The following is a 57,671-nucleotide window of genomic DNA, read 5'->3' as shown; positions in this document are numbered from 1 at the left end:
TAAGTCATATGTCCTCCATGCTCTAATATCATTTGAACCTCCAGCAAAATAACTTCTAGAAAAAGGGATGTTTGATTTATCGTAAGTTACTATTGCTCCTATAAAGGTTCTATGTGCTAATACAGTGTTGTTTCCTAAATTCCAATATTTTTTATATTCTAAATCTGCTTTAAAATATTGTGCTATTGGAATTTTAAATACAGTAGTTTTTCCGTTGTCATTTTTTTGTTTCGATAAAAGTCCCATTACATTTCCTGAGTTAGCTATTCTAAGTTTAAAAAATGAAAAACTTTGATCTTTTACACTTTCTTGATTGTTATAAGTAAAGCTATATGCAATTTCAGGAATTAAGAAATCGGAAGTAATAATTCTATATCGATCAATTATATTTAAAATAACACCTAAATCTTCAGGGTTGTTTTGAAAATAAGTAGTGTTACTAGCTATTTGTGCAGCGTAATTTCCTATTTGATTAAAATTACCGGGAGTATTATCAGGAACAGGTAAAGTTGGATTTGAAACTTGTCCTATTGCTATTAATTTTAAATACTCTGAAGAGTATACATTAAAATAATTACTCACATTTAAGTTTCTTATATATTGAGCATTTAATAATTCTAGTTGAATTGATTTGCGTTTTGTGTAGTTCCATTTATAATCAATTCCTACCGTAATATTTTGTCTATCTAAACCAATGTTTTTTTGAATTCCCACTCCAGTAAAAAACTTAGTTCTTGGGAACATTCTTTTTGGTACAAATTTATGTAAGCCAAAAGGAGCCATTAAACGTGGTACTTCTAAAGAAATATCACCTCCAACTTCCCATCCAGGACCATTATTAGAATTAAAATAAGAACCAAAAGTTGAAAATTTAAAAATTTCGGCTCCTTTAAATGTATTTCTATTAGTTAAAGAGAATTTTAGTGAAATATCAAAATTTCGAATATTTGATCTTGAAAGCTCTGTGTCAAATCCTAAAGTGTATTTTTCTATAGGTGTTAAAAATATAGAAGCTTCTAATTCATCATCACTAAGTTCATTATATCGGATAGAGGTCGATTTGAAATTTCTTAATCCTTTTAAATGTCTTCGAGTTAAATTTCTTAACGAATCACTATAAACAGAATTAGGTTTGATAAATATTGATTGTGATAAATATTTAGGATTGTATTTCAATTTATCATTAGCATAAAAGTTAATGCCTTCGTAAGATGTAGAATCTTGATGTGGTAGATTTCTTTTATTGTAAGTATAGTCTGTATAGATATTAACCTTTTTTATTTTTTGAACTTTAAAAGGAATAACTCTATCTGAAATATTGACATCTACATTTGTTCTTTGGTAATTCTTCAAGGTATCAATATCAAATAAAATATAATTTTCATTAAAGTGATAAATACCTTTATTCCTAAATAATTTTACTAAACGGTTTGCTTCTTTTATAAAATTATCAACGTCGTATTGTTTATCAGGTTTTAAAAAACTATTCTCTTTCGATTCTTTATATAAAAAATCAAGAACAGGAGAAGATATTTTTGTGCTAATAGAATCTAAAAAAGATGGTTTACCTCTTAAAACATTATAACTTATAGCTCCTTTTTTTCTACCAATAGTATCTTTTTTTGAAGTTACCTTAGATCTAAAGTACCCTTTTGTTTGAAAATATGTACTTAAATTAGCTACAGTTCTTCTTGTTTTTCTGTCATTAATAATAATAGGTGCTTGTCCACTTTTTAAAAACCAATTGTTAAAACCGATAAAACTTCTAGCAACTGCAATACTTTGTTTTTCAGAAAAATTCTTTTTGAAAAAATTATATGTCTTTGGATTGTTTTTAGCCCATTCACTTGGTGTTTTAGAACCATCAGGGTTTCCTAAATTGTAAAAATGTAGTGAAAGAGGCATTCCTAAAGCTTTTGCATTAGGCTTTTGCATTAATAATTCAGAAATATTACTACTGGAATTTTTTGAGCTGTCTATATAAACAGTGTTTTTGGCTAGTAATAATTCATTTTCCTTAACGTACTTTATGGTACTACAAGAATAGAATAAGACTACTAATAAAAAGAAGAAAGAAAGTTTTTTCATTAACTTTACGCCTCGTATTTTTTATCAAAAATACTATTTTTTAGTGGTTTAAAAGTGTTAAAAAAGATTTAATGAGTTTATCTAAGAACAACCTGAAATTAATAACTAGTTTACAACAAAAAAAGTATAGACAAAGACATAAATTATTTGTAGCTGAAGGAATAAAGGTTGTAAATGAATTATTGAATTCGTCTTTAGAGTTATATCAAGTATTTACTACTGATGATTCTTTAGGTTTTATAAATGGAGTTGATTCTACTGTGATATCTGAAAACGAATTAAAAAAAATAAGTACTTTAAAGAAACCAAACAAAGTTCTAGCATTGTTTAAAATTCCAGAAGATATACTTACAGGTGATAAGGAGAGTTTTATATTAGCTTTAGATAATGTAAATGATCCTGGGAATTTAGGAACTATTATTCGTTTGTGTGATTGGTTTGGAATTACTGAGTTAGTTTGTTCTAGAAGTACAGTTGATTGTTACAATCAAAAAGTAGTGCAGTCTACGATGGGGTCACTGACAAGAGTTAATATTTCTTATGTAGATTTACCTAACTTTTTGTCAAATACAACTTTACCAGTTTATACTGCAGACATGGATGGTGATAATGTTTATACATCAGAGTTACCCCAAAAAGCAATACTAGTAATGGGTAATGAGGCTAATGGAATTTCAGAAGAAATTTCTGAAATAGTAAAGCATAAATTAACCATCCCACGATTTGGGGAAATTCAACAAACTGAAAGTTTGAATGTTGCTACTGCAACAGCTATTTTATTAAGTGAATTTAAAAGAGCGCTGGTTTAGAATAAACCATTTATTTGTGCATCTATTCTATCAATGATGTATCCTAAATCTTCTTGATTAGCAACGAAGTCTAAATTGTCAACATCAATAATTAATAATTTTCCTTTGTTGTATTTGCTAATCCAAGCTTCATAACGTTCATTTAATCTGCTTAAGTAATCAATGCTAATAGAGTTTTCGTAATCTCTTCCTCTTTTGTGTATTTGTCCTACTAAAGTAGAAATGTCAGCACGTAGGTATATTAATAAGTCAGGAGGTGTAACTAAATTCTCCATTAATTCAAATAAAGAACTGTAATTACTAAAATCTCTATTTGTCATAAGTCCCATAGCATGCAGGTTAGGTGCAAAAATATGAGCATCTTCGTAGATAGTCCTATCTTGAATAATTTTCTTTCCAGATTTTCTTAATTCTAAAACTTGGCGGAATCGGCTGTTTAAAAAATAAACTTGTAGGTTAAAAGACCAACGCTCCATTTCTCCGTAAAAATCATCTAAATATGGGTTCTCATCTACAGACTCGAAATGAGGTTCCCAATTAAAATGTTTTGCTAATAATTTGGTTAACGTGGTTTTACCTGCGCCAATATTTCCGGCAATTGCTACATGCATAGTTTTCGAATTTCAAGACGGTAAAATTACATAAAAAAAGGGATTTCAAAAGTTTTTAACACATCAATTTGTAACCGTAACCACGAATATTTATAATTTGAATTGATTCGTCTTTTTTTAACTTTTTACGTAGCTTAGAAATAAAGACATCCATGCTTCTTGCATTAAAAAAATCATCGTTACCCCAAAGTTTTTTTAAGATAAAGCCGCGATCTAAAACTTCATTTTTCTTTTGAGATAAGTGATAAAGAAGCTCAGATTCTTTATGTGTTAACAGTTCTGAGTTATTTTGAAGAGTTAAGGTTTGTTTTGCATAATTAAAAGTAAAATTTCCAATGCTAATTTTTGTGGTGTCTTTTTTTAAATTAACTCTATTTAGTAAAGCATGAATTCTAACAATTAATTCTTCCATAGAAAATGGTTTCTTTAAATAATCATTACCTCCATGTTGAAAACCTTCTAAAACATCTTTAGTTTGTGATTTTGCTGTTAGAAAAATAATAGGAATGGAACTGTTTTCTTCTCTAATTTCTTTAGCTAATGTAAAACCATCTTTTTTAGGCATCATTACATCTAAAACTAAAACTTCTGGTTGCTCTTTTTGGTATATGGTATATGCTTTTTCTCCGTTTTCAGCATGGAAAACTTCAAAATCTCTTGTTTCCAAGCTTTCCTTTATAATTTGACCTAAACTTGGTTCATCTTCGGCAAGTAATAATTTTATTTTTTTAGTCATTTGGTAAAGAAATTTTAAAAACAGTTTGTTTAAAGTCTGTAGTTAATGATATAATTCCGTTGTGCTTTTCAATAATTTTTTTGGTATAATATAAACCAATTCCAAACCCTTTTACGTCGTGAGTGTTTCCTTTAGGAACTCTGTAAAATTTTTCAAATATTTTCTCTTGTTGATTTTTATCAATACCTATACCATTATCGGCAACAGAAATTTCTAGATTATTTAGAAGAGAGTTTATATTAATTTCAATTTTATCTCCTCCATATTTAATAGCATTATCAATTAAGTTAGAAACAGCATTTTCAAAATGGAAAGGATCTATTTCCTTCTCTAAGCTAGAGACATTACTTGAAAAATTAATGTTTTTTTCTGGAGCGATTAACTGATGTTTTTTTGTGAGTTTTTCAACTAAATCAATCATGTTAATAGTTTCCTTTTTTAATAATAATTTTTCACTGTCTAAAGTAGCAGTCTCTAAAAGTTTCTCAACCATTTGATGTAGTTTTTTTAACTGTATAGATGATATAGATAAGTACTTTTTAGTTTTTTCTTTATCATCAATAATATTAAAGTTGTTTATGGCTTCAATAGCCGTTGAAACTGTTGTGATTGGAGTTTTAAATTCGTGAGTAATATTACTAATTAAATCATTTTTAATTTCTGCGAGTTCTTTTTGTTGATTGATAATTTTTAGTAAGTAAATTAAACTAGAAATAACAGCTAATGATAAAAGAAAGGACAATAATATACCTGTAAAACTTCTTTTTAAAGCTTCATACGTAGGATTATTATAATACAAGTTTAAATCTTCATGAGATTTTAAAAATGTTGATTTTGCATTAATTGATAAAGGGTATTTAAGATTTTCGATTTTGTTTGTATAAACAAGAGAATCGTTTTTAAAATGTTTAAAATAAAAGCTGGTTTGAATTTTTTTATTGTTTAATTCTTTAGTCATTATAGAATCAAGTTTTCTATAATCAATAGTGTCATTTTGTATAGCTATAAAAATACTTTGTATTCCTTTTATTAATTTTAAACTGTCTACAGATTTTTTTCCTAAAAATAGTTTAACTTTTTCACTATCATTTTTATAAGACTTTACTGTTTCCTTATCTTTTTTAGATTGAATAGATATGCTACCAGAAAACATTAATGAATCTTTCTTGTTTGAACTAGTCAAACTTTTTTCTCCTATAAAGGATTTTATAAAAGCTGAATCCATTTTAGTAAACTCTTCTTTTCCACCATTTATTTCAACTGCAGTAATTTCAAAAGATGATTTTTTTTTCTCGGGGAATTTTTCCACATTTTTTTTGATGCCAGATTTTCTAAAAATACTTTTCCATGCGTTATCTTTTTCTTTTTTGTTGGCAGGTGTTAAGTGTTCAGGCTCTACAATTGCAAAATGACTTTCTTTAGTAAAATCAACATAATATGCTTCTATAGAATTATCTAAACTAATTTGAATTTCGTTTAAAACACGTTGTCTATTCTGTTCGTAATTTTTATAGTTCCAATAAAACTGAACTATCAATGTAGTTAGTATTGTAACTATAATTAAATATAAAATCCAATGCTTTTTTGGGTTCTTCATGCTTCAAAGATAAGGGGTTAAAGCTTATAAAAACAATCGCTTAACACTCGTTAACACTCGTTAACTCAAAAGGTGTGTTTAAGTATCCATATTTGTAGAAGAAAATTTTAAATAATTAAAAAATGAAGAAAACGATTACCTTATTATTATTTTGTTTATCAGCAATTGTATATGGACAAAAAGATATTACAACTGTTAAAGTTGAGGAAAATAAAGTAACATCTTTAATATTCTCAGTAGATTCTGTAGAGGAATTGAAAACTATTAATTGGAATGATGTAAAAGAGGTTTTTAAAAGTAATAAAGATAGTAATGAAAAGATTGCTTTAGGGTTTACAGTAAAAGACCGTAAGAAAAATTCAAAATTAAAATTTAAACACAGTTTTAAGGTTAAAAGTGAATTGTCTGATTTAGATGGAACTATTGAGATGACAAAAAGAATGATTAAAGTAATTGAAAACTTATAAAAACAATAAAAATGATACGATTTACATTATTACTACTATTAATTTCTGTTTCAGTTTTAGGGCAAAACTTTCAAGGAAAGGCTACCTATAAAACATTTAGAAAAGTTGATATAAAAATAGGAGAAACGCATGGAGGTGATTCCAAATTACAAAAACAGTTACAAGAACAATTAAAGAAACAATTTCAAAAAACATATACTTTAAATTTCAATAAATCAGAATCTGTATATAAACAGAATAAAGAATTATCGACTCCTCAGGCAATAGGAGGTAACTCTATTAGTGTTATATCTATTGGAGGAGGTGGAGGTAGCGATATTTTATATAAAAATATTGCAGATAAGAGATATGTGAATAAAACTGAAATAAGCGGAAAACGATTTCTAATAAAAGATAAATTAGAAGATTATGGTTGGGAAATGACAAGTGAAACTAAAAACATAGGAAACTATACTTGTTATAAAGCAGTAAGAAAACGTGAAGAAACTAGAACTTCTTTTACAATGACAGATGGTAAACGTGAAGAGAAAAAAGATAAAGTTACTGTTACAACTGTAGCTTGGTATACACCGCAAATTCCTTTAAGTAATGGACCAGAGCAGTTTTGGGGGTTACCTGGTTTAATTTTAGAAATTCAGGATGGTAAATTAACAATTGTGTGTACAGAAATTGTAATGAATTCATCTGATAAAATTGATATAAAAGAACCAACTAAAGGAAAGAAAGTAACACAAGAAAAGTTTGACAAAATTATGGATGAGCACTCTAAAGATATGATAGAGCGTTTTAAAAATAAAAGAAAGAGTAAAGATGGTAGTTCTTTTAGTATTGAAATTCAAGGGTAATTTTAATTGTTAAAATTAAAAAGCACTTAAACCTTTTGTCTTTTTGTTAGTCTAACTTTAGTTAACTAAAGTTTTATCAATGAATTTAAAAGTCAAAACCATGAAGTGTTTTTTATCATATCTATTTTTATGTATTTCGATTTCAGGATTTTCTCAAGCAAATTTTCAAGGGAAAGCAGTGTATAAATCTAAAACTACCGTAGACTCTAATTTTGGAGGTAGACAAATGTCTGAAGAACGAAAGAAGCAGATTTTACAAAGAATGAAAAGTATGTTAGAAAAAACATACGTACTAAATTTTACCAAGAATGAGTCTGTTTATAAAGAAGAAGAAAAATTAGCAACACCAGGTACTGGTAGAGGTTTTCGTTTTGGAGGCATGATGAGTGGAGGAGTTACGTATAAAAACATAAAAGAACATAAGGTTTTAGAGTCTAAAGAATCTTTTGGTAAAAAGTTTTTAATAAATAGTTCTTCGGAGAAATTAGAATGGGAATTAGGTAGTGAAACTAAACAAATAGGAAATTATACTTGCTTTAAGGCTACGGTAGTAAAAAAAGCAGATGGTTTAGATTGGCGTAACATGCGAAGAAGACCTAAAAAGAAAAAGAATGATACGATAAAAACTAAAAAAATTACTGATGAAATTGAAATGCCTAAAGAAATTAAAGTTACAGCTTGGTATACACCTCAAATACCAGTGAGTAATGGTCCTGGAAATTATGGAGGTTTACCTGGATTAATTTTAGAAATAAATGAAGGTAGAACAACTATTCTTTGTACAGAAATAGTGATGAATTCATCTGAAAAAGTAGAAATTAAAGAACCTAAAAAAGGGAAAAAAGTATCAAAGGAAGAATATGCCGAGATTATGAAAAAGAAAATGGAAGAAATGAGAGAAATGTTTAGAAATAGACGTGGTGGTCGTGGAGGCGGAAGAAGCAGAGGCTTTTAATTAAATACAATTAACAAATTTATATAATGAAGAAAATATTATTTATAGCCATTTTCATGGCTACATGGGGATTGTATGCCCAAATTACTCTGAAAGGAGTGGTGAAAGACAGTATTGGAAATCCGCTAGAAATGGCGAATGTAATTGCTATTAATAAAGGAACTAAGAAGTTAGATTCGTATGGATTTACTGATGCGAATGGAAATTATAAATTGAATTTAAAAAAGAATTCATCTTACAGTATTAAAGTGAGTTATATAGGAATGAAAACCTCAGATGTTTTAGTAGAAACAAAAGAGGAAAATGTAACTAAAGATATTGATCTAAAAGATGATGATACGTTAGATGAAGTAAACATTACTTATAAAATGCCAGTAACCGTTAAAGGTGATACTATAGTATATGATGCTGATAGTTTTAAAAATGGAACAGAAAAAAAGCTAGGAGATGTGCTTGAAAAACTACCAGGAGTAGAAGTGAATGATGATGGAGAAATAGAAGTGGAAGGAAAAACCGTAAAAAAAGTAATGGTAGAAGGAAAAGATTTTTTTGATGGAGATTCTAAAATAGCTACAAAAAATATTCCTGCAAATGCGGTGGATAAAGTCGAAGTCTTAAAAAATCATAGTGAAGTAGGACAAATGAGTAGGGTTACAGATAATGAAGATAATGTTGTAATTAATATAAAGCTTAAAGAAGGAAAAAAGAATTTTTGGTTTGGAGAAGTAACAGCAGGTTTAGGTGTTGGAATGGATGATAGTAGATATATAGCTCATCCAAAGTTGTTTTACTATAGTCCTAAATATAGTATTAATATTATTACTGATGTAAATAATATTGGAGAGGTGCCTTTTACTATGAGAGATTATTTTAAGTTTTCAGGTGGGTTTAGAGCGCTAGGCGGATCAGGGAATGGAACTAATTTTGATGTTGGCTCTAATGATATTTCATTTTTAACTTTAAGAAATAATAGAGCAAAAGAAATAGAATCAAGATTTGGAGCATTGAATTTTAGTTACTCACCAAAAAAAACATGGGATATTAGTGGTTTTGCTATTTATTCAGGAAACGATACTGAGATGCAAGAAACTACTTCAAGAGAATACATAAATAGAGGAGTGGATGTTAATAATTTACCAGTTGGAACACCACCAATTATAGATACTGAAAACACTCAGGATTTAACAAATCAAAAAAGTGATTTAGGATTATTTAAATTAAGTTCTAGTTATAAGCCTAATACAAATAATCAATTAGACTATGACATTTTTGCCAAAGTATCAAGTCAAAGTCAAATTCAATCAACCCTATCATCAAGAACATATTTAAATGCTAATGATGAAGTTGTACCAATTAATCAATTTTCAGAGCAAAATCCTTTTTCAATCAATCAAAACTTAAACTATTATTATACTTTAAATGATAAAAATATTTTTGCTTTTGAAGCTCAGCATTTGTGGCAAGATGAAGACCCATTCTACAATGCAGAATTAGAGCAACTTTCATTTGCTAATTTGATAGGGTTAAATGTAACCGCAAATCCATTCAATATTAGTCAGAATAAGAGAGTAAAAACGAATAAGTTTGATGCAAACTTAGACTATTACTATGTGTTAAATTCTAAAAGTAACTTGAATGTAACTCTTGGAACTACATTAAGTACTCAACAATTTAATTCTGATATTTTTGAGATTTTAGGAGGTAATAAAACACAGGTAACAAATCCAGCTTCAATTAATGATGTTGATTTTACTTTTAATGATTTATATGTAGGGCTTCATTATAAATTTATTACAGGGATATTTACTTTTACACAAGGATTTAATATACATAATTATGTATCGAAGAATACACAGTTAGGTTCACAAACAAAAAATACATTTACTAAACTTTTACCAGATGCTTCAGTAAAAATTAGTTTAAAGAAATCGGAAACATTAAGGTTAAGATATAGTATGGAAACTAGTTTTACAGATGTAAATCAGTTAGCAGAAGGGTATGTTTTTAATAATTATAATAGTTTGTATAAAGGAAATAGAGAATTAGAAAATGCATTGTATCATAATATAAACTTAAACTATTTTAGTTTTAATATGTTTAATTATACAAATGTTTTTGGATCTATAAACTATAGCAAACGTAAAGATGTTATTAAAGGAAATACAGCGTTTTTAGGAGTCAACCAAATAAGGACTTCGATAAACTCTGCTTTACCTGACGAAACTATTTCAGCAAGAGCTAATTTTCAAAAAAGTTATAGAAAATTTAAATTGAGTTTAGGAGGTGATGTTACATATGCTAAATCAAATAGCTTAATAACAAATCGTCAAACAAACGTAGTAGAAAATAGATTGGCTAAAACTTTTACACAGTCTTATAGAACTAAATTTAGTACAAACTTTAGAGAAGCTCCTAATTTCGATATTGGTTATAATGTATCTATCAATAGATCTGATATTCAAGGGATCAAAAATACCTTTACAACGCATAGCCCTTATTTTAATTTTGATGCTTATTTTCTAAAGGAATTTATATTTACCTCAAGGTATACTTATAATAATGTTGTAAATAACGGAACTAGTATTGATAGTTATGGTTTTTTAAGAGCAGATTTAACATACCAGAAAAAAGATAGTAAATGGGAGTATAAAATAGGTGTAACTAACTTATTAAACTCAAAAGGGTTAAACCAAAATAGTAGTAACGATATTTTAGTAACTAATTCTACTTATGTAATTCAGCCAAGAATTGGAGTTTTAAGTGTGAAATATAACTTATAATGTTGGCAATATATTTGAATAAAAAAGCGAGCTAAATGGCTCGCTTTTTTGTAGTATTATGTTTATAATTTATTTAAATATAACTTTTCTAGTTTTAATCTTTCCGTCATTTTCTACTTGAAGTAAATAAATACCAGAACTCATTGTTTTAAATTGAATCTCTTTATTAAAAGAACTAGAAATTGTTGAGAAACTTTGAGTTTCAAGTAACTGTCCTTTTAAATCAAATAATTTAATAACAGTTAAGTCTTTAGATTTAACTTTAAAGCTTACTGTTAATTTCCCTTCAGAAGGAACTGGATATAATTTTAAGTCGTTAAATAAATCCTTAGATGTAGCAAAGCTTTCTTCTATATTTATAGTATAATCTTCTACTTCACCATCAAAATCTAATTCACAAGAGCTAGGAGCAACTTTTAATTTCGTAGAAACTCTTAATGTTGTTGCGCCTAAAGGAGCATCATCAGGAACTACAATTGAGCTAGAGTTTGAAGTTAAATCATAACCTTCTCCATCATCAAATAAACAGTTTTGGTTCCAGTCAATCCAAGCATAAGTTTTTACATCATCATTACCATCTTTGTTAATAGTAACAGTTAAATCATAATTGTCACCTCTTACAGCTCCTGTAGAAACAGATTTAAAGTCAGAATAACCAGTTGTTTTTGTTGAAGCATTATCTATTTCTCCAAATTTAACATTAGTAATACTGATTTGAGACTTAGTGTTTCCAGATGATTTACAAGTATTATCGTTAACGCTTAAAATAATATCTAAAGGCTTCGTTAATGAAGCAGATGTGGCCGTAAGTTTTAATGTGTAATCACCAACAGCAACATTGTTTAAATTAGAAACAGTTAAAGTAAATACACCATTTGCATTTATAGAGTTTGAACTTAAAGTAGCTACAGCATTTGTAGGAACATCAGCAATAGAAAGCGTTACATTTTCATTGAAATCATTAAATGTTTCGTAGTTTATAGAGTAAACAAACTCATTTACAGCTTTATTACAAACAGACCCACCACCAGTTTTATTAGTGATAGTAAACTTAGGAGTAATGTTTATAGTATAATCTTCAACTTCACCATTAAAGTTTAATTCACAAGAATTAGGATCACCAGCATCTGATTTTTTAGTAGTAACTCTTAATGTAGTAGTTCCAGTTAAAGCATCATTAGGTACGGTTATTTCTAAACCACTATTACTAGTTGCACCATTTGTGTTTGTAGCTTGACCTAAATCGTATTTCTCATTAGCGTCAAATAAGCAGTTTTGATTCCAGTCTATCCAAGCATATGTTTTAACAGTATTGTTACCATCAGTATTAACATTAGTTTTTAATAAGTACTTGTTACCTTTAATTACCTCAGTTGATTTGGCAGTATAATCTGAATATCCAGTAGTTTTGGTAGAAGTATTATCTATGTCTCCAAATTTAACTGAAGTAGTACTGATTTGAGAAACAGTATTACCTGTAGACTTACAAATATTGTCATTTACATTAAATAAAATATTGACAGATTTTGTAACTGAAGCAGATGTACCAGTTACAGTCATTGTATAATCACCAACGGTAGCATTATTTAAATTAGATAATGTTAAGTTAACTGTTCCGTTAGCGTTTAATGTTGCAGGGCTAAAAGAGCTAGTTGCATTTGTTGGAATTCCAGTAACTGAGAACGTAACATTTTCGTTAAAGTTAAATAGTGTTTTATAATCAATAGCAAAAGTTTGCTCGTTTACTGCTTTATTACAAATAGATAAACTTCCTGTTGTATTAGTTAAAGTAAAATCAGGTTGAGGTTTATCTTCAATAACAATTGTATAATCTTCAGTTTCACCCCATTCAGTTTTATGGTCTGAATCACAAGGACCGTCACCATAATTATTAGTAGGATCATCATATTCTAAAACAACTCTCATTCTAGTGCTACCTAATACAGCTCCTTCTGGTATTGTAATATCAAGTGTAGCGGTAGCGATATCCTCAGTTCTTGAACCTAAGTCATATCTTTCAGTAGTTTTATTAAACTGGAAATCTTGATTCCAATCAATGAAAACATAACAATGATCTTGGAATCCATCAGTATTAAAAGTTACACTTATTTGGTGTTTTAAAGTTCTCTTTACATTTGTAGATATAGATGTAAAATCTTCGTATCCATCTACAGTATCGTTACCTGAGTTATTATTAATAGTGTTAAAAGTAACGTTAGTTATATGATCACCTCCACCAGCTTCATCAGTAAATGTAGAAGCACAATAAGAAGGTGCTTCAGTAGTAAATTCACCTGTACTTGAGTTTGGCCCTTCACCACAACCGTTTTTAGGTTTTACATACCAATAATACTTAGTTACTCCACTAAGAGGAGAAGAGTGTGTATATGAATTTGTGTTTGAAGTTTCATTAATAACAACATTTGCAAAACTAGCATCAGTTGCTACAACTATATTATATGATGTTGCGTTGGCATCTGCTGCCCATTCGAATTTTGGATTTAAACCAACATTAGTAGCTGAATTAGCTGGTGATGTTAAGTTAATATTTGCAAAATTAGTACCTATAACTTTTAATAAAGCGTCAACTGTTTGAGTTACACTCGTTGAAGTTCCTTTTGCAACTATTGTATAATCTTGTTGATTACTACCATTTAAATTACTAATTGTCATAGTTACATCACCATCAGCACTAATAGTAGCTGGATTAAAAGTAGCAGTTGCACCATTTGGCAAACCAGTAGCAGATAATGTTACAGTTTCAGAAAAACCATTAACAAAATCTAAATTTAAAGTATAATCAACAGTATTACTGTTGTTATTACATACAGTTTGCTTGCTTGTTTTATTAGTAAATAAGAAAGTTGGAACAGTAGAGTTAATTGTAAAATCAGTAGAGTTTACATTATAGAAAATGTTGTCCGCAGCTTCAACCATTATACGAGCTTTAGTCGTAGGGTTATTAGGTACAACAATATCTTCAGTTCCATCATTGTCAATATTTTCTTTTATTAAAATAGGGAAAGTTAAACCTCCATCCGTAGAAAGTCTAATATTAACCTTAGCACAATTAATTGGAGCTTGATCTGTAGTTCCTTTATTCCAAGTAATTGTTTGAGTAGTTCCTGTATTCCATGTTACTGCTGAGTTCGGTGCCGTAACTGTAAATGCTTCAGCATCAGTAACGGTTATTTTCATATCGTCTCTAGCAGAATTACCTCCTCCAGCATGATTATCTCTTACTGTAAGAGCAAAATTAAAAGTTCTAGCAACTGAAGGAAGTACTTCCCATGTTGTAGAAGTGTTTCCAGCAACAACTGTAGCTAAAGCTGGCATATATCTATTAGGAGAAGCTTTAGAAGGTAAAGATCTAAAAGCAGGACCTCCAGTATTTACAGGAAGAGGTGGCATGGTAGCAACTTCTGTATCTGTTTGTTCCCAGTTATAAGTTAAACTGGCAGTTCCTTGTGCATCTGTAGCACTACCTCTTAAAACAAAAGGAGTAGATTTTGGAATACTTACATCACTTCCTGCATTAGCAGTTGGAGCATCGTTATTAGTGTTAGTTTCAACACCACAGCTTCCTCCATTTTTTACGTGATCCCACATTTCAGCAATACTTACTGCATGGAAATGGTCATCACTATTACCTTGAACGTTTGGAGAACAAATTCCAGCGTATCCCATAATTGTAGAACCACTTCCTGGTTCCACAGCAGTTGAACTATTTCGGTTACAACTATTATTTTGAGTATGATTTGCTCCAAATTGATGTCCTAACTCATGCGCAACAAAATCAATATCATAAGGATCAGAAATAGGTTGGCTACTACCTGTAATTCCTTTAGCTTTTCTTGAATTCACACATACAGACCCTAAAGAGGCTAGTCCACCACCACCGGTACTAAAAGTATGTCCTACATCATAGTTAGCATTTCCAATGATATCATCACATTTTACTTGACTCTCGTCAATTAAAGTACCAGCATCATTATTTGTTAATCCATCTGTAGCAGCATCTAAGAAAATTAATTTATCATTATCATTTACAATGACCATTCTAACGCCTAAATCTCTTTCATAAACACCATTTACACGCGTCATTGTTGTGTTCATAGCAGATAAAATCGCTGCTTTTTTGTCTGCTTCTGACGCTGTAGATGGTACACTTTGGTTATTTAAATGAAATTGAGAATACTCACCAGTACAGGCTATTGCAATTCTATATGTTCTTAATTTACCATCATCTGCATTTTTATTTTGTAAAGAAGGAGCTACTACTTTTTTTGTAGTTTCTTCTACTTGACAAGAGAACTCATCTTTGCTAGATTTTAAATGTTCTCTTTTATATATCATGTATTGTTTTTTGTCTTTGGTATAAGGATCTATATATATAGTGCTTTCATTCCCAGAAAAAACAACAGCATGAAATCCATCATTACCTAAACTAATTTTAGCTACAGCATTAGGATTGTCTATACCTTGTGCAGAGTATGATTTTATCATTGGGAATTTTGCAGCTAATTCAGGTGCTAAAGAAGAAGTTTCATAAATATAAAACCTTTGTAATTCACCTTTTGAATTTGGTAACTGAATTGTTTTTTGACTACCTTTAGATTTAACAGTAGATACATAGTTTTTAAAACCATTTAAATCTAAAGCTCTTAAAGAATATTTCTCAGGGGTGTTTTCTCTGTCAATTACTTGTATTTTTTTAACAGAAGTACTTTTCGGTTCTACTCTATTCCAAAAGTTCTGAGAAAATAAACTACTAATGGAAAAAGTAAAAATTAATAATAGTGAAAGGGTGCTTTTTTTAATCATAATTTGTCTAGTCGATTAATATAGATAAGAACAGCTTAAAGGTATTTTTCCCTACCTTTGAAGCATGTTATATAGCCCAAATTTATGAATAAAAAAATAATCCTCAATCAATTGGGGGAAAAAGATTACAAAGAGACATGGGATTATCAGACTAATTTGTTAGATGAAATTGTCTCTTTAAAGAGAAAAAACAGGGAAAGTATAGAGAAAAAAGAAACACCAAATTATTTTTTATTTGTAGAACATCCTCATGTTTATACACTAGGAAAATCTGGTGATATTAGCAATTTATTGTTGTCTGAAGATCAGTTAAAAGAAAAAGAAGCTACATTTTATAAAATTAATAGAGGAGGGGATATTACCTATCATGGACCTGGCCAAATTGTAGGGTATCCTATTTTAGATTTAGAAAATTTTTTTACTGATATACATAAATATTTACGATTGTTAGAGGAGACAATAATCCTAACAATTGCTGAATATGGTATAAAAGGAACTCGCAGTGAAGGAGAAACTGGAGTGTGGTTAGATGTAGGAACTCCTTTTGCTAGAAAAATTTGTGCTATGGGTATACGTGCAAGTCGATGGGTTACAATGCATGGTTTTGCGTTAAATGTGAATGCCAATTTAGGGTATTTTGATAATATTATTCCTTGTGGAATCAGAGGAAAGGCTGTTACCTCAATGGAAGTTGAATTAGGAAGAAAAGTTTCAGAAGAAGAAGTAACTCAAAAAATACTAAAACACTTTAAAGATTTATTTGAAGTAGAAAAATTTATTAATGTGTAAATAAAAAGGGTTGACATTTGTCAACCCCTTTTTATTTTATTATGCTTTTAAAACTATTTTTTAGCTTTAATATCAAAAGAAATTTCCATCAAGTCGTTAATGAATTTATCTTTTAAAGCAGCATCGATTTTCTTAGACTTGTAAGTAACACCAAAGTCAGTTCTATCAATACTAAAAACATCACTTTTAAAAGTAGCCATTCCGTCAGCTTCAGTTACTGTAGCAGGAATAGTTATGCTTTTAGTAACGTCTTTTAAAGTTAAGTTTCCAGTTACATGTAACTTTCCTTCTTTCATTTCAGAACTAGTTACAGCAAACTTAGCCGTTGGGAATTTTTCAACATCAAAAAAGTCTCCAGCTTTTAAGTGACCTTCTAAATCTTCTTTACCTTTACCTGCTTCTAAATCTTGGCAAACAATAGAATTCATGTTGATAACAAATTCTCCTGATTTAAGAACTCCGTTTTCAATATCTAATAATCCTTTTTCTAAGCTAACAATTCCGTTATGAGATCCAGTTGGCTTACTCCCTTTCCAAGTTACTGTTGATTCAGCAACGTTAGCTTTGTAAGAATTTATTACGTTTTCTACTTTTTTTACTTCTTTAACCTCTTCGTTAGCAGTTACTTTATTTTTCTCTGTTTTACAAGAAACAGCTCCGATTGCAACAAATGCAATTGCTAAAATTGTTTTTTTCATTTTTAGGATTTTAATATTTGATTGTAATAATTATTTAGAACAAATGTAAATAAAAAATAATACTTTCCATGGAATTTATTCTTTATTTTTAGAGTCAATAATAATAGTTACCGGTCCATCGTTTAATAACTCTACCTTCATGTCGGCACCAAATTGACCAGTTTGTACTTTTTTATTTAAATCATTTTCAATTTGTTGAATAAACTGTTCATAAATAGGAATAGCAATATCAGGTTTTGCAGCTTTGATATAACTTGGTCGGTTTCCTTTTTTTGTAGATGCTTGTAGTGTAAACTGACTTACAACTATGGCTTCACCAGATATATCTATTAATGATTTATTCATTACTTCGTTTTCGTCATTGAAAATACGAAGGTTTGCAATTTTTTTAGACAACCATTCGATGTCCTCTTTAGTATCATTTTCAACTATTCCAACAAGAATTAATAATCCCTTTTGAATATTAGCAACTTTTTCTTCGTTAATTGTAACGCTAGCTTTTGAAACTCTTTGAATTACAGCTTTCATGTTTTTAAATTACTGGGGTATGTAGCTTGGGTTTATTCCCAAATATCAGTTCGGTAATGCTCTTCTTCTCCTTCTATAATTTGCATATAGCTTTTGTAGCGAGACCAAGAAATCTTATCTTCTTCTAAAGCATCTTTTACCGCACATTTAGGTTCGTTTATATGTATACAATTATTGAATTTACAGTCTTGTTTTAATGCAAAAAACTCAGGGAAATAATCACCTAACTCATCTTTTTCCATATCTACAACACCGAACCCTTTGATTCCTGGAGTATCTATAATTCTGGCATCAAAACTTAAATCAAACATTTCAGCAAAAGTAGTTGTATGCTTTCCTTGTTTATACTGTTCTGATATTTCTTTGGTTTTTAAATCCAAACCTGGCTCAATAGCATTTACCAAAGTTGTTTTACCAACCCCAGAATGCCCAGCAAACATAGATACTTTTCCAGTCATTTGATTCTTAATAGTATCTACATTTATATCTTTAGTAGCTGATACTTCGATACATTGATACCCTATTTTTTCATAAATATCTTTTAAGTATAAAACTTCAGCGCGTTGCTCAATTTCATAAGAATCAATTTTATTAAAAACTAAAATTGTTTTTATAGAATAAGCTTCTGTAGTTACTAAAAAACGGTCAATAAAAGTAGTAAAAGTAGGAGGGTTGTTTATTGTAATAAGTAAAAATACTTGGTCAATATTAGCTGCTATAACATGTGTTTGTTTAGATAAGTTTACTGATTTTCTTACAATATAATTATCTCTCTCATGTATATTACTAATAACTCCTGTTTCCTCGTTATTTTTTGTTTCTAAGTCAAAATCAACCTTATCACCAACTGCAATAGGGTTAGTGCTTTTTATTCCTTTAATACGGAATTTTCCTTTAATACGGCATTTATATAAAATCTGATTAGACTTCACCCAATACCAACTTCCTGTAGATTTATATACCGTTCCTGTCATACAGCAAAGTAACTAATAAATATGAATTAATCATAAAAAAAAGATTCTCGTTTTTACGAGAACCTTTTTTATTATTATCCTTTGATAATCTTTTCTTGATGATTAATAGATCTTGGTGAATTGCCTTAAACATTCTTAAAACAAATTCTTCACTTAAACCTCGTTCTTCACCTTCTAGTATCATTTTACCTAAAATTTCATTCCAACGTCTCGATTGAAGTACTGCAACATTTTTCTCTTTTTTCAAAAGACCAATTTTGTCTGCTACTTTCATTCTTTTACCCATCAATTCTATTAATTGATCATCAACAACATTAATTTGAGCACGTAAACTTTCTAAAGACTCTCTATAACTAGAATCAGTTTCTGTTTCTTTTCTAATTTTTAAATCTTCCATCATTTGAATTAATGTTGCTGGGGTTACTTGTTGAGCAGCATCACTCCATGCGTTATCTGGATCGATGTGAGTTTCAATCATTAATCCATCAAAATTAAGATCTAAAGCAGTTTGCGATACATCAAAAACCATATCTCTTTTTCCTGTAATATGAGAAGGATCACATATTAAAGGTAAGTCAGGGAATCTGTTTTGGAATTCAATAGCTAATTGCCATTCTGGAATATTTCTATATTTCGATTTTTCATAAGTTGAAAAACCTCTGTGAATTGCTCCGAGATTCTTAATACCTGCTGTATACAACCTTTCAATACCTCCTAACCATAAAGCTAAATCTGGATTTACTGGGTTTTTTACCAACACTATTTTGTCAGTTCCTTGTAAAGCATCTGCAATTTCTTGCATAATAAAAGGTGATACGGTAGAACGAGCTCCAATCCATAATAAATCAATATCATGTTCTAAAGCTAACTTTACGTGTGCTGCATTTGCAACTTCTGTACAGGTTTTCATTCCTGTTTCTGCTTTTACTTTTTGTAACCATTTTAAGCCTAATGCACCAACTCCTTCAAAATTTCCTGGGCGAGTTCTTGGTTTCCAAATTCCGGCACGGAAATAGTTTACATCAGAATCTTTTAATTCGTGTGCTATTTTTAAAACCTGCTCCTCGGTTTCTGCACTACAAGGCCCTGCTATTACTAGTGGATGCGTAAGCTTCATATCATCCAACCATGTTTTTAATTCTTTTGTATTTTCCATTTTTCTATTGTTTTGGCTTCTTATTTTATGCCGTTTAAAATTTGCTTTATGTGATTTGTACTTTCCATTTCATTATAAATTTCAGTAAAATCGTTTTGTTTCATCAGCTCTTTAAATTGCTGAAGATTGTTTATATATTCGTCTAATGTTTCAATAACATTAGTTTTATTTTGTTCAAAAATTGGTGCCCACATTGCAGGTGAACTTTTGGCTAAACGAACTGTCGATGCAAATCCGCTTCCAGCCATATCAAAAATGTCACGTTCGTTTTTTTCTTTTTCGATTACAGTTTTTCCTAACATGAAAGAACTTATGTGCGATAAATGCGACATATAAGCAATGTGTTTATCATGCGATTTAGGATCCATATAACGTATGCGCATTCCTAATTTTGAAAAAATTTCTAATGCTTTTTCTTGTAGCTTAAAAGCTGTTTTCTCTACTTCACAAATAATATTGGTTTTCTTTTCAAATAAACCGTTATGTGCAGCGGTAGGTCCAGAAAATTCTGTTCCAGCTATAGGGTGTGTAGCTAAATAATTTCTCCTTTTTGGATGTTCTTTTAAAGCAAGGCAAATATCTTCTTTTGTAGATCCCACATCTAATACTAATGTATTGTCGTTAACAGCATCTAATACTTTCGGAATTACATGTAATTGAACATCTACAGGGATAGAAACAATTACAATATCTGCATTTTCAATATCATTAAATGTAGCTTTTTTGTCTACTACCTCTATTTCAATTGCTTTTTCTAAATGTTGTTCGTTGGTGTCTATTCCATATATAGTAGCTTCTGGATAATGTTTTTTTATATCCAAGACCATACTTCCTCCAATTAATCCAATACCTATTACAAATACATTCATTTTTAAAATCGATTCAGTGCGTTGTTAATTACTTCTTTTGAAACACATAATGAAAAACGAATGTATCCTTCTCCTTGACTTCCAAAAACTGTTCCTGGTGTGATAAAAATATCTTTATCGTATAAAATCATATCTGTTACTTCTTCAGATGTTTTTTCTTCAGGGATCTTTGCCCAAACAAATAATCCTGTTGAGTTTTTATTGTAAGTACAGTTTAATTTATCTGCTATTTTAAAAATCAATTCTCTTCTTTCTTCGTATTCTTTATTCTGATTTTTAAACCAATCATCTGATAGTTGAAGTGCTTCAATTGCTCCTTTTTGAATTCCGTAAAACATACCAGAATCCATATTGCTTTTTACCTTTAAAATTTGTTCTATATAGTTAGCATTACCTAGAACCATTCCAACTCTCCAGCCCGCCATATTGAATGTTTTACTTAACGAGTTTAATTCTAAAGCTATGTCTTTTGCTCCATTAACTTGTAAAATGCTTAATGGATTATTGTTTAAAATAAAACTATAAGGATTGTCATTCACAATTAAGATTTCATGTTTTTTTCCAAAAGAAACTAACTTTTCAAACGTTTCTTTTAAAGCATTTGTCCCAGTTGGCATATGTGGATAATTAACCCACATTATTTTTACATTAGTTAAATCTAATTTTTCTAGTGCATCAATATTTGGTTGCCAATTATTATTTTCTTCTAATTGGTAAAAAATTGGTTCTGCTCCAACTAACTTTGTTACTGATGTGTAAGTTGGGTATCCTGGATTAGGAATTAATACTTGATCTCCTTCATTTAAAAAAGCCATAGAAATATGCATAATTCCTTCTTTGCTTCCCATTAAAGGTAAGATTTCATTAGCAGCATTTAAGTTTACCCTAAATTTTTGCTTGTAGAAGTCTGAGATAGCAGTTCTTAACTCTGGTAAGCCTTGGTAACTCTGGTATTTATGCGCTGAAGCGTCATTAAAACTTTGTTGAATTGCATTTATAACTTTTGATGGTGGTTGCAAATCAGGGCTACCAATTCCCATGTTAATTATTGGTTTACCTGACGCAGCCAATTCTCTTACCTCTCTCAATTTTTTAGAAAAGTAGTATTCTTGTACGGTATTTAATCTTTTTGCTGCTTTAATCATTTTCTTCCATTTTTATATGCTCCTAAAACTTTGAATTCTGAAGCCATAATTTTTATAATAGCAACTGCTTTTTCGTAGTCTTTATAGTCGTCAAAAGTAACATCAACAAAAAAAGAATACTTCCAAGGTGTTTCTATTACTGGTAAAGATTGTATTTTAGTTAGGTTCATTTTACAATCACTTAATACATTTAAAATAGCTGCTAAACTTCCTCTTTTATGGTCCAGCTGAAACTTTAAAGAAGCTTTATTGATTTGATCTATTCCGTTATTTGGTTTTTCTGTTTGAATAATGACAAAACGAGTTGAATTTGCTTTCATCGTTTGAATTTCATCTTCTATAACTTCTAAGCCAAAAATATCAGCAGCTAATTTGGGTGCGATTGCAGCTACACCTTCTAATTTGTTTTTTGAAATTCTTTTAGCAACCTCAGCAGTATCAACATCTTCAACTAATTTTATATGTGGGTGTTTTTTGAAAAACTCCTTACATTGTAATAGAGCCATTGGGTGTGAACATACTTCTTTAATGTCTTCAATTTGCTGCCCTGGTAGCGCCATTAGATGATGATGAATATTTAAATATTCTTCTCCAGAAATATGAAGATTATTAGCATCAATTAAGGCATAGTTTGGAATTATTGAACCTGCAATAGTATTTTCAATAGCCATAATTCCTTTGTCAGAAGTTTTATCTAACAAGCTATTTACTAATGTATCAAATGATAAGCACTCTTGTAAGTTTACGTCATCTCCGTAAAAATCACGAGCTACTTTATGATGATTTGAACCTTCTGCTCCTTGTATGGCTATTTTTTTCTTCATTTTAAACATAAAAAAAAGCCTCGAAATTCGAGACTTTATAGGATATTATTTTGTGTTAACAATATGGTACAAAGCCTCAACTCTTATAAAAAAAATAAAAGTAAAAATAGAAACCTTGCCAAATGTTTTGTAACATCGTTTGTTTTGTTTTTTGTTGTACGGGACAAATCTTGAAAATTAATTTTAGAAAACCAAATTTAATTGTTGTTTTTTTAAATAATCTATTTAAGCCTTGTTTTTAAAGAGGTTAAAAGATTAATTTTTTTAAACTATCAGCAGCAGTTTCTGCAGTGATGTCTCTTTGTGGCATTCCAAACATTTCATATCCAACCATAAACTTTTTTACACTAGCACTACGAAGTAGAGGGGGGTAAAAGCTCATGTGCCAATGCCAATACTCGTTATTTTGATTATTACAAGGGGCTTGATGTATACCACTTGAGTAAGGAAAAGAGCAATTAAAAAGCTTGTCGTATGCACTTGTAATCTTAGAAATAGCTTCAGCAAAGTCTATTCGTTCTTTTGACGTTAACAGACTAATATTTGCTTGTTGCTTTTTAGGAATTATCATTGTTTCGTATGGCCAAATTGCCCAAAAAGGAATTATAACTACGAAATTTTCGTTTTCAAATAAAATACGTTCATTTTTTTCTAGTTCTTGTTTTAAATAGTTTTCTAGTAACGAACTTTTGTTAATATTGAAATACTGTTTCTGCTGATTGTCTTTTTTATTAACCTCATTTGGAATGCTAGATTGTGCCCATATTTGACCGTGAGGATGGGGGTTGCTACAGCCCATAACAGCTCCTTTGTTTTCAAAAATTTGAACATAGTTAATGAAGTCTAATTTACTTAACTCCGAATATTCTTTTTGCCATAATGAAACCACTTTTTCAATGGCATTTTTATCCATGTCGGCTAATGTTTTTGAATGGTCCGAGCTAAAACAAATTACTTTACAAATGCCTTTTTCAGATTCAGCTTTTAGTAATCCGTCATCTATAGAAAAATTAGGTGTTTCATTTTGTAAAGCAGCGAAATCATTGGTGAAAACATAGGTGTCTTTATAGTCTAGGTTTTGTTCTCCGTTAGCACGGGTATTACCTGGGCATAAATAACAACTAGAATCGTACGTTGGTCTTTTATTTTGAGTTGTATCTTCTTCTTGACCTTGCCATGGGCGTTTTGCTCTATGTGGAGAAACTAGTACCCACTCGCCAGTTAAAATGTTATAACGTTTATGCGAGTAATTATCTAAATGTGAATTCATATTTTAACAAGAAGTATCTGCAATAATTTTCCATTCACCATTTATTTTTTTGAAGATAATCATAAATACTCCATTGGCATTACCAATTGGACGTGTTAAATGATATTCTCCCATAACAAAATAAGCGTTGTTATTTATTTTACTAATATCGTTAACCTTAAATTTTAAAGTACCACTATGGTCTTTTGTTGGGTATCCTTTTTTGTAATTAGCCAATGTTTTATTCCAGCCATATGTTAAGCCACTACTGCCATAAAATTTTAAAGAATCATTTTTCCAATATCCTTGCATGAATCCCTCTAAATCATGATTTGACCATGCTTTCTCTTGAGATTTCATAATAGCCAAAATTTCTTTTTTATCTGTAGCTTCTGATGTTTTTTGGCTTTCTTTTTGACAAGAAATACCTATAAGTACAAAGGCGATTAAAATTAGTTTCTTCATTTTATATGTTATATTATTTGTGTTCCGTTGGATAAATTTACTTTGTAAATAGTACAATTGTGTTTGAATTTTTGTGCATATTCTTGTTGTATTTGTGTTAAGAAAGCTTCTTTTTCTGAGGTTTTAATTAGGTTGATTGTACAACCGCCAAATCCGCCTCCCATCATTCTAGCACCTATTACCGAAGGATGTTTTTGTGCTTTATGAACTAAAAAATCTAATTCAGGGCAACTTACTTTATATTGTTTTGAAAGTCCTTCATGAGATTCGAAAAGTAAGCTTCCGAATTTTGATACATTATCGGTTTCTAATGATTTTACAGCTTGTAAAGTACGTTTGTTTTCTTGAATTACATACAGAGCTTGTTCATATTCTTCTATAGAGATTTTATTTTTTATGGTAATTAAATCATGCTCTTTAATATCTCTTAGGCTAGATTTCTTTAATAATTTAGATATGTTTTCACACACAGCACGCCTTTTGTTGTATGCACTATCAGCTAATGAATGCTTTACATTTGTGTTGATTAGGATAAACTCATGGTTTTCAAAATTAGCTGTGTGTATTGTTGCATCAAGTGTTCTACAATCCAAATGCAAGGCTTTGTTTTTTTGACCAAACATGGATGCGTATTGATCCATAATTCCACATTTAACACCAACAAAATTATGTTCGGCCTGTTGTGAAATAAAAATCATTTCTTGTTTTGTTAATTGAAGTTGAAATACTTGATTTAACCCAAAAATAACACTGTTTTCCAGTGCGGCAGAAGATGATAAACCTGCTCCAAAGGGAATATCTCCAGAGAATATTAGATTAAAATTAGGAACTATTTTTCCTTTTTTTTGAATTTCGCTTACAACACCTAAAATATAATTTTGCCATCCATTAGTTGTAAGAGGAGAAACAGAACTTGTGGTGAATTCATATTGCTCATTTTTGTCTAAAGCAACAATGGTACTTTTATTTGTTTCAGATTGTTTAATTGCAGTATAAATACCTTTATCTATAGCAGCTGGAAATACAAAACCTTCATTGTAATCGGTATGTTCTCCAATTAAATTAATTCTTCCAGGAGAGAAAACTAATAAAGGTTCTGTCTTAAAATAATTTAAGAACTCTTGTTCTACTTGTTCTTTTAATGACTGATTCATTTATGCAAAATATATATATACTCCAATTACAATTAGACATATGATAAGTCCCACTTGTTTTACATATTTCCAAGGTTTTATGTCTACTTGTTCTGTGTATTTTTGAACAAAATCTTCTGTTCTTGGTTTTAGTTTACCTATAATTAACATGATTCCTACATTTAATAAAAATAGAATAGCCATGATGTCTAAAAAATGTGGATATGCATTAGCTTTTACTAAGGCTAGTTCAGCTGTGTCAACAATACCTGAAGTTTTAGCTTTTGCTAAGGCATTATCTACAAAATAAGGCTGTAAAAAGAATTGGCTTAGAATGTATAATAGACAACCTGATATTAAACCTATTTTGGCTGCTATAGCAGGAACTCTTTTGGTTAAGAAACCAACAACTATGATAGTTAAGATAGGGATACTATAAATACCATTTACTTCTTGTAAATATTTAAATAGACTTCCAGCATTAGCTATTAAAGGAGCTATAAACATGGCAGCGAAAGCTAAAATTACTCCAAATAATTTACCATATTTTACGACTGTTTTTTCGTTAGCATCTTTGTTTATGTGTTGTTTGTAAACATCTATTCCGAATAACGTCACAGCACTATTTAAAACACTATTGAAGGAACTTAAAATAGCTCCAAACAATACTGCTGCAAAAAATCCAACCCAAGCTTTTGGTAACACTTTATTTACTAGCATAGGGTAGGCATCATCCGGATTTTCTAAACTACCATTAAATAAATGAAAAGCGATTAGTCCAGGTAATACTACTATTAAAGGGCCTAGTATTTTTATAAAAGAAGCTAATAATAATCCTTTTTGTCCTTCTTCTAAGTTTTTAGCAGCTAAAGCTCTCTGAATTATTTGTTGGTTAGTTCCCCAATAAAACAATTGAACTAACATCATTCCAGTAAAAATGGTGTAAAAAGGAACTGGGTCAGTTGGTCCTCCCATGGATTTAAATTTCTCTGGATTTTCTGTAGTTAAAATGGAAATTCCATCAAAAAAACTACCATCTCCAATCATTATTAATCCGAAGATTGGGATTAATAATCCTCCTATAAGTAAACCAATAGCATTAATAGTATCAGAAACGGCTACAGCTTTTAGTCCTCCAAATACAGCGTATATAGAACCAATAATTCCAATTCCCCAAACACAAATCCAAATAGATTGTGTATGTGAAACATTTAACAACTCAGGAATGTTAAACATACCACTAATAGCTAATGAACCTGAATATAAAATTACAGGTAATAAGACTACAACATACCCCGTTAAGAACAGGATAGAAGTCCATGTTTTTGTGGCTACGTCGAAACGTTCTGATAAAAATTGAGGAATTGTTGTTAATCCTCCTTTTAAATATCTAGGAAGTAAAAACATAGCGGTTACAATCATGGCAATTGCTGCTAGGGTTTCCCATACCATAACCGATAATCCACTTTCATATGCAGATCCGTTTAGTCCAACAATTTGTTCGGTAGATAGGTTTGTAAGTAATAATGATCCTGCAATAACGCCTGCAGTTAAACTTCTTCCTCCAAGAAAGTACCCGTCGGAAGTGTTTTCGTTAGTTTTTCTTGTTTTTAGGTAAGAAATAATTGCAACAAGAATTGTGAATCCTAGAAATGTGATAAACTGCATGTGTTATTTTTTTAGAGGTTGAATTGTAAAGGTATAAGTATAATTTTTATTTGCTGGAATAGTATATTCAGGATGAACTAAACGCCCCCAAGAAGTATCTCCTCCAACACCCATTTGTAAATAATCAATATTCCATTGTACAGTGTTTCCTATTTTAATATCTGCTCCATGCTTTTTAGTTACTGGTACTAGTCCAGAAGCTGATTTTCCTGCTTCTTCACTACTAAAATCTATTTCAGACATTGAAAAAGGCCATGCGCTGGTATTTAATAAATCATTACTTTCTAGATGAAGAGTTAATCTATCAGAAGATAATTTTGCCCATCTAATATTCGATTTATTTCCTGTTTCTTGGGGGCGCGAATAACGTTCAAATTGTGTATTGATTTTACCTGAATAAACTCCTGTTTTTTGCCCTGTTTTGCGATCCCAATAACTTTCTTTTGGACCTTTTCCATACCAAGAAATATCTGTGAAATTATTAGGTAGGGTTAAATACATACCTAGTCTTGGAATGTTTGGTAATTCTTTTTTATTAGGTTTGTAGTAATAGTTAATAGTTAATTGACCTTTTGGAGATATGGTATATTTAACTTTTGTTGTTGCTTCATTTTTAGGAGTTGAGCATGCTACTTCAAAAACAACATTGTTATTTATAACTTTTGGGATTGATGTTAAGCTTGTTGTGTGTTTGTAACTAGCATTTTGCCAAATCTTAGCCCATTTATCCATTCCATTTCCTAAATCATTATCTGTTGGTGGTCGCCAAAAATTAGTTTTTATAGGATGATTCGTAATTAGAATGTTTTCAAAATGCCAAGAAACAATTTCTCCTGTCTTAGCATTGAGTTTTAAATTGAATTTATTGTTTTTAACTTCAATAATATCATTATTGATTATCTCAATAGGAGTAGTTTCAGGTTTATTTGTTTCTGTAAATTCTAAAAGAGGTGTTTGTTCTTTTGATGCTTCTTGAATAATAAATTCATCCCAAGCTATTTCGTGATTTTTAGGAAGTAAGCCTTTGCTTTCTTTTTGATGTAAACTTACACGTATGATATATTCTGATTTCGAATGAAACTTAGGAAAGTTTTTTCTGTCTATTTTTAAAATGATACTTTCTTGAGGTTGAGCATTGATATCGGTTAATTCTTTTTTATTGACAACCTTCCCATTTTCTAATAACTCAAAAGAAATTATTTTGTCTGAAAAATCTGCAAAGAAGTTTTTATTAGTAAGTTTTATTTCTTCATTACCTAAAAATTCAAAATGTGCAGGCTCATATACTTTTTTAACTTCAGATAAATGTGGGTGAGGATTGCGATATGGATCTACTAATCCATTGTTTAAAAAGTTACCATCAGTAGGTAAATCTGGGTGATAATCATGTCCATAAGCTAAATATGGATTCCCGTTTTTATCTTTGTATTCTAAACTTTGATCTACCCAATCCCAAATATATCCACCTTGAAGATTTGGGTATTTTTCAATAATATCCCAGTAGTCTTGTAAGTTACCTACAGAATTTCCCATAGCATGACAGTATTCAATCATTACTGATGGTTTTTTGGAATTTGATTTCCCGTGATTGATTAAATATTCTGGTTTTGGATACATTGGGCAATAAATATCGGTATAATCTTCTTTGCCTGCTGGTTCGTATTGTACAATCCTATTATCGTCTTGTGCTTTTAACCATTTATAGGTTGTTTTAAAAACGTCACCTTCTCCTGCTTCATTACCTAAAGACCAAGAATAAATAGATGGATGATTTCTGTCTCGGTAGTACATGCTTTTGGTACGAGCCATATGAGCAGGTAACCAACTCATTTCATTTCCTATTTGAGTTTCTTTATTGATGGCTAAAGGATGGCTTTCAATATTTGCTTCATCTATTACATATAAACCATATTTGTCACATAAGTCTAACCAATATGGATCGTTAGGGTAGTGTGATGAACGTACTGCATTTATATTGTTTTGTTTCATAAGTGTAATATCTTTTAGCATAGATGTTTTAGATATTACGTGCCCAGTAAAAGGGTCTGTCTCATGTCTGTCTACTCCTTTAAAATAAACTGGTTTACCGTTTATAAGAATTTGTGACTTTTTAATTTCTACACGTTTGAAACCAACATGTTTATTGATAAATTGATTGTAATTCAATGATATTCTCAAATCATATAAATTAGGTGATTCAGCAGACCAAGATTTTATGTTTTTAAGAATCTTTTTAGTAGTAATTTGAACTGTTGAATTTGCTGGTATTTTAATTTCTTTATTTGAATTTACAATGGTGCCTTTTTTGTCAAGCAGCTGGACTATTAAATTTTGATTAACCAGAATATCTGTGTTGTTGGTTATAGAAACGGTTCCGTCAAAAATTCCATGTTTATAAGAATCGTCCAAAGTGGTTTTGATATGGTAGTCTGAAATAAATACTTTAGGTTGAGAGTATAAATATACATCTCTTTCAATACCGCTCATTCTCAACATATCTTGGCTTTCTAAATAGCTAGCATCACTCCATCTGAACATTTGCAGTGCTATAGTATTTTTGCCTTCTTTTAAATAAGAGGTTATATTAAACTCAGCAGGGGTTTTGCTTCCTTGCGAATAGCCTACGTATTTTCCATTCATATACACGTACATTGCTGACTTAGCTCCTGCAAAATGAAGGATAATATCTTCCTTTAAAAAGTTCTTGTCTAATGTTATCGTTTTTCGGTATGTTCCAACAGGATTGTAATCCTTTGGAGCTTCTGGCCATTTTGTAGTGAAAGGGTAACGTTCATCTAGATATATTGGATTTCCATAACCTTCAACTTCCCAATTTGCTGGAACTTTAATAGTACTCCAATGATTATCATTGAAATTGATATTGTGGAAAGTGGTGGGTCTTTCTTGTGGATTTTTTGTCCAATGAAATTTCCAATTGCCATTTAAGTTTATAAAGCGTGTTGAATTTTCCTTTTCTTTAATGTCGTCCGATTCAAAAGCAAAAAATGAAGCACGAGGAGGAAGTTTATTTTCTTCAAATATTTGATGATTGAAATGATTCTTTTGTTCAGGAACTTCTTCTAGAATTTCACTTTTGCAGCTCCATAAAAAGGAGATTAATAATATGATTAGATATTTTTTAGTCATGATGTTAGTGTTGTTTGTTAAAGTTGCATGAAATCCTCTTTAAAAATCAATTGTAAATAATGTATCAACTCTTTAGCATTCTCCTTGGTAAATACAATAGGAGGTTTTATTTTTAATACATTATAATCTGGTCCATCAGTACTCATTAAAATACCGTGTTCTTTCATACGATTTGCTAAGTAATCAGTTTGTTCTGGTAAAGGATTTAATTCGATATCAGTTAATTCAAAACCTAAGAATAAACCTTGTCCTCGTACATCTCCTATGATAGGAAATTTCTTAGCTAGTTTTTTTAATTCCTCTTTTAGGTAGTTACCCACATTTAAAGAGTTTTCTTGTAGTTTTTCTCTTTTTACAGTTCTAAGTACTTCTGTTCCTATAGCACAAGAAACTGGGTTACCACCAAAAGTGTTGAAATACTCCATACCATTGGCAAATTTATTTGCAACTTCTTGTGTGCAAGCAACAGCAGCAAGTGGGTGTCCGTTACCTAAAGGTTTACCTATAGTTACGATATCTGGAATTACATTGTGAAGTTGAAAGCCCCAGAAGGCTTTTCCTAGGCGCCCGCATCCTACCTGAACTTCATCTGAAATGCATAATCCTCCAGCTTTTCTAATATTGCTGTATGCTTTTTCTAAGAACCCTTCAGGTAGTTCTATTTGTCCTCCACAAGAAATAATAGGTTCTATTATAAAAGCTCCTACTTTACGTCCTTTTTTGTGAACTATATCTATTTGTTTTTGTACCTCTTCAGCATATTTATCTCCTGTGTTTGTACCTCTGTACTTGCCTCTAAAAGCATCAGGTAGGGGAAATATGTGGGTGTGCTCAGGAGCTCCTTCGCCTCCTTTTCCATCAAATTTATAAGAAGATATGTCAATGCACATGTTAGCATTTCCGTGGTATCCAATTTCGCTAGCAATAATATCTCTTGCGCCTGTAGCAGCTTTAACCATACGGATTGCTAATTCATTTGCCTCGCTTCCAGAATTTACAAAGTGTAAAACACTTAATTCTGGAGGTAAAGTTTCAATAAGTTCTTTAGCTAGTTCGTTTATGTTTTCATGCAAATACCTTGAATTCGTATTTATAAGTGCCATTTGATTTTGTCCTGCCTTAACAACTTCATAATGTTCATGGCCTACATGAGCTACATTGTTAACAGTGTCTAAGTATTTACGACCATATTGATCCATTAAATACTGACCAGCTCCTCGAACCATTTTTATAGGAGTGTTATATTGTAAGCTTAATCCTTTTCCTAAGTGTTGTTTTCTGTAGGAAATTAACAACTCGTTATCAATTGTTGTTATTTCTTCTAAAGCTTCTGATTTAAATAACAGGTTAGGGTTTGGGCAAATACTTTTCCAAGTTTCTATTTGACTGAAGTATGCTACGCCTGGAAAATCATTTTTATAGTCAAATAACGATAACATTACTTGGAAGTGTAAATGAGGTGCCCAATTTCCGTTTTCTGGATGGTCTCCTAATTCTGCTATTTTTTCTCCTTTCTTTATGATGTCGCCTAGGTTGTGCTTTGTTGCACTCTTAACTGTTAAATGACCATATAATGTATAGAATTCTAATTCATTAATTTGATGTTTCAAAACAACTAAGCCTCCATATTCTTTATCACCAGAGTTGTTTGTAGCTATTATAACTTCACCATCTAAAATAGCATGAACAGCTGTATTTGCAGATAGCCAATAATCTATTCCTAAATGAATTGTTCTACTTTCTCTACCATAATTTCCAATGCTGTCATATTCTGTTGAGGTGTAGATAGGGCGTGGTTCTAGATAGCCTCCTGCAATAATTTTGCTTGGAACTGTTTTTTGTAATTGATTTAATTTGAATTGAAATAATTCTAAGTCGTTAAAATCTTGTTGATGTCCAATCCACTTACTAGATACACTTAAATCTAGAGGATGTACAATGTTTTTATTTATAGTAGGGAATAAGTCTGATAAGTTGAATGTGTTTTCAGTAGCCCAGTTTTCAAATTGATTTTGTTGTGGGTGTGCTGTGTAGCCACAACTACTTCTAAAAGTATATTCAGCAAAATCTGGATGAATGTTTTTCCATTTTTTAAGTAACTCCCAAGCAGGTTTTTCACTAATTAACAAATACTCGTTGTCTGGCTCTTTTTGTTTGTTGATAGCTGATTTTGTTACGGATATTACTAATCGCATAGCTATAGCGATATATAAATGTGCAAGTTCATTCTCTTGTAACTGAAAAGAAGAATGGTAACCTTTTACAATGGGGATAGCTGCCGTTAAAGGATCGTTGTGATGCATAATACAATAAGCACAACTAATAGCTAAATCGTTTATGATTTGAGTGTGGACAGAATCTCCATAATCTATTGCAGCTTTTACAGTAGGATTTAATTTATTGCTAGAAACAATAACGTTATTATCGTTAGCATCGTTGTGAACTACTGCTTTTCGAAGTTTTGTATAAGTTGATTGAACAGTTTTAAATTGTTGTTGAAATGTGTTAAGTATTTCTTTTTCTTTTTCAGAAAACAATTCTAAATGTTCTTTTGTCCATAATGATTGAGCAACATCCCAATCAAATTTTCTGTGAGCTTCTGGATGATCAAATCCTTGTAGTGCTTGTGTTAATAAGCCACATTGTTTTCCTAAACTTAATCTTAATTCGTCTAATTGGGGATTTACACTGCTCCATACTCTTCCTGAAATCCATGTTAATAAACGTACTTTTCGTGTTTTACCAAAGCTATCTGTAATCTCAGAAATAGCATTTCCACTTCTATCCTCTATTACTTTTGGAGTGATTAGATTTGTTGTGTTATTATCTACGTGTTGTAATAATTTTTGCTGAAAATCTAAATAGTTTATATCTTCTTCAGGACGAGATATTTTTAATACATAACCTTCATTATTTTCTACTTTTATCCTGAAATTAAAATCTACTTCACCAGGTAGTGAAGTTGCTGTTCCTTTTATATTAAAAAACTCTAAAAGAATTTCTTCTGCTTGCTGAGTCGATATTTTTATTTGATTGTAGTTCATTAGTCTTTTTGTAATAGCATAATAATATGTGCAGCGCTCCAGCTAAAGTTTTTAGCATGCAAGCCTTTTCCTGTTAAAGGATGGTAGTTTTCTCTAATCGATTTACCGTCTTCTAATAATCCTTCTGCTCCTTTTAAAATTTGAATAGTAGCTTTGTCTGCTTCTGAATGAAAACCATAATTGCGTAAGCTTTTTACGCCAAAGTAAGATTGGTCTAGCCAATTAGGTCCTCTCCAGTATCCTTTTAAAGGGTCAAATTTAGGATGATCGGCACTCATAGTTTGAAAGGGGACTTTTGTGTAGAACTTAGCAGTATTCATCATTTTATTTTTTACTGCTTCTGCTTGTTCTTGTGTAGCCACATTTGCCCATAAAGCAGTCCAACCTTCACTTCCTTCTCCTTTAATAAAAGCTGTTCCTTCTAAGTTAGTATCGTAAAACCAACCATCATTTTTATCGTAAAATTGTTCCTGAATTTTAGTTTTTAATTTGTTGGCTTCTGTAATAAATTGCTGACTTTCCTCAGTGAGTTTTAGTTCAGTTGCTAATTGACTTAAGTATATTTTTTCAGCATAAAGATATGCGTTTAAGTCAACACTTTCTTGGTCTAAAGAAAAAGCACCCTCTTCATTTTTTAAAATTTTAGAATTATCAAATCGTATAGCGTTGTCCATGCCGCTTTCCCATTTTGCAGCAATTAAACTTCCATCTGTAGATCCGTATTCGCAAAGTCCGTCTTTGTCATGGTCTCTTTTGTTGTACCACCATTGATGATATTTTTTTAGCTTAGGATAAAATTCTTTAACGAATTCAATGTCCTTGTCTTTGTTATAGATTTTAGAAACAGCCCATGCTGAAAGAGGAGGTTTGGTGTCGCGATAATTATGTTTTTCTATCAAAGTGTCTCTAAAAACGCAATCAACAATAAAACCATCATCTTTTTGAAAATGAAACATTAATCTCATTTGTTCTTTGGCAAGTTTTGTGTCGTAATATGATAATCCAACAGCATGTTTCCAAGAATCCCAAGACCAAAAACCATTAAACCATTTATAGTGATAACTAGGGAATAAGCCTTCGTGTTTAATTTCTCCAGCTGGTATGCGCCAATTGTTTTGTAGAGTTAAATGTGCTTTAATTAATGCTTTGTTGTAAATGCTATCTTGAAATTGTTTTTTACTATTTTTTATTAATAAAGCTAGTTGTGTTTCTTTTTCTTTTTTTCTCTTTTGTAAGACTCCTTCAAAACCAGCGTTTTTAATGTTGTTTTTTTCTTTATCCCATGGATATTCTGGAAAAATAAAAGATTGAGAAATTACAAACGATTTTTTTTCGTTTGGTTTTAAGCTCAATTTATTGTGGGCTTGATAATGTAGGCTGTCTATTAGTTGTATTTCAATGTCTTTTGGAAATATAAGATGTCCTTTTGCTAAAGAATTGGTTGAGTTTATTTTTAATTCATTCTTTTCAAGTTCAAAAGAAATTCCATCAGCAAATATTGGTGAATGACCCCAGTTCAATGATAAATCCTTCTCTTTTTTTGAACTGTTTTTTATAGTTGTTTCGATTAAAGCTGTATGCCCATTTTTAAAGACAAGTTTTTGAGTGACTTCTAATTCCTTGGTGTTAAAAGTTTGCTCTAGATGACTTGTATAAGCATTAGAACTGGTGTTTTTAAAATTTTCAGGGTAATCTTTTTTTTCAGTAATGCTTAAATCAATAAATGAGGTTGTTAGCCACACTCCGTTTTGTTGAGTCATTAAAAAAGGACCGCTAAAACCTATTGATTCACTTGTTTTCTTATGAAAGCTATAGGCAAACCAAGCTCCTTGATCTGAAAACATTAGTCCTTCTTTGTCAAATTTTTTTTGAGGGCTTATCTTATAGTCAAGAATGTTTGCGTACATATTGGTATGCTTGGGTGTTTTTCTTGAATCGGTTTTTTGTTTTGAGTTACAGCTTAGTAAAACAAAAACCAAAGTAAGTGCTGTTATGTATTTTAAATTATTCATTTTTTAATTGAATTGTCCATTGAATATTAAACTCTTCCTTAGAAGGTAAAGTTTGTAGTCCTAATTTATTGTTAAAGCTATTAGAAGGTCCTGTAATAGGTTCTATAGCGATATGGTTTTCTAAGTCTGGAGTATAAATTTGTATATAATTGTTATTAAAAGAGGAAGTTATCTTTAGCAGATAATCAGGGGTTTTAAATCCGATAAAGTTGTTTTTTAGCAAGTAACAATTGTCTAGCTTTTTATTTCCAATTTTAAATTTATATGGTGTTTTGTTGTTTTCAGTTTTTATAGGAATCATTTCCTGATCATGAATTATTTCCTTGTCAGAATTTATTTCTAAAATACTATTTGTGATATCTTTAGAATAGAAGTAAGGATGCCATCCAATAGTAAAAGGGAATGATGAGTTATCATTGTTGTTGATAGTTACATTTAAATCTAATTGATTGTTAGATAGCGTATATGTTATCGAAATAGAGAATAGAAAAGGAAATCCATTTTCTTTAGTTTCTTGCTTGTAAGTTAAAGTGGCTGAAACAGAGTGTTTACTGTTTTCTTTTGAGGTAAGTTCAAAAGGTTTATTATATATTAAACCATGTATGGCATTTGTATTACAGGAAGAATTTTTTTCTAGTTGATATTTCTGATTTAAATATTCATATTCGCCATTTAAGATTCTATTTGCAAAAGGAAATAAAATTGCTGATGCATATGAATCTTTATATGTTACTATGTTAGAAAAATCTTTAATAATGATTGAGTTGTTTAACGTTAATTGAGTTAAACTTCCTCCGTTAATTAGAGAGATTTCTGCTTTCGATTTATCATTATACAAGATAATATTTGGACCTTGTTTAATAATGTTTTGTTTGATTGCTTGCAATTTTTACAGAGAATTTCTAATTATTAGTTTGTTTTCGTTTTCTATCTGCCCTCCTTCATTATTGGAAATCATTTGAGCAAGCTTTTTTCCCATGGCTTTAAAATCTGTCGAAATGGTGGTTATTCCGTCTTCTACAATTTCTTTTAACAGTGTATCATTGTATGAGATAATGCCAATATCAGAAGCTATTTTATATTTGGTTTCTTTAACTTTTTTAATAATACGAATAAGGTTTCTGTCGTCAGGAATTATAAATACGTCGCCTTTTTCAATTTCAAAACCTTCTAAAGACTCAATAACAGTGTTTTTGAATCTGTTCATGGAACAGAATTTTTTAAAGCCTTTTAATAAGCCATTAGGTTGTTTGTTTTCTTCAAAAAGAAAAATTAAATGGTCGTATTTTTTTAATAGTTTAAGACCATCTACCAAACCATTGAAAATATCTTTTTCAAAGTTTTGGTATATAGCTGGATAATGAGATAATTCGTTATTTGTTTGATCTAATATGTATACTTTTTTTTGAGGTATTTTGTTTAAAATCAGTTCTGTTTTTTCAAGTTTGGCAGGCATAATTATATAGTAATTATACTTTCCTAAATTGTCATAGATTAGTTTTTTAAAGACATCATAGTTAAAATGATGAAAGAAAATATCTACCTCTATAGTTTCGTTGAGGTTTGTTAAAAAAGAGTTGTATAAGTCTTCTTTAAATGCATTGAGTTCATCAAACAATAAAAAAACTTTTTGAGTAATGTATACACTTTCACTGTTTACATAATACCCTTTTCCAGGAATTGATTCTATAATTCCTCGAACCTTTAAGTCGTTATAGGCGTATAAAATAGTATCTCTTGATAATTTATATTTACTTCTAATACTGTTGATAGAAGGGAGTTTATCGCCCAATTTTATTTGCTTTAAAGCTATGGCATTTTCTATAGAAGTAACAATTTGTTTGTACTTCGGAATACCTATATTTTTTTCTATATGAATTATACTCATGAAACAAATATATAATTTTTTAAATAAAAACAAACTGGTAGGTACTGGTTTGATTTTTGTGTAACTAGTTTTAGATTAGCTGTATACCTATGGCTTTTATAATTAATTATAATGTTTATGTATTAGAGAAAGCAAGCGGGGTGTGTATAAAAATAAAAACTAATATTTTCTAACTTATGAAACAAAAGGAATTAAGATTACAACAAAAATTATTGAAAAAAGTCTTTTCGACCCTACTAGTTTGTTTTTTGCTGGTTTTTTCTCAAAACGTGTTTTCTCAAGAGAAAGAAATTGCAGGAAAAATAACAGATAAAAGTGGTTTGGGATTGCCTGGAGCTACAGTGACGGTTAAGGGTGAGTCAAAAGGAGTGGAGGCAGATTTTAATGGAGATTACAAAATTAAGGCAGGTCCGGCAACTGTATTGGTGTATAGTTTTGTCGGTTATGCATCTAAAGAAGTGTTGGTTGGGGATCAATTAACTATAAATGTAACTTTAGAAGAGGATAACACTTTAGAAGAGGTGGTTATTATAGGTTACGGATCACAAAAAAAGAGTGATGTAACTGGTGCGGTAGGTCAGGTAAAAGCAAAAGAGTTGACTAAAGTGGTAACTACAAACCCTACGGATGCGTTACAAGGAAGGGTTGCTGGAGTTACAGTAACATCATCTTCTGGAACACCGGGAGGAGTGGCTGATATTTTAATAAGGGGAGTTGGAAGTTTTGGAAGTAATAGACCGTTGTTTATTGTTGATGGTGTGCAGGCTGATCCTTATTTTATTGATGCAAATAATATTGAATCTATAGAGGTGTTGAAAGATGCTGCTTCGGCTTCAATTTATGGAACAAGAGCTGCAAATGGTGTGGTAATTATATCTACTAAAAAAGGGAAAAAAGGAAAAATTACTGTTGATATTGAACAGTCTTTAAGTTTTAATACTCAAAGAAAAAAGTTGAAATTATTGGATGCAGATGGTTATGTGCAAGTACATAGACAAATGTATGAAAATGCAGGTGTTGCTTTACCTAGTTATGTGACAAATCCACCAAGTGCTAATACTGATTGGTTGGGGGCTACGCATAGAGATGGTGAATTGAAATTATTAAATGCAAGAGTTAGTGGTGCTTCAGAGAAGTTAAACTTTACTCTGGGAGGGAATTTTGCAGATGAAAAAGGAGTGCTGATAGGTTCAGAATTTACTAAGAGAGGTCTTTTTGCAAATGCAACTTTTACTGATGAAAGATTGCAAGTAACTGGAGCTTTTAATTATTCAGAAACGTATAGAGAGAATTATAAGTTTTCGTTAAGGGAAACATATCAAATATCGCCTTTGATTCCAATATTAGATCCAACTAAACCTTCTGGTTATGGGTATAGAGATGGAGATTTGCCAGATCATAGAAATCCTGTAGGAGAAGATTTTTTTAGAGAAGGATATACGAAGTTAAAGTATTTCATAGGAAATGTTGGGGTTAAGTATGAGTTGTTTGAAGGTTTGAAGTTAGGAGCGAATTATTCGATATCTAATTTGGCTAACTTTTCTTATGCTTTTCATAAACCTTTTAGAGTTAGGGATGTTGATGATAATGAGCAAAATCAATACTTCTTTTTGTCAGAATATAACAGTGATTTTAGAAGAATTAATCAAGAGTATACTATAAACTATAAGACTGAGATTGGGAAACATGCAATTGAGCTTTTAGGAGGGTATCAAAGAATTATTGAGCCTTTTTCAGAAACATATGTTCAGGCTGAAGGATGGAAAATATCTGATCAAGACTTAGATGGAAATGGTGATTTAGATGATAAAGAGCCAATAACATTATTGGATGAGAATTTTAAAACATTAAATGCGTTTAGGGCTGCAGAAGCAACGTTCTCAGGAAGTGGAACAAATTCAGAATATACCTTGGCTTCATTATTTGGAAGAGTTAACTATGCTTATGATGATAAATATTTATTTCAAGCAAGTATAAGAAGAGATGGTAGTTCTAAGTTTGGTAAAAATAATAAATATGGTGTTTTTCCATCGTTTGCATTAGGTTGGAAAATTACCGAGGAAAGCTTTATGAATGATCAAGATATTTTTGATTTCTTAAAGTTGAGATTTAGTTGGGGAGAAGCTGGTAGTGATAATGCTTTGGGTAATTATGATTTTGTAGCGTTAATTTCTCAAGGTGCTAACTCGTCAAACGGAGGATATATTTTTGGAAATCCACAATCTTCGTATGTAGGAGGAATTGCTAGAGATTTAGAGAATCCAGATTTACAATGGGAAACGAATATTTCTTCAAACTTAGGGGTGGATTATTCGGTTTTAGATAGTAAAATAAAAGGTTCTATAAATTATTATAACACTAAAACAAAAGATTTATTAATAGTTAAGGAAGTGCCACTTTCTAGTGGTGTTAGAAACCCAGTAATTAACGTAGGTGAGTTTGAGAATAGTGGTGTTGAGTTTGAGTTAGGGTATAATGAGAGTTTTAATGAAGTGAAATTTTCAGCATTTGCAACTTTTTCAACATTAAATAGTGAGGTAACTAAATTAGCAAGACCAGGTCAGGTTTTAAGAGGGGCTGGTTTATTGTTTGGGTCTGATCATTTTGTGAATCAAACAAAAGTTGGTTACGAGCCAGGAGCTTACTTTTTGCCGGTGGCTAACGGGATTTTTCAAAATCAAGCAGAGATTGATGCTCATGATCCAACGGGAACATTACAACCGGATGCAAAGCCAGGAGATATTCGTTTTATAGATCAAAATGGAGATGGAGTTTTAAATAGTGATGATGAGGTGTATTTGGGGAGTGCTTTACCTAAGTATGAGTATAGTTTAAATCTATCTGCAGACTATAGAGGAATTGATTTTAATGTTTTCTTTCAAGGAGTAGGAGGTAATAAGATTTATAATGGAAATAGATTTCAATCAATTGGAGTAGATACAGGAAGGAATTTTGAAGCTTCTACATTGAATGCTTGGACACCAACCAATACAAACACAGATATTCCAAGGGCGGTTTTAGGAGATCCTAATAGGAATAATAGGGCTTCAAGTCGCTTTTTAGAAGATGGAAGTTATCTGCGTATTAAAACAATTCAATTGGGGTATTCGTTACCGAAAAAGGTTTTAGAAAAGTTGAATATGAGTAAGTTGAGATTCTTTGTTACTGGACAAAATCTATTCACTTTTACAAATTATAGTGGTTTAGATCCAGAGGTTGGAGGTTCTATTCTTTCGAGAGGTGTGGATAGGACTTTGTATCCACAATATAAATCAGTGATTTTGGGAACGCAAATTCAATTTTAATTAAACAATCAGAAGATGAAAAAAATAATAACAACAGCATTACTAACATTAGTAGTTTTTATATCGTGTAATGATGATGATTTTTTAGATCAGAAATCGCCTGATCAATTAACGTCTGATTCTTTTTGGAGAAATACAGATGATGCGATGTCTGGCTTAACAGCAGTTTATGCGGAGTTAGAATCGAGAAGTAATTTTTGGGATGGATGGCAAGAGGGGAGGCCTATAATAGAGTATTATCGATCTGACTATGCTTTGCCTGGTCCTGATGCAGTGAATTATGCGCATTGGAGAGAAATTTTCAATTTTAATTATACAAACGGACATACGCATATTAATGTAGTTTGGAGAACAAATTACAAAGGGTTGAATTTTGCAAATCAAGTGATTACTAAGGTTGGTCAAATGACAGCGGATCAGATATCTGATGCTGATAAAAAACAAATAATAGGTGAGGCAACTTTTTTAAGGGGTTATTATCATTTTAAGTTGTTAACATTATTTGAGCAAATAATTTTAAGAACAGAAATTATAACAGCGGAAACTTTAGATAAGGCTTTATCTACAAGGCCAGAGGCTTGGGCTGTAATTATAGAAGATTTTAAGCAGGCTGCAACAATGCTTAAAAATAAAGATGCTACAGAGCCAGGAAGGGCTACAAAAGGAGCGGCTTATGCATATTTAGGGAAGGCGTATATGTATAAAGCGGGAGATGCTACTTCGTCAGAGAGTACTGATTTTCAAAATGCATTGGATGCTTTTAAACCTATTGTTGATGGTGCGGTTGGGAGTTATGGTTTAGAGCCTGATTTTTTAAGTCTTTTTAATGGAGAGAATGAGAATAATCAAGAATCTGTTTTTGAGCTGCAGTTTAAATCAGGTGATGCTACTTCATGGAATGCAACAAGATTGCATGCTTTTGTTGGAGATTGGTCTATTGGAGGTTGGGGTGGATTAGAGGCTACTAAAGGTTTGGAAACAGTAATGAAATCTGAAGGTATGGTGGCAACTAATGGTTTGTATGATAATAGATTGTATGGAACAATTTATTTTAGAGATCCTTTCTTTAATGATGGTAATAATCCACAAATGCAAGGGTATACTTGGGATCAGTTAATGAATTGGCAATATGGTAATGTAAATGCAGGGAAAGTGTATTTTAGAAAATGGTTACCTAACTATGTTTGGAATAATTCTTATGTAGGAGTTAATGTGGTTCTGATGAGGTATGCAGATGTAATGTTGATGTATGCTGAAGCTTTAAATGAAACAGGTGCAACGGCACAGGCAATACCATTAATAAATAGAATAAGAGATGTGCATGGATTGATGCCTCCAATTACAGTTACTTCTAAAGATGATGTGAAAAATCAAATTATTCATGAAAGAACTATGGAGTTAACATTGGAGTCTACAAGATTCTTTGATTTAAGAAGGTGGGGAATGTTAGATCAAGCTATGCAAGCAGCTAATAGAACTGGATTTACTTCTGCAGGACATGCGTATTTACCGGTACCATTGTCGGAAATTAATAATAATAATGAAGTGAATTAATTTTGTAATTATTTCTTCATTGATTGAAGGGTGGCTGAGGTGTAAAAACCTCAGCTATTTTTTTGAGATAAATGTAAAATAAAAAAAGCTTCTCAAATTTGAGAAGCTTTTTTCGGTCTGGACGGGACTTATTTATTTTTAATTACCATTCTGTTATACAGTGTTTTATGTTTTTGTGTGTAAATTTTAGTAGACGGAAAAGGGACTGTTTTTTGTTTTTTCTATTTTTTTGAGTCATTCCCTTTAATTTTATTGTAATGTTCGTCTTTAAAAGGGAAGTAGTAAAACTTATTGTTAAAAGAAATGCTAGCAGGATAATGTTCTGCTATAAAAGGGTAGTTTTTTCTATCCCAACTTAATTTGAGTTTTTCATACTTATCCCCTATAGGTTTCCTAGTTCTTTTAAACTCTTTCATTAAATTATCGAAAGAGTTTTTGAAAAAGATTTCCCTCTCTAAATATTTCTCATAAGCCTTTTTGCTGTCCCAAAAATCAATATTACATTGTTCGGGAGCAAACGTAGCATATCTATTCTTAATTCTTTCTATAATTTCTTTTAAGGTGTTTTTGTCATAAGAATTAGTTTCAATTAGTAAGTGCATGTGTTCTGAGGCATTCTTGCTTCCTTTTACTCCTGATTTATTGTGTTTTAGGAAGTCAACTATACGATAGGTAATATCATCTTTAGATGGTTTGATTTCTTTTCCACTAGCATCCCAAAACTTATCATCCAAATTAATTATACGACTCTTTTTTTGGAGTTTCTCTAAATTGCTTGTATTGGGTGTGGTTTGATAGTTTTTGTTGCTTTTCTTTACTTCGGGGACTGTAACTCCCATAAGAATGAATAATAGCCCATAAGTCGTATAACGAATTGCTTTATTATTCCATTGATTAAATGCTTCTTTAATTTTTTTAGAGACCTGCGGTATCAATAATATACCAAGTAATAGGGTAAATATTGATGGAGAAAATTCTGATTGAATAAATCCAACAATGCTAATAAGGATTAATAATACAGATAAAATTACTTTAACTATTTTCATTATGCTGAAATTTTAAATGCTTTCAGTCCCAAAAAGCAATGATTAACACAACATAAAAAAAAGCGTGGGTACTGTAGCTTATCGCCAAGGAGGTACTGGTATACCCACGACACAAATAAACACAGCCCACGCCATAGCGTGAGCGTATAGTCTATTTATCTTATGTCGTTTAAAATTACCAGTTTTCCTTGACAAGATATAATAGCTAACGCTAATTTATATTTTACTATTTATGACTTTACGTCTTCATTTACTACAAAATTACAAATTAATTACTAAACGAATTTTTTAAAATTGAATTGTTTTTACCAAAATAATAGCATCAACGACATCACCAGGATAAGAATTTTGCATCATATAATCTTTTCTTGGTTCAATATTAAAATTTGGATTTTTAAGTAAATCGTATGAAATTTCGCTTAAAGAAATTTCAGGCTTTTCATTAGGTAAAACAGAAAAACTAATATTTATAATAGAATCTTGATATGCATAATTATAATCTCCAATCCATTTTCTGTTTTTGGTATTAAATACATAGTCGTTATCTCCGTTCTTTTTGAATTCATAACCATTAATACTTAAATTTTTAATAGTAAAGTCATTTTTGGCGTATAACTCCATTTTGTTCACTGTTCTATTGCTTATTATAGAAAAATCTATATGTCTTAAATCATCAATAATGGTGTCTTTTTTTATATCTATAGTTGGTTGCTTAATAGGTTTTACGTCTGCCTTATTAGTAAACTTATAATAGCTGTTTTCAAATTTTTCGGGATGCTCACCTAAGAACTGCTGTGTAAACTCATCAACGGCATAATCTCTGCTTCCCCAAAAGGCTGTATTGTCATCTACGTTTAATACATAATTTACGCCATTAGGTTTTTTTCTATCTACTGAATAACTGGACTGAAACGATGCTGAAACAAAGGCAATTAACGCTAATCCTAAAAAGATGCGCCCTAGTTTAAAGTTCTTATAATTAGATATTATAGACGCAAACAATCCAAACAAAAGGACAATAAACGTTGTGCCCGCAAACATAAAATCAGTTCCTAAAGTAACTGGAAGTTGGTGTACTCCTGGTGACAAAATAATTAGAAAAGGGATAGCTAATAAAGTAGTCAAAAGTAATCTATATTTATTTTCATTTTTTGAAAACAATAAAACTCCTAAAATACTTAAACCAGTTACAACTGAAACAATAAAATACGCAGCTCCTTTTAAATAAAATGCAACACCAATATTAATTAGTATCCAAACAAATAAAGGTGCTATTAACAAGTTAATGCTTTTGTAAGAGGCAAAATATTTCTTGTAAAACATAAAACAGATTGCTAAAGTGAGAGCAGAAAATCCAAGGATATATATATTACCATTATACGTAAACCCTTGTGGTATGTCATTATACTGTGGATAAATTATTTTTATTAATAACCAGCCATATTTAACAACCAATCCAGAAACTATAAGCGATACAAAAAACGGAATAAACCCTTTTAGCATTTCATTGGTATTCAATTTTTTCTTTATGATACCATAAGCTACCAAACCAATAAAAATAATAAGACAAATTATGATTAAAGGAAAAATCCAAGTGTAAGAATACATGATTATACCAATATGCGGAAAATTAAAATACACCGAATCTTCTGTTGTATTTAGGTTGCTAATATCTGCATCAGCTAAGTAATTAAGTAATGGCATTAAGTAAGTTCCTTGGTGTTCTAGTGAGATAGCATCTAAACGTTCATAACTGTCCTGTGACGTGTGATAATCAAAATGGTCGTCAATAAAGGCAAAACTTAACCCGTTAACATCAGTTCCTTTTGTAAAAGCTGTAAGGTCTGTTGTATTAGGTATCATTTTAGATATGCTATACATTAGCGATGTAGATGCTACATATTTTGGATTCGTCTTTTGTACGGCTTCCACTATTTTTTTGTTACCACTATTGGTTTCAAAAAGCATATAGCTTGGTCCACCAGAACCTCTAGCCTCAAAAATTAAAATTAAACCTACTTCTTCACTAACGTTATGTTTTTGTGCATAAGCTGTAGCACCTAATAAACCTAATTCTTCGGCATCAGTAATTAAAATAATAATATCATTTTTTGGTTTTTTTCCTGTTGCCAAATACGCTCTAATACCTTCTAAAATGGTTACTACACCACTACCAGCATCACTAGCACCTAAAGAACCTCTAGTATCTGAGTCATAATGTGTGCTTAGCATTAAAGCTTTGCTATTGTTAGTTCCCTTTATTTTTGCAATAATGTTGTAAACTTTTGCACCCGCTCCATAACCATCATTATTAAAAACTTCTGCTTCTTCAATGTTAACTTCAAGTCCAAGCTTCTTTAGTTCTTCTACAATATATTTTCTAACATTTCTGTGTTCTTCTGTGCCTAAATAATGTGCTTTTTTAGAAATTTCTTTAAGATGAACTAAAGCTCTTTCAGTAGAAAATTGGGTTAATGGGGTAGAGGCATCAGAAATGGTTCGTGGCATTAAAGAATAAAAGCCGTAAAAAACCGAACTTATAATGATTATTAATGATAAAAAAGGAATGTAACGTTTCATATGAGAGGTTATATTTTATTCAATTAAAAAGTATTTAGAGATTTAAAGTTAACTTTAAATCTCTAAATACTTAAATTAAAAAATTAGTTAGCTTCTATCAGTTGACCAGTACCACTAATATTTTGTGTAATTGTAGGATTACCTTTGTAACGAACAGTTGCTGTTCCAGAGATGGTTACATCAAGATTATTCTGTACAGTAACTTCTGTAGTTCCAGTACCACCTGCAATTATAGTACAGTCATCAACATTAATGTTAAATCCTGAATATTCAAATGCTCCTGATTGGTTAATATTTAAAGTGTTCAAAGTTGTGATGTCTTTGTTAGCTGTAAAGGAACCAGTACCACCTGCACTAAAGTCTAATGCAGTAATGCCTTCAAAAGCATTTAAAGTTAAAGAGCCAGAGCCACCTAAATCTATAGCTAACTCGGTTTGATTGTTAAAATCGTTGACCACAATAGTATTTATACCACCAGATTCTATTTTGTTAATATTAGGCACTACAATATTAATTGATAACTCGTCGTAGCTATAACCACAAGGTCCTTCTAGCCCAATATCCCAAATATCATTGTTTACACCTGTTGTAATTGCTTCAATAATATTGGCTTGTCCTGTCGCTGTTACTTCTTGAGTGTTACCTTGCGTTATGGTAATATTTGCTCTACCAGAGGCATTAATGCTATTAAAATCCTCAATAGATAATGTTCTTGTAACTATTGGTCCTTCACCTTGTATTGTGGCTCCACTAATACAAGAATTATTATTGTTTAGGTTGTTATCATCTTCACTACTACAAGATACAATGGTTAAACCAATAATAATTAATAGTGATAATACAGTTGTTTTTAAATTTACTCTTCTCATTTCTATTGTTTTATATTGAGAATACAAAATTAGTATAATTATACTAATAATTAGTATTTGTATACTAATTTTATATATTTGTTAACAAATTGAGCTTATAAATGAAGTTGAAAATTAAAATATTAAGTAAGTCTATCGAACTTTTTAATAGGGATGGTGTTACAAATGTATCGCCAAATAAAATTGCTGAAATTTTAAAAATAAGTGTTGGGAATTTAACCTATCATTTCAAAACAAAAGAGAGCATATTAGAAGCTATTCTAAAACAAATGATTATTGATTCATCAGATTATTTTGAAATAGGTGAAGAACCAACAGTAAAAGATTATGAAAAATTTCGTTTAAAATTTATAGACTTTCAAAATTCGTATAAGTTCTTTTTTAATGATATGGTTTTTATTGCTAATAAATACCCAAAAATTGGAGATGGTTTTAAAAAGTTAACTATAGAACGATTTAAAGATGGTCGAAAATTAATAGATTTATTTATAAATGTAGGTATACTTAAAAAAGAAAGTGAGTATGTAAATTATAACCTTTTAATGCACAGTATCTGGTTAGTAACAACATTTTGGATAACTCAAGAAAGAACCATAGGATTCGATGTAAAGGGGTTAGATAATTCTAGTAAAGATGTGGTTTGGAGTATGATTTACCCTTATTTGACAGAAAAAGGCAGGAAGCAATTGGAGAAAATTTAAATAGTAAATTATTATTTAATATTGTATCCTCTATGTTTTCCTTTTGTGGTTAAGTAAAAGATGATGGCTTTTGTGTTTCCTTTAGCTATTAGCTCCATTAGGATAGCCTCTGATTCGTCTAGTCTTCTTTCATAAACCTCATCTATTGCTATAGCGTATTTATTATCGTTTTTAAGCCATCTATAATGAGTTGAACGATTAATACCTACAACTCTACAAGCTAAGCTGGCATTTCCATAGCTGCTATACATAGCTTTGACCATTTGTTTTTTCTTGATTCGAGTAGATAGGTTGTTATTTTCAAATTTTAGATTTTCTAAGAAGTGTTGCATTTTGTTTAATTTATTTTGTGATACTCCAAAATTTTCTTAACAACTATTCTTTATAAAGCTTTTTTAAGCCCCTTATAAGAGATGGATTTTATGTTTTGTTACGATTTAATTAGAGGTTTGCTTAAAATGTGTTTTAAGGAGTTTTTATGAGGTTTTTTGAGTTATTGTAGGTTTGGGTAATTTTGTTGTCTAATTCATCTAAAAAAGGAGTTTCTATAATAGAACTGTTGTTGCTAGCAATATTCTTTATTCTATTTTTAACCTTACTAATAAAGGATGAAGTTTTACCTGTTAGAGTTAGTGTTGTAGCAATCATTTTAGAAGTTTCTTCAACGCTTCCAATTTTCTTTATTCCCTCACTAGCTAATAATTTATCTATGTCTGAGGGTTTGTTTATATTGTGAGGATTGAACATAGTTTTTTGCTCTTTGTAAATTTCTGTGTAATCGTTGTACCAAGCTTTTATAAGTTCGTCATAAGTTGTTTTCTCAAATATATCCTTAAGAGTAAGGGTGTTTTTGCTTAGCTTTTTAGCTATTCTCTTTAAGAATTTATTATAGTATTGAGCCTCGTATCTTAAGTATCTACCCTCGTTAAACTCTGTAGGTATGCTCTTCTCTTCTTTTTTAGACTTATCGTAAAAAAGCAATGTTTTGTATTTGTTTTTAGATTTAGAGTTATAGTATAGGGAGTCTTTAAAAAGTAAATTTTTTATTAAGTGTTTATGACTTCCTAAAACCTCAAAGTATGATGGAGGGTTGTAAAGCATTTTAAGTGTAGCTTGCAAGTCTAGTCTTCTAATTTTCGCATCAAAAATATTTACTTCCAGCTTTTCTTGTAAGTCTAATAAGTATTTTTGTAAAACCTCATTCGTTATTGTGTGAAAATTACTTCCGTATACTTCAATTACAGGGTTAATTGTAAGTCGTATATGACTTTGATAGGTTCTAACTTCTATATTCTCGTTACTGATAAGCTTTCCTACACTATAATTGATTAATCCAGTATCTTCTGATATATTTAACACCCTGTCTCTCAGCTTTAGTTTGTTTTCTGAAATTGTATCATTAGGCAGGTCAAGGATAAGTTTGTCTACACCTATTAAATTTCCGATTTTTGGAAATGATTTCACATTGTTATATAGAAGAGAGGTTGTCATAGCAGTTTTAGTACTTGTTTTTACTATCTACCATTGACGAGATAAGTGCTTTTTTACTATAGTAAAGTTTTTTACCAAGCCTTTTCTCTGAAATTACTCCTCTTACAACATAGCTTCTTAATGTAGGTAAGCTAATGTTTAAAAAAGTGGCAGCCTGTTCTCTTGTTAATAGTTCGTCTTTGGTGTTGGAATCGCTATCGTTTATTTTGCTGACTTCTTCTCTAACGGCATCACTAACAATCTGCTTTAATTCGTGTATATTTAAGTTTTGTAGCTGTATAATATTCTGTGCCATAAAATATGTTTTTAGGTATTTTATGGCAAGATTAGTTAATCAGTAGAGTTAAGTTATTTGGGAAAAATTTGGATTTGTTTGGAAAGATTAAAATGTATTAATTAGGGTTAAAATTTTTGTTAAAATAGGTCTCTACAAAAATCTCATGGAGGTCTCCTTTCGACATTGCGTTTGGGTTTATGTTTTGGTTGTAAGTGTTGTTTAGAAAGGTTACATAGCTTTTCATTGTTAGGTCATAAGTGAAAATATGTTCCTTGTAATGTTTGTTGTCAAATATAGCTTTGCAAATTGCTTGAAATTTTTTCAGAGGCTTTAGGTTATAATCTAATACGTTAGCTTCTCTAAGAGTTTTTATAAAGAACGTATATTCTTGTTGACCTTTAAAAATGTTAAAATCAAATTTTTCAGCCTTTATTTCAGGTGGGGTAATATGTTTTAGAACTTCCTTTTTAAATTGGTTTAAGGCTTTAAGTTGTGTTTCTTGGTTTTCTTTTGTCCTAGCCTCATCAAAAATTTGCTCTATAACATCTAGTATTTTTGTACAGCAACTTAATTTCTCATCATCAAACATTGTAGGTAGCCAAGCATCTATTTGGCTTATAGCATATTTTAGAGATAGTCTTAAGCTGATTTCTGATTTACTACTTGTGGTTAAAGTGTAAGTTTGTTCAATTCCTCTTACTTCGTTAAAGAAGCTTATTACATTACTGAAATCTTCACATTTTAGCATTTTGATTGTTATTTATACCATTTGTTAAACATTTCCGAGAAACCCTCTACGAGCTCTTCTTTTGAAACACCTATGTACTTGAAAAAGTCTTTTTCTTTTTTGTGTCCTGTAACAGCCATAATTTGTTGAATAGGTACTTTTCTTCTGTACATGTTGGATGCGAATGATCTACGCCCAGTATGACTTGTAACTCTGTCAAATCGTTGATATTTTACTTTTTTTAATTCCCCTCCTTTTAACTCAGAAATTGTAATCTCGTCTTTCAAAGTTTCAATTTCTTGACATACTAGCTTAAGGTTCTCATTAACTTTTTGTGAAGAGATTTTAGGTGCTTCAAAATTGTGCTTTTTTAAAATTTTAAAAGTAGTTGGATGTATTGGAGTGATAACTAGTCTGTCAGTTTTCTTAACTCTAATCTTTATTACTCTAGACTCTAAGTCTATGTGTTCTTTTTTTATTCTAAAAATATCACTAATTCTAAGACCTGTCCAAGAGCCTAGAAGTAAAATATCTCTAGCTTTGTCCATTGTTAAATTGTTAGTTAAGTCTAATTTTTCAAGTTCTGCTAATTCTTCTTCAGATAAAAAAACAATTTCATCCGCTGTTTTCTCTCTCTTATGAACACGCCAATACTTTTCTTGATAAGATATTGGTAACTGAATCCCTTTTTCAAGTTTTGCGTTATTAATAAGGCTTTTAATGTTTTTTATGTGTTTACCTATGGTGTTAGAATTTAGGTTGAGTTTTTGTTCAAAGTATTTGATTAAATCATCGTATAGTTCGTTACTGAGTGTTAAGAAAGAGATAGTGTTGCCAGTTTTTTGTTCAAATTGTTTAAGGTGGTTAAAAGTTTGGTTATAGCTGCATCTTGTCCCTTTGCTTATAGGTCTTCCAGTTATTGTATTCTTTTTGTTTTCTAGCTTTTTTTTAAAGTCATCGAAGTGTGTCCAGAAAGATATTTCTAATGAGTTTGTGTCTTCTTTGAATAGCTTAGTGTCAAGTATTTTTTTAAGCTCCTTTTCGTTGGGTAAGCCATTGTATTTTTCTTTTAAGTCGGTTAATGTGCTTTTTATTATAATTTCTATTCTGTTTAGTTCTTCTTGGATGGAGTTGTATTCTGTCCAGTTCTTTTTTACCGATTTAGATTTTTTATTCCAAGCTGACGGTTTTATTTTTTGCTTTGTTGAGGTTTTTACTCTTAGCCCTGAGTAAGAGATGGTGCAAATTATTGGAGTTTCACGTTTCGAATAGGGTTCTTTAAGAACAAAGCTTATCCTAGCCATTTTTTTAATTTTCAATGAAAATAATTAAAATTAGGATGGTAGACAAAAAGTAGACACTTTAAAAATAGCTATATAGACAAAAAGTAGACACTTTTTTTTGGTTTAGCTTAATTCTTTTTAATCTAGTTTTATAGTTTCTATAGGGTGTAAGTGTTGAAAATATTAAGAAAAAGAAAAAGGGTCTATCTTTCGATAAACCCTTTAGCGGTCTGGACGGGACTCGAACCCGCGACCCCATGCGTGACAGGCATGTATTCTAACCAGCTGAACTACCAGACCGTTGCTTTTAGCAATATATTATGTGAGCTTAGAAAAAACTTTAGCGGTCTGGACGGGACTCGAACCCGCGACCCCATGCGTGACAGGCATGTATTCTAACCAGCTGAACTACCAGACCGTTGCTCTAAGCGGATGCAAATATATAATCTTTTTTTAAAAAAAAAAGGAGAAATCACATTTTTTTTTGCCTGCTGATTAAATATGCGGTAAGAATTTTATCGTAGCCTTCATTAATATCAACAGGGATGTAATCTATTTTGTATTGTAAGCATTTGTTCTTTAGGTTGTTGAAGAATTTCGAGCTTAATTCTTTGTAATTTTCTTGAACATTTTCAGCATATAAATTTATTTCTTCGCCAGTTTCTACATCAACAAATTTTTTTGGAGTATTACCAAAATCAAATAAGAATTCAGTCTTTTTATCGTAAGTATGAAATAATATAACTTCGTGTTTATCGTATTTTAAATGTCTTAAAGCCTCAAAAAGTTCCTCTTCATTTTTTGTTGTTTGAAACATATCCGTAAATAAGAAGATTAAAGAACGCCTATGTATTTTTTCAGCAATTTCATGTAAATACTCATGAGTTTCTGTTGTAGCCTTTGAATTTGAGCTTAACAAGCTTTCTAATTGGTTTAACAACATTTTCCTATGACGCTCACTGCCTTTTTCAGGAGCGTAGTACTCATAAGTGTCAGAATAGATACTTAAGCCTACAGCATCTCTTTGACGTTTTAAAATTTCCATTAATGAGGCTGCTGCGATGGCTGAAAAACCAATTTTATTTAATTTATCTAGAGATTGCGTTTTTATTATAGGATAATGCATTGAAGCAGAGTTGTCAATAATTAAGTGACAACGTAAATTTGTTTCCTCTTCATACTTTTTAGTATAAAGTTTTTCTGTTTTAGCAAAGAGCTTCCAATCTATATGACGAGTACTTTCACCTTTGTTATATAATTTATGTTCTGAAAACTCAACAGAAAATCCATGAAAAGGACTTTTATGCATACCTGTTATAAACCCTTCTACTACTTGCTTTGCAAGAATATCAAGATTTTTAATTTCTGAGGAAGTACTATTTAAATCAATCATATAGCCCGAAAATAAAAAAAGGTTTAGCGATAGCCAAACCTTTTCTTGTTATATATTGTAATTGTACTGATTATAAAGCAGCATCAATTTTATCAGTATACGCTTTCTTAGGAGCAGCACCAACTTGTTTGTCTACTACTTCACCGTTTTTAAAGATTAATACTGTAGGAATGTTTCTTACACCATATTTAGCAGCAAACTCTTGGTTGTTGTCAACGTCAACTTTACCAACTACAGCTTTTCCTTCATATTCATTATGAATTTCATCAACAATAGGTCCAACCATTCTACATGGCCCACACCAAGCTGCCCAAAAATCAACCAATACTGGTTTGTCAGAATTTAATACTACTTCTTGAAAGTTTGCATCTGTAATTTCTAATGCCATTTTATTATATTTTAATTAAGTTATTGTCTTTGTTTGTAAGTTACAAAAGTAATCAAATATTTTACCAATACAATTTTACAAAAATTACTTTTTACTATCATAGTATCAATACTTTCTATTTCCTTACAAGTTTAAAAGACTTCTTTTGCTATTTGTTGAATATTGGTTGATTTTCCCATAGAATAATAATGTAATAACGGAACTCCTGCTTTTATTAATTCTTTACTTTGATGTATACACCATTCTATACCTATTTGACGAACTTCGCTGTTGTCTTTACATTTTACTACACTCATAATTAAATCGTCTGGCAAATCAACTTTAAAACGATGTGGAATTAAATTAAGTTGTTTTTTTGTTGAAATAGGTTTAAGACCAGGGATAATAGGAACTGTGATTCCTTCAGTTCTGCATTTAGCTACAAAGTCAAAGTACTTTTGATTGTCAAAAAACATTTGAGTCACTATATAAGTAGCTCCATTTTTAATTTTCTTTTTCAAAAAATGGATATCAGAATCTAAACTTGGAGCTTCCATATGCTTTTCTGGATACCCAGCAACCCCTATGCAGAAATTTGTTTGTGATGAATTTTGTAATTCGTCATCTAAATATTTTCCATTATTTAAGCTTTGAATTTGAGAAACAAGTTCGCTTGCATATTTATGTCCATCTTTTTCTGGTTTAAAGTATGTCTCGCTTTTTACTGCATCACCTCGCAATGCTACAACATTATCTATTCCTAAAAAATCTAAATCGATTAAAAAGTTCTCGGTATCTTCTTTTGTAAAACCACCACATAAAATATGTGGCACAGCATCTACCTGATATTTATTTTGAATGGCTGCACAAATGCCTACTGTACCAGGTCTTTTTTTAACCACTTGTTTTTTTAATAAGCCATTTTCAAGTTCTTTATAAATATATTCCTCTCTGTGATAGGTAACATCTATAAAAGGTGGATTGAATTCCATTAAAGGATCTATATTATTAAAAATAGATTGTATATGTTGTCCTTTTAAAGGAGGCAATATTTCAAATGAAAACAATGTTTTACCATTGGCATTTTTTATATGTTCTGTAACTTTCATAATGTTATTTTAATTGTCGGCAATTGTTGGATGCAACCATTTTCTTGCTTTGTCTAATGTGATGTTTTTTCTTGTGGCATAATCTTTTACTTGGTCATCGGTTATTTTTCCTAATCCAAAATATTTAGATTCTTCATTTGCAAAATAATAACCAGATACAGCTGCTGCTGGCCACATTGCCAAGCTTTCTGTTAAGGAAACTCCAATTTGTTTTTCAACTTCTAATAATTGCCAAATAGTTTCTTTTTCTAAATGATCTGGACATGCTGGGTATCCTGGAGCTGGACGAATACCTTTATAGTTTTCTTTTATTAATTCTTCGTTAGTTAAGTTTTCGTCTATGCTATATCCCCAGTGTTTTGTTCTTATTCTATGATGTAAATATTCTGCGAAAGCTTCAGCAAAACGATCGGCCAGTGCTTGTGCCATGATAGCATTGTAATCGTCCTGTTGATCTTTATATTTTGTAGCTAATTCATCTGCGCCAAAAATAGCTGTACAGAAAGCTCCCATATAATCCTTTTTGCCAGTTTCTTTTGGAGCTATAAAATCTGCTAAAGCAAAGCTTGGTTTGTCATCTCGTTTTTTTAATTGTTGACGAAGCGTTCTAAATACAGCTACTTCTTTTCCTTTTTTTTGGATAGATATATCATCTATATTAACAGAATTAGCTTCAAATAATCCAAAAATTCCTTTAGGTTTTAATAATTGTTTAGCTACAATTTCTTGCAACATTTTTTGAGCATCTTCATATAAACTAGTAGCCTGTTCACCTACAATTTCATCCGTTAAAATGTCAGGGAATTTTCCATGTAAATCCCATGAACGGAAAAAAGGAGACCAATCTATAAAAGGGATTAATTCCTTTAAACTTACTTGTTGTAATGTTTGAATACCCAATTCTTTAGGTTTTATAATATTGCTTGTTTCCCAGTTTATTTTAAATTGACGTTTACGAGCTTCCTCTATAGAAATGTATGCTTTTGTTTTTCCTCTTTTTAAAAATTTATCACGAAACTCTTCGTAATCTTTTTTTAGCTTAGCTACATATTCGTTTTTTGTGTTTTCATTTAATAAATCTCCAACAACTGTTACTGCTCTTGAAGCATCATTTACATGTACTACTGCGTTTTTATATTGAGTATCAATTTTTACTGCTGTATGTGCTTTGGAAGTTGTAGCACCTCCAATGAGTAATGGTACATCTAAATTTTGACGTTCCATTTCTTTGGCTAGGTATACCATTTCATCTAATGATGGGGTGATTAAGCCACTTAATCCAATGGCATCTACTTTTTCCTTTTTTGCGGTTTCAATAATTTTTTCAGGAGGAACCATTACTCCTAAATCAACTATTTCATAGTTATTACATCCTAAAACTACTGAGACAATATTTTTACCTATATCATGAACATCACCTTTTACAGTAGCCATTAAAATTTTACCTAGCGCTTTTTGTTCTTCACCTTTTTCTGCTTCAATAAAAGGGTTAAGATATGCTACTGCTTTTTTCATTACTCTGGCCGATTTTACAACTTGTGGTAAAAACATTTTTCCAGAACCAAATAAATCACCAACCACATTCATTCCAGTCATCAAATGTCCTTCAATTACATGTAAAGGTCTTTCTACAGTTAATCTAGCTTCTTCCGTGTCTTCCACAATAAAAGCATCAATTCCTTTTACCAATGAATGTGTAATTCGCTCTTGTAATGATAAGTTTCGCCATTCTAATGCTCTTCCATCATCTTCTTTTTTCTTTCCTTTTACAGTTTCAGCAAAGTCCAATAATCGTTCAGTAGCATCGTCACGTCTATCTAAAATTACATCTTCTATATATTCTAAAAGATCTTTAGGAATGTCATCATAAACTTCTAGCATAGCCGGATTTACAATTCCAATATTCATACCTGCTTGAATTGCATAGTATAGAAAAACGGAATGCATTGCTTCTCTTACCGTATTATTTCCTCTAAATGAAAAAGAAACATTACTTACACCACCACTAACACTAACATTAGGTAAATTATTACGTACCCATCGAGTTGCTTCTATAAAATCGATAGCATTTTTTCTGTGTTCTTCCATTCCTGTAGCTACTGGGAAAATATTTAAATCGAAGATGATATCTTCTGAAGGAAATCCAACTTTATCTACTAAAACTTTATACGAACGTTCAGCTATTTCTATTCTTCGTTGATAATTATCTGCTTGCCCAACTTCATCAAATGCCATTACAATTACTGCAGCTCCATAGCGCTTTATTTGAGTTGCTTCCCAAATAAATTTTTCTTCACCTTCTTTTAAACTAATAGAATTGACAACGCATTTCCCTTGTACTACTTGTAAGCCAGCTTCTATAATTTCCCATTTAGAGCTATCTATCATAATAGGAACACGACAAATATCAGGTTCGGCAGCAATCAAGTTTAAAAAACGAACCATGGCTTCTTTTCCGTCAATTAAACCATCATCCATATTAATATCGATAATTTGTGCTCCTCCATCTACTTGATGCCTTGCTATAGCGAGTGCTTCGTCATATTTTTCTTCTTTTATTAACCGTAAAAATTTACGAGATCCAGCTACATTGGTACGTTCGCCTACATTAATGAAGTTGCTATTTTCGGTAATAATTAAAGGCTCTAAACCCGATAAACGCATGAATTTTCTTTGTTGTGTACTCATCTTCATTTAATTTTCAACAGTATGAATGTTTAAAACTTCTCTTGGTTTATATTTAGCTGCTACTTCAGCTATGGCAGCAATATGTTTTGGTGTGGTTCCGCAGCATCCTCCAATTATATTGATTAACTCCTTTTTTAAATATTCTTCTATTTGCAAAGCCGTTTCTTCTGGCGTTTCATCATATTCACCAAAAGCATTTGGAAGTCCAGCATTTGGATGTGCTGACGTAGCAAATTTTGTTTTTGAAGCTATAACTTCTAAGTGTGGTTGTAATAAATTGGCCCCTAGTGCACAGTTAAAACCAACTGATAATAAAGGAATGTGTGAAATAGAAATTAAAAAAGCTTCTGCGGTTTGTCCAGATAATGTTCTTCCTGAGGCATCTGTAATTGTACCCGATACCATTACTGGAACTTCAATTCCTCGCTCGCTTTTTACTTCTTCAATAGCAAACAATGCTGCTTTTGCATTTAATGTATCAAACACTGTTTCTACTAATAAAATATCGGCGCCACCATCTAATAAAGCTTCTACTTGCTCTTTATAAGCTATTCTTAGTTCATCAAATGTAACTGCTCTGTAGCCTGGGTCGTTAACATCAGGAGACATGCTAGCTGTTCTGTTTGTTGGGCCTATAGAACCAGCAACAAACCTGGGTTTATGAGGTTCTTTTTTAGTAAACTCGTTAGCTACTTCTTTTGCTATTTTTGCCGATTCGTAATTTAATTCGTAAACCAAATTTTCCATTTGATAATCGGCCATAGCTATAGTTGTACCAGAAAAAGTATTGGTTTCAACAATATCTGCTCCAGCAGCAAAATATTTTCTATGTACTTCTTTTACTGCTTCTGGTTGGGTAATAGATAATAAATCATTATTCCCTTGGAGAGGAGTGGGGTAGTCTTTAAAACGTTCTCCACGAAAATCTTCTTCTGTGAATTTATATTCTTGAAGCATTGTTCCCATGGCCCCATCGAGCA

General features: G+C 30.8%; 42 protein-coding genes, 2 tRNA genes and 1 pseudogene (2 of these 45 cut by a window edge). 9 read left to right on the top strand and 36 right to left on the bottom strand.

Annotation, left to right across the window (positions count from 1 at the left end; genetic code table 11):
* A protein-coding gene (gene tamL, locus ACOQN8_RS03210; protein WP_420551583.1) for a translocation and assembly module lipoprotein TamL crosses the window boundary here: on the bottom strand, nt 1–2,088 show its 5' portion. 366 nt of this gene lie to the left of the window's left edge; only the first 2,088 of its 2,454 coding nucleotides appear in the window; its start codon is at nt 2,086–2,088; the stop codon falls past the left edge of the window.
* Nucleotides 2,089–2,159: 71 nt separating this feature from the next.
* Between tamL and ACOQN8_RS03205 the strand changes: the two genes are divergently transcribed.
* Complete coding sequence (locus tag ACOQN8_RS03205; RefSeq protein ID WP_420551582.1) at nt 2,160–2,897, top strand: TrmH family RNA methyltransferase; 738 nt, start codon at nt 2,160–2,162, stop codon at nt 2,895–2,897.
* Here the strand turns inward: ACOQN8_RS03205 and ACOQN8_RS03200 are convergent.
* The 3 genes from ACOQN8_RS03200 to ACOQN8_RS03190 are packed head-to-tail and all read right to left on the bottom strand — an operon-like array spanning nt 2,894 to nt 5,841.
* Nucleotides 2,894–3,508: a deoxynucleoside kinase gene (locus ACOQN8_RS03200; protein WP_150900022.1), complete on the bottom strand. Its 615-nt coding sequence runs from the start codon at nt 3,506–3,508 to the stop codon at nt 2,894–2,896. The two genes, ACOQN8_RS03205 and ACOQN8_RS03200, sit on opposite strands and share 4 nt — an antisense overlap.
* A 55-nt stretch (nt 3,509–3,563) precedes the next feature.
* Nucleotides 3,564–4,244 carry a response regulator transcription factor gene (locus tag ACOQN8_RS03195; RefSeq protein WP_272151679.1) on the bottom strand — a complete coding sequence of 227 codons (681 nt, stop codon included), beginning with the start codon at nt 4,242–4,244 and terminating at the stop codon, nt 3,564–3,566.
* Complete coding sequence (locus ACOQN8_RS03190; protein ID WP_420551581.1) at nt 4,237–5,841, bottom strand: sensor histidine kinase; 1,605 nt, start codon at nt 5,839–5,841, stop codon at nt 4,237–4,239. The genes ACOQN8_RS03195 and ACOQN8_RS03190 overlap by 8 nt, the downstream gene beginning before the upstream one ends.
* Nucleotides 5,842–5,963: 122 nt before the next feature.
* On the opposite strand from ACOQN8_RS03190, the gene ACOQN8_RS03185 reads away from it, so the two are divergent.
* From ACOQN8_RS03185 to ACOQN8_RS03170, 4 genes are all read left to right on the top strand, one after another.
* The gene (locus ACOQN8_RS03185) at nt 5,964–6,308 is read left to right on the top strand and encodes a hypothetical protein (protein WP_420551580.1); all 345 of its coding nucleotides are present in this window, start codon (nt 5,964–5,966) and stop codon (nt 6,306–6,308) included.
* A gap of 11 nt (nt 6,309–6,319) precedes the next feature.
* On the top strand, nt 6,320–7,153 hold the full coding sequence (locus tag ACOQN8_RS03180; RefSeq protein ID WP_420551579.1) for a GLPGLI family protein: 834 nt from the start codon (nt 6,320–6,322) through the stop codon (nt 7,151–7,153).
* 100 nt (nt 7,154–7,253) lie between these two features.
* A complete protein-coding gene (locus ACOQN8_RS03175; protein WP_272151674.1) occupies nt 7,254–8,108 on the top strand; it encodes a GLPGLI family protein in 855 nt (284 codons plus the stop codon).
* A 26-nt stretch (nt 8,109–8,134) separates the two neighbouring features.
* Nucleotides 8,135–10,888 (top strand): carboxypeptidase regulatory-like domain-containing protein, encoded by a 2,754-nt coding sequence (locus ACOQN8_RS03170; RefSeq protein WP_420551578.1) that lies wholly within the window; start codon nt 8,135–8,137, stop codon nt 10,886–10,888.
* 69 nt (nt 10,889–10,957) lie between these two features.
* Here ACOQN8_RS03170 and ACOQN8_RS03165 read toward each other — a convergent pair whose 3' ends face one another.
* Nucleotides 10,958–15,712 (bottom strand): GEVED domain-containing protein, encoded by a 4,755-nt coding sequence (locus ACOQN8_RS03165; RefSeq protein WP_420551577.1) that lies wholly within the window; start codon nt 15,710–15,712, stop codon nt 10,958–10,960.
* Nucleotides 15,713–15,796: 84 nt separating this feature from the next.
* Here ACOQN8_RS03165 and lipB point away from each other — a divergent pair, with 84 nt between their 5' ends.
* The gene (gene lipB, locus ACOQN8_RS03160) at nt 15,797–16,501 is read left to right on the top strand and encodes a lipoyl(octanoyl) transferase LipB (RefSeq protein ID WP_420551576.1); all 705 of its coding nucleotides are present in this window, start codon (nt 15,797–15,799) and stop codon (nt 16,499–16,501) included.
* A 53-nt stretch (nt 16,502–16,554) separates the two neighbouring features.
* Here the strand turns inward: lipB and ACOQN8_RS03155 are convergent, their stop codons facing one another.
* The 16 genes and pseudogenes from ACOQN8_RS03155 to ACOQN8_RS03080 all read right to left on the bottom strand — a co-directional run bounded on the left by ACOQN8_RS03155 (nt 16,555) and on the right by ACOQN8_RS03080 (nt 37,301).
* A complete protein-coding gene (locus ACOQN8_RS03155; protein ID WP_420551575.1) occupies nt 16,555–17,199 on the bottom strand; it encodes a YceI family protein in 645 nt (214 codons plus the stop codon).
* Nucleotides 17,200–17,274: 75 nt separating this feature from the next.
* Nucleotides 17,275–17,727: a D-aminoacyl-tRNA deacylase gene (dtd, locus tag ACOQN8_RS03150; protein ID WP_420551574.1), complete on the bottom strand. Its 453-nt coding sequence runs from the start codon at nt 17,725–17,727 to the stop codon at nt 17,275–17,277.
* A gap of 32 nt (nt 17,728–17,759) precedes the next feature.
* Nucleotides 17,760–18,701: a ribosome small subunit-dependent GTPase A gene (gene rsgA / locus ACOQN8_RS03145; protein ID WP_420551573.1), complete on the bottom strand. Its 942-nt coding sequence runs from the start codon at nt 18,699–18,701 to the stop codon at nt 17,760–17,762.
* A gap of 74 nt (nt 18,702–18,775) precedes the next feature.
* Nucleotides 18,776–19,857, bottom strand: a pseudogene (locus tag ACOQN8_RS03140) (chorismate mutase).
* Between the two features lie 20 nt (nt 19,858–19,877).
* Nucleotides 19,878–20,726, bottom strand: coding sequence for a prephenate dehydrogenase (locus tag ACOQN8_RS03135; RefSeq protein ID WP_420551572.1), 849 nt, complete (start codon nt 20,724–20,726; stop codon nt 19,878–19,880).
* A 2-nt stretch (nt 20,727–20,728) separates the two neighbouring features.
* Nucleotides 20,729–21,871, bottom strand: coding sequence for a pyridoxal phosphate-dependent aminotransferase (locus tag ACOQN8_RS03130; RefSeq protein WP_420551571.1), 1,143 nt, complete (start codon nt 21,869–21,871; stop codon nt 20,729–20,731).
* On the bottom strand, nt 21,868–22,695 hold the full coding sequence (locus ACOQN8_RS03125) for a prephenate dehydratase (protein ID WP_420551570.1): 828 nt from the start codon (nt 22,693–22,695) through the stop codon (nt 21,868–21,870). Before ACOQN8_RS03125 ends, ACOQN8_RS03130 begins: the two co-directional genes overlap by 4 nt.
* Before the next feature lie 247 nt (nt 22,696–22,942).
* Nucleotides 22,943–23,965 carry a UDP-glucose--hexose-1-phosphate uridylyltransferase gene (locus ACOQN8_RS03120; protein ID WP_420551569.1) on the bottom strand — a complete coding sequence of 341 codons (1,023 nt, stop codon included), beginning with the start codon at nt 23,963–23,965 and terminating at the stop codon, nt 22,943–22,945.
* A 3-nt stretch (nt 23,966–23,968) separates the two neighbouring features.
* A complete protein-coding gene (locus tag ACOQN8_RS03115; RefSeq protein ID WP_420551568.1) occupies nt 23,969–24,409 on the bottom strand; it encodes a YybH family protein in 441 nt (146 codons plus the stop codon).
* An 8-nt stretch (nt 24,410–24,417) separates the two neighbouring features.
* A complete protein-coding gene (gene galK / locus ACOQN8_RS03110) occupies nt 24,418–25,563 on the bottom strand; it encodes a galactokinase (RefSeq protein ID WP_420551567.1) in 1,146 nt (381 codons plus the stop codon).
* Nucleotides 25,564–27,210: a solute:sodium symporter family transporter gene (locus ACOQN8_RS03105; protein WP_175578710.1), complete on the bottom strand. Its 1,647-nt coding sequence runs from the start codon at nt 27,208–27,210 to the stop codon at nt 25,564–25,566.
* Between the two features lie 3 nt (nt 27,211–27,213).
* Nucleotides 27,214–30,357 (bottom strand): beta-galactosidase, LacZ type, encoded by a 3,144-nt coding sequence (lacZ, locus tag ACOQN8_RS03100; protein WP_420551566.1) that lies wholly within the window; start codon nt 30,355–30,357, stop codon nt 27,214–27,216.
* A gap of 17 nt (nt 30,358–30,374) precedes the next feature.
* Nucleotides 30,375–33,401, bottom strand: coding sequence for an aminotransferase class III-fold pyridoxal phosphate-dependent enzyme (locus tag ACOQN8_RS03095; RefSeq protein ID WP_420551565.1), 3,027 nt, complete (start codon nt 33,399–33,401; stop codon nt 30,375–30,377).
* Entirely contained in the window at nt 33,401–35,413 is a 2,013-nt protein-coding gene (locus tag ACOQN8_RS03090; RefSeq protein ID WP_420551564.1) for an MGH1-like glycoside hydrolase domain-containing protein, read from the bottom strand. Before ACOQN8_RS03090 ends, ACOQN8_RS03095 begins: the two co-directional genes overlap by 1 nt.
* Nucleotides 35,406–36,299: an aldose 1-epimerase gene (locus tag ACOQN8_RS03085; protein WP_420551563.1), complete on the bottom strand. Its 894-nt coding sequence runs from the start codon at nt 36,297–36,299 to the stop codon at nt 35,406–35,408. The genes ACOQN8_RS03090 and ACOQN8_RS03085 overlap by 8 nt, the downstream gene beginning before the upstream one ends.
* 3 nt (nt 36,300–36,302) lie before the next feature.
* Nucleotides 36,303–37,301, bottom strand: coding sequence for a GntR family transcriptional regulator (locus ACOQN8_RS03080; protein WP_420551562.1), 999 nt, complete (start codon nt 37,299–37,301; stop codon nt 36,303–36,305).
* A gap of 176 nt (nt 37,302–37,477) precedes the next feature.
* Between ACOQN8_RS03080 and ACOQN8_RS03075 the strand changes: the two genes are divergently transcribed.
* Complete coding sequence (locus ACOQN8_RS03075) at nt 37,478–40,606, top strand: SusC/RagA family TonB-linked outer membrane protein (protein WP_420551561.1); 3,129 nt, start codon at nt 37,478–37,480, stop codon at nt 40,604–40,606.
* Between the two features lie 15 nt (nt 40,607–40,621).
* Entirely contained in the window at nt 40,622–42,160 is a 1,539-nt protein-coding gene (locus tag ACOQN8_RS03070; RefSeq protein ID WP_420551560.1) for a RagB/SusD family nutrient uptake outer membrane protein, read from the top strand.
* Nucleotides 42,161–42,381: 221 nt separating this feature from the next.
* On the opposite strand, the gene ACOQN8_RS03065 is transcribed toward ACOQN8_RS03070, so the two are convergent.
* From ACOQN8_RS03065 to ACOQN8_RS03055, 3 genes are all read right to left on the bottom strand, one after another.
* The gene (locus tag ACOQN8_RS03065) at nt 42,382–43,206 is read right to left on the bottom strand and encodes a hypothetical protein (RefSeq protein ID WP_420551559.1); all 825 of its coding nucleotides are present in this window, start codon (nt 43,204–43,206) and stop codon (nt 42,382–42,384) included.
* Nucleotides 43,207–43,494: 288 nt separating this feature from the next.
* Entirely contained in the window at nt 43,495–45,786 is a 2,292-nt protein-coding gene (locus ACOQN8_RS03060) for a M28 family peptidase (protein ID WP_420551558.1), read from the bottom strand.
* 83 nt (nt 45,787–45,869) lie between these two features.
* A complete protein-coding gene (locus ACOQN8_RS03055) occupies nt 45,870–46,655 on the bottom strand; it encodes a GIN domain-containing protein (RefSeq protein ID WP_420551557.1) in 786 nt (261 codons plus the stop codon).
* 101 nt (nt 46,656–46,756) lie between these two features.
* Here ACOQN8_RS03055 and ACOQN8_RS03050 point away from each other — a divergent pair, with 101 nt between their 5' ends.
* Complete coding sequence (locus tag ACOQN8_RS03050; RefSeq protein WP_420551556.1) at nt 46,757–47,356, top strand: TetR/AcrR family transcriptional regulator; 600 nt, start codon at nt 46,757–46,759, stop codon at nt 47,354–47,356.
* An 11-nt stretch (nt 47,357–47,367) separates the two neighbouring features.
* On the opposite strand, the gene ACOQN8_RS03045 is transcribed toward ACOQN8_RS03050, so the two are convergent.
* From ACOQN8_RS03045 to ACOQN8_RS02990, 12 genes are all read right to left on the bottom strand, one after another.
* Nucleotides 47,368–47,688: a phBC6A51 family helix-turn-helix protein gene (locus ACOQN8_RS03045; RefSeq protein WP_420551555.1), complete on the bottom strand. Its 321-nt coding sequence runs from the start codon at nt 47,686–47,688 to the stop codon at nt 47,368–47,370.
* Between the two features lie 133 nt (nt 47,689–47,821).
* Nucleotides 47,822–48,847, bottom strand: a complete 1,026-nt coding sequence (locus ACOQN8_RS03040; RefSeq protein WP_420551554.1) for a hypothetical protein — start codon at nt 48,845–48,847, stop codon at nt 47,822–47,824.
* A 7-nt stretch (nt 48,848–48,854) separates the two neighbouring features.
* Complete coding sequence (locus ACOQN8_RS03035) at nt 48,855–49,142, bottom strand: helix-turn-helix domain-containing protein (RefSeq protein WP_420551553.1); 288 nt, start codon at nt 49,140–49,142, stop codon at nt 48,855–48,857.
* A 97-nt stretch (nt 49,143–49,239) separates the two neighbouring features.
* Nucleotides 49,240–49,872, bottom strand: coding sequence for a hypothetical protein (locus tag ACOQN8_RS03030; protein WP_420551552.1), 633 nt, complete (start codon nt 49,870–49,872; stop codon nt 49,240–49,242).
* Between the two features lie 8 nt (nt 49,873–49,880).
* A complete protein-coding gene (locus tag ACOQN8_RS03025; protein ID WP_420551551.1) occupies nt 49,881–51,155 on the bottom strand; it encodes a tyrosine-type recombinase/integrase in 1,275 nt (424 codons plus the stop codon).
* 205 nt (nt 51,156–51,360) lie between these two features.
* Nucleotides 51,361–51,434, bottom strand: a tRNA-Asp gene (locus ACOQN8_RS03020).
* A 44-nt stretch (nt 51,435–51,478) separates the two neighbouring features.
* A tRNA-Asp gene (locus ACOQN8_RS03015) sits at nt 51,479–51,552 on the bottom strand.
* Nucleotides 51,553–51,606: 54 nt separating this feature from the next.
* A complete protein-coding gene (locus ACOQN8_RS03010) occupies nt 51,607–52,527 on the bottom strand; it encodes a DUF58 domain-containing protein (RefSeq protein WP_420551550.1) in 921 nt (306 codons plus the stop codon).
* A gap of 70 nt (nt 52,528–52,597) precedes the next feature.
* The gene (gene trxA / locus ACOQN8_RS03005) at nt 52,598–52,915 is read right to left on the bottom strand and encodes a thioredoxin (protein WP_150900047.1); all 318 of its coding nucleotides are present in this window, start codon (nt 52,913–52,915) and stop codon (nt 52,598–52,600) included.
* Between the two features lie 131 nt (nt 52,916–53,046).
* Nucleotides 53,047–54,003, bottom strand: a complete 957-nt coding sequence (gene metF / locus ACOQN8_RS03000) for a methylenetetrahydrofolate reductase [NAD(P)H] (RefSeq protein WP_420551549.1) — start codon at nt 54,001–54,003, stop codon at nt 53,047–53,049.
* Nucleotides 54,004–54,012: 9 nt separating this feature from the next.
* On the bottom strand, nt 54,013–56,691 hold the full coding sequence (metH, locus tag ACOQN8_RS02995) for a methionine synthase (protein ID WP_420551548.1): 2,679 nt from the start codon (nt 56,689–56,691) through the stop codon (nt 54,013–54,015).
* Between the two features lie 6 nt (nt 56,692–56,697).
* A protein-coding gene (locus ACOQN8_RS02990; protein ID WP_420551547.1) for a homocysteine S-methyltransferase family protein crosses the window boundary here: on the bottom strand, nt 56,698–57,671 show its 3' portion. It continues 40 nt past the right edge of the window; the window shows 974 of its 1,014 coding nt (coding positions 41–1,014); the start codon falls outside the window, past its right edge — the gene reads right to left on this strand; its stop codon occupies nt 56,698–56,700.

This window comes from Tenacibaculum aiptasiae (assembly GCF_965221665.1).
GTDB lineage: Bacteria > Bacteroidota > Bacteroidia > Flavobacteriales > Flavobacteriaceae > Polaribacter > Polaribacter aiptasiae.
Note: the sequence above shows the minus strand (reverse complement) of the source record. Positions and strands in the feature narration are given on the sequence as shown.

What these genes read in the sequence shown, in the direction of transcription:
- ACOQN8_RS03195 (WP_272151679.1), bottom strand. Translation starts at nt 4,244, where the DNA reads ATGACTAAAAAAATAAAATTATTACTTGCCGAAGATGAACCAAGTTTA.
- ACOQN8_RS03040 (WP_420551554.1), bottom strand. Translation starts at nt 48,847, where the DNA reads ATGACAACCTCTCTTCTATATAACAATGTGAAATCATTTCCAAAAATC.
- ACOQN8_RS03035 (WP_420551553.1), bottom strand. Translation starts at nt 49,142, where the DNA reads ATGGCACAGAATATTATACAGCTACAAAACTTAAATATACACGAATTA.
- ACOQN8_RS03090 (WP_420551564.1), bottom strand. Translation starts at nt 35,413, where the DNA reads ATGAATAATTTAAAATACATAACAGCACTTACTTTGGTTTTTGTTTTA.
- ACOQN8_RS03115 (WP_420551568.1), bottom strand. Translation starts at nt 24,409, where the DNA reads ATGAAGAAACTAATTTTAATCGCCTTTGTACTTATAGGTATTTCTTGT.
- ACOQN8_RS03185 (WP_420551580.1), top strand. Translation starts at nt 5,964, where the DNA reads ATGAAGAAAACGATTACCTTATTATTATTTTGTTTATCAGCAATTGTA.
- ACOQN8_RS03200 (WP_150900022.1), bottom strand. Translation starts at nt 3,508, where the DNA reads ATGCATGTAGCAATTGCCGGAAATATTGGCGCAGGTAAAACCACGTTA.
- ACOQN8_RS03030 (WP_420551552.1), bottom strand. Translation starts at nt 49,872, where the DNA reads ATGCTAAAATGTGAAGATTTCAGTAATGTAATAAGCTTCTTTAACGAA.
- ACOQN8_RS03045 (WP_420551555.1), bottom strand. Translation starts at nt 47,688, where the DNA reads ATGCAACACTTCTTAGAAAATCTAAAATTTGAAAATAACAACCTATCT.
- rsgA (WP_420551573.1), bottom strand. Translation starts at nt 18,701, where the DNA reads ATGACAGGAACGGTATATAAATCTACAGGAAGTTGGTATTGGGTGAAG.
- metF (WP_420551549.1), bottom strand. Translation starts at nt 54,003, where the DNA reads ATGAAAGTTACAGAACATATAAAAAATGCCAATGGTAAAACATTGTTT.
- lacZ (WP_420551566.1), bottom strand. Translation starts at nt 30,357, where the DNA reads ATGACTAAAAAATATCTAATCATATTATTAATCTCCTTTTTATGGAGC.
- galK (WP_420551567.1), bottom strand. Translation starts at nt 25,563, where the DNA reads ATGAATCAGTCATTAAAAGAACAAGTAGAACAAGAGTTCTTAAATTAT.
- ACOQN8_RS03095 (WP_420551565.1), bottom strand. Translation starts at nt 33,401, where the DNA reads ATGAACTACAATCAAATAAAAATATCGACTCAGCAAGCAGAAGAAATT.
- ACOQN8_RS03205 (WP_420551582.1), top strand. Translation starts at nt 2,160, where the DNA reads ATGAGTTTATCTAAGAACAACCTGAAATTAATAACTAGTTTACAACAA.
- ACOQN8_RS03130 (WP_420551571.1), bottom strand. Translation starts at nt 21,871, where the DNA reads ATGATTAAAGCAGCAAAAAGATTAAATACCGTACAAGAATACTACTTT.
- ACOQN8_RS03135 (WP_420551572.1), bottom strand. Translation starts at nt 20,726, where the DNA reads ATGAATGTATTTGTAATAGGTATTGGATTAATTGGAGGAAGTATGGTC.
- ACOQN8_RS03125 (WP_420551570.1), bottom strand. Translation starts at nt 22,695, where the DNA reads ATGAAGAAAAAAATAGCCATACAAGGAGCAGAAGGTTCAAATCATCAT.
- dtd (WP_420551574.1), bottom strand. Translation starts at nt 17,727, where the DNA reads ATGAAAGCTGTAATTCAAAGAGTTTCAAAAGCTAGCGTTACAATTAAC.
- ACOQN8_RS03060 (WP_420551558.1), bottom strand. Translation starts at nt 45,786, where the DNA reads ATGAAACGTTACATTCCTTTTTTATCATTAATAATCATTATAAGTTCG.
- ACOQN8_RS03070 (WP_420551560.1), top strand. Translation starts at nt 40,622, where the DNA reads ATGAAAAAAATAATAACAACAGCATTACTAACATTAGTAGTTTTTATA.
- lipB (WP_420551576.1), top strand. Translation starts at nt 15,797, where the DNA reads ATGAATAAAAAAATAATCCTCAATCAATTGGGGGAAAAAGATTACAAA.
- ACOQN8_RS03175 (WP_272151674.1), top strand. Translation starts at nt 7,254, where the DNA reads ATGAAGTGTTTTTTATCATATCTATTTTTATGTATTTCGATTTCAGGA.
- ACOQN8_RS03170 (WP_420551578.1), top strand. Translation starts at nt 8,135, where the DNA reads ATGAAGAAAATATTATTTATAGCCATTTTCATGGCTACATGGGGATTG.
- ACOQN8_RS03180 (WP_420551579.1), top strand. Translation starts at nt 6,320, where the DNA reads ATGATACGATTTACATTATTACTACTATTAATTTCTGTTTCAGTTTTA.
- ACOQN8_RS03050 (WP_420551556.1), top strand. Translation starts at nt 46,757, where the DNA reads ATGAAGTTGAAAATTAAAATATTAAGTAAGTCTATCGAACTTTTTAAT.
- ACOQN8_RS03105 (WP_175578710.1), bottom strand. Translation starts at nt 27,210, where the DNA reads ATGCAGTTTATCACATTTCTAGGATTCACAATTCTTGTTGCAATTATT.
- ACOQN8_RS03065 (WP_420551559.1), bottom strand. Translation starts at nt 43,206, where the DNA reads ATGAAAATAGTTAAAGTAATTTTATCTGTATTATTAATCCTTATTAGC.
- ACOQN8_RS03190 (WP_420551581.1), bottom strand. Translation starts at nt 5,841, where the DNA reads ATGAAGAACCCAAAAAAGCATTGGATTTTATATTTAATTATAGTTACA.
- ACOQN8_RS03025 (WP_420551551.1), bottom strand. Translation starts at nt 51,155, where the DNA reads ATGGCTAGGATAAGCTTTGTTCTTAAAGAACCCTATTCGAAACGTGAA.
- ACOQN8_RS03155 (WP_420551575.1), bottom strand. Translation starts at nt 17,199, where the DNA reads ATGAAAAAAACAATTTTAGCAATTGCATTTGTTGCAATCGGAGCTGTT.
- ACOQN8_RS03010 (WP_420551550.1), bottom strand. Translation starts at nt 52,527, where the DNA reads ATGATTGATTTAAATAGTACTTCCTCAGAAATTAAAAATCTTGATATT.
- ACOQN8_RS03055 (WP_420551557.1), bottom strand. Translation starts at nt 46,655, where the DNA reads ATGAGAAGAGTAAATTTAAAAACAACTGTATTATCACTATTAATTATT.
- ACOQN8_RS03120 (WP_420551569.1), bottom strand. Translation starts at nt 23,965, where the DNA reads ATGAATTCACATTTAGATAATTACTCGCATAAACGTTATAACATTTTA.
- ACOQN8_RS03075 (WP_420551561.1), top strand. Translation starts at nt 37,478, where the DNA reads ATGAAACAAAAGGAATTAAGATTACAACAAAAATTATTGAAAAAAGTC.
- metH (WP_420551548.1), bottom strand. Translation starts at nt 56,691, where the DNA reads ATGAGTACACAACAAAGAAAATTCATGCGTTTATCGGGTTTAGAGCCT.
- trxA (WP_150900047.1), bottom strand. Translation starts at nt 52,915, where the DNA reads ATGGCATTAGAAATTACAGATGCAAACTTTCAAGAAGTAGTATTAAAT.
- ACOQN8_RS03080 (WP_420551562.1), bottom strand. Translation starts at nt 37,301, where the DNA reads ATGAGTATAATTCATATAGAAAAAAATATAGGTATTCCGAAGTACAAA.
- ACOQN8_RS03165 (WP_420551577.1), bottom strand. Translation starts at nt 15,712, where the DNA reads ATGATTAAAAAAAGCACCCTTTCACTATTATTAATTTTTACTTTTTCC.